The organism is Actinomycetota bacterium, from assembly GCA_019347575.1.
In the GTDB taxonomy this organism is placed as follows: domain Bacteria; phylum Actinomycetota; class Nitriliruptoria; order Nitriliruptorales; family Nitriliruptoraceae; genus JAHWKY01.
Window position 1 is genome coordinate 115344 of the sequence record JAHWKY010000005.1, and the last position, 57671, is coordinate 173014.

Below are 57671 nucleotides of genomic sequence, written 5' to 3' on the forward strand. Positions count from 1 at the left end.
GTTGAGTTCACCCTGCGCCTGTTCCCGGGCGAGACGGGGGCGATCGAGATCCGCGGGAGCGCCGTCGGGGCGACCACGAGCTTGGTGGACGACCGCCTGCTGGACTTCGACTCGGACCACCCGATCCGCCTCGAGGACGTCGTTCTACGACACGGTGCCGCGCGGCGCGGCACCGGCGAGACGGACCACTGGGGGGCGTCCGGCGGCGCGATCCGCCACCTCGGCGGTTCGTTGACCTTGGTCAACAGCTCCATCCAGCAGAACGCAACGCTCCAGGACGGATGGGGAGGGGGACTCGCGGCCAGGGACGCGCACGTGACGCTCACGGATGTGACCTTCAGCGATAACCGCACTGAAGGGGGGTCAGGGGGTGCACTAGCGTTCGAGCGCGTGAGGCTGGCGGCTCCCGACGCACGGGCCAGGATGACGGTCGGCGACAGCGGCTTCGAACGCAACACGGCGGTCGTCGGTGATGGCGGGGCGATCGCCGTGATGGCACCGAACGGCAGCGTGCACATCGGCGGAAGTTCGTTCCGCGACAACACCGCACCCGCGGGTGACGGCGGTGCCATCCACATCGGGCGTGTCTCCGAAGCCGAGATCTCGGGAACCACGTTCGTCACCAACTCGGCAGCCGTCGACGCCGGCGGTCGCGGTGGTGCGGTGCGGTTGCTCGAGATGGTGGATGCGACCTCCACCGCACGCGTTCACAACAGCAGCTTCGAGGGCAACACCGCCAACGTCGGCGGCGGCTTGTCCGCAGGGTCGTCAGGAGCATCGAACCACTTGGAGATCACCGGCTCGTTCTTCGGATCGAACCGTGCGCTGGCGCCAGCCACTCCTCCGGGGACCTCGTTCCCTGAAGGGCCGCCGACGTGTGCGTGCGGAGGCGCGATCGCCGCAGAGGGCCCTGGCACGCTCACGGTCACCGACACGTCTCTGTTCGGGAACCACGCTGGGACCATCGGAGCGCTGGTCGGCGCCGGCGGAGGCATCTACGTCGAGGGAACCGATCTGGCCGTCAGAGGGGTCGGGAAGAGATGTCCGGACGCTCCGGCACCCGGTGAGCAGCCCTGCGGCACCGCTGAGGCGAACATCGCTGGCAACGCCGGAGGCGGGGTGTTCGCCAGGACGAACCACGCGCAGCTGTCCGATGCCATCATCGGCGATCCCGACCCGAGCCGAAGCCCGCACACGGGGAACCAGGCGGGCCGGTTCGGTGGTGGCTTGGTGCTACTTCAGCAGCCGGATGCCAACGTCCCGGCGACCCTCACCCGGATGACGATCGCGGGCAACCGCGCAGGCACCGGCGGAGGTCTGGTCACGGGCCGCGATGTCAACGTCAACACCAGCACCATCGCGGCGAACCTGGCCGACAGCGGCCCAGGTGGAGCGATCTTCCAGGCGGAGGGCGCGCTCACGCTCACGAGGTCACACGTGCGAGGCCGAGGACTCCCCTCAGACAACGACGCTGCGGGAGACGGTGGAGGTATCGCACAACGGTGCCAGGCTCCTGAAGCCCGCGTCAGCTGCGAGCCGGCCGTGTTCGACGGCGCCTACACGTCGGACCGGCCGTTGGCGCTCCGGGTCGTCGACTCCACGATCCGCGACGTGAAAGCGGGCGCATCGGGCGGGGCGATCGCGCTCGAGGAGGGGACCGCCACCGTGGAGCGTACGGTCGTATCGCGCGCGCGGGCCACCACTCGTGGGGGCGGAGTCGCGGTCAACCGTACTGGTGTCGAGTTGAACGCCACTGAGGTCTCCATCGAGGACAGCCAGGTGGCCGGACCGAGCGGGACGGGCGGGACGGGGGCCGGACTGGCCCTCCAACCGGGCTCCACGACCTCCCTCGTGCGCACGGCCGTGCTGAGGAACGAAAGCGCTGGCACCGGAGGCGGGATCAGCGTCACGGGTCGAGCCACGCTCGTGACGGAGAACGTGACGATCTCCGCCAACACCGCGGCTGGGAACGGCGGAGGTCTCTACGCGAGGACCCGGGTGCCGCCAGCACCTCCAGCGGAGCTCGTCGCGCCGCACATCCGGCTGCGCCACACGGCTGTGGCCTTCAACCACAGCACAGGAGGGGCAGCTGCTGGCCTGTTTGTGGACAACGCAGCGGTCGCTCTGGATCGCAGCTACATCGCGACGAACCGCGGCAGGGCGTGCACCTGGCGCAACCTGCTCGGTGTCCGTGTGGAGGCGTTCGCCTCGGTCTACGACGAAGACGAGAACCAGGACTTCCGCAGCGATGGCTTCGGGATCCAGAGCTGCGAGGAGGTGTTCACGGACCTGGGTGGCCTGGATGACGATCTCCGACCCCCACTGCGACTCGGGTTCCTGCTCGTGCCCGAGGAGTCTGTCGGGCTCAACGCACTGCGGCACAACGGTGGCCGCTCCCTGACGCACTCCCTCCGGCTGCAGTCGGCGCTGATCGACCTGAACCCCAACTGGCATCCCGATAGCTACCGCTTCCGGCGCCCCGACGGCAGTGTCAACGTGCCGTCGGAACTCACGCAGGTGCTCCTGGATGCAGTTGGAGGCGATGCATCGAAGCTGCCACCACTGAAGCCGCTGACGGAGGGCGGAGGGTCGACTTCCGGGGTGGCCCGTTGTCCGGTGCTTGCCTCCGACCCGGACCTCGACCAGCGCTCGTTCGATCGGCCGGTCGACGGTGACGGAGACGGCCGGTCCTGCGTCGATGTGGGTCCGTACGAGTTCGTGCAAGGTGTGCAGATCGAGGAAGGGGGCGACGCTGCGGAGGTTGGCCCGAACGGGCGCGAGGTCGGCCAGTTCGTGATCGAACGAGGGGGGGACCTCACCAAGGCGCTCGACGTCGATTACGTCGTGACGGGCACAGCCACGGCGGGCAAGGACTACAGGCCGTTGCCCGGCACCCTCACGTTCCAGCCGGGGGAGACCCATCGCGTCCTGTCGGTTGTGCCTCTCGCAGACGACGAGGTCGAGGAACCCGAGACGGTCACGATCACGCTCCTCAACCGGCTCAAGTACTCGTTGGGCCGGCAATCACGCGCGACGATCCAGATCCTCGATGCCGACCCCGGCGTCACGGTCACGGCCTCCGACCCCACCGCCAGCGAGGTTGGCGACGACACCGGCGAGTTCACGTTCGCCCGGGGTGGCGTCCTCGACGCTCCCCTCGAGATCTTCTTCCGGGTGGGCGGGACCGCTTCCGCGGGGCTGGACTACGAGGCCCTTCCGACGACCGTGATCATCCCTGCCGGCGAGTCCGAGACCTCCCTCTTCATCCGTCCCATCCCCGACGAGGACGAGGATCAAGGCGAGACCATCACCGTCGAGATCGAGCCCGACCCCGCCTACGTGATCGGCAACCCGTCATCGGCCTTGGTCACGATCGAGGACGCCGAGCCGGTCGTGATCCGCATCGAAGGCGAGGACCGTATCCAGACCGCCATCGCGGTCTCGAAGGCCACCGTGGCCGACGGCGGGGCGAGCGCGGTGGTGCTGGCGAGGGCCGATCTGTTCCCGGACGCGCTCGCTGGCGGACCGCTCGCGCAGGCGGTCGGTGGCCCGATGCTGCTGACTCCCCCGGATGGCCTCGACGAGCGCGTTGCTGACGAGATCGAACGGCTCGGCGTGGACGTCGTCTACCTGCTCGGCGGCGAGTCGGCCCTGTCGCGCCAGGTCGCGCGTGATCTGGTCGCGCTCGGGGTTCAGAGGGTTGAGCGTTTCGGTGGCGAGGACCGGTTCGCGACCGCGGCGCTGATCGCCGCCGAGGTCATCGGGGACGGCACGCTCGCCTACATCGTCGAGGGGCTGAACGCGGACCCCGCAAGGGGCTGGCCCGACGCGGTGTCCGCCTCGGGCCTGGCGTCTGCGGAGCAGCGCCCGATCCTGCTGGTGACGACCGACACGATGCCGGCGGCGACGCGTGACGCTATCCGCGATCTCGGCATCACCCAGGTGCGGATCGTCGGTGGGCCCGTCGCGGTCTCCCTGGCGGTCGAACGCCACCTCGAGCGTGACCTCGATCTGGGCCTCGTGCGGCTCGCCGGACAGGACCGGTATGAGACCTCGAGGGTCGTCGCCGAGCTCGCCGCCGCCTCGGGCTTGAACCCGCAAGCCACCTGGCTCGCGACCGGCGCGAAGTTCCCCGACGCACTGGTCGCCGGACCGGCCGCCGCCGCCACTGGCGGCGTCCTCCTCCTCGTCCACGAGTCCGACCTCGCCCGCTCCGAGGCCACCGAGCAGTGGCTCCGATCACGCCCCCTCCCCGGCCTCGTCGTCCGCCTCGTCGGTGGCCCCGGCGCCATCTCCACCGCCGTCGAGAACACCATCCGAGCGATGATCACCCGCTAGTCCTCCACCTGACTGAGGTGAGGCGGTCGGCTCCATCCCGTCGCGGGCAGGTGCGCAGCCTGCTCCCAGGGAACCCGCGCCGGCGCTGGTTTCCGCTTCGCTCGGAAACCAGCGCGCGGACGACGGGTTCCCCATGCCGCGTCGCTGCGCTCGCGGGGGACCGTCGAGGAGCCGCGCAGCCGCGCGGGAGGGCTCGGGAAGCGCGGGAGACCCAGCGGGTAGGGGCGAGAGGGACGAACCGGCGTCAGCCGGTGGGCGTCTCCTCGGGCTCCGGTTCGACCGGTGCGGTCGGCTGGAGGTTGCCGCCGAAGTACGCCCCGGCGCCGCAGTCGGTCTCACCCTCGGCCGGCAGCTCGCAGGTGATCTCGAGGATCAGCTCCTGCTCGGCCAGGAAGACCAGCGGCGTGATGAAGTGGTAGTCGAGGTCGCGGAAGTTCTCCATCGACTCGATCAGCAGGATCTGGTCCCCGCGCCGGACCTGTAGCTCGCCCGCGTGGCCGTTGGGGTTCTGGAAGACCACGTCGGTGATGGTCAGGATGTTGTCCTCCGGGACCACGAAGATGCTCTCACGCGCGGCTGCCGGCGGGGCGGCCACGGCGAGGCGGACGTCGAAGTTCGTCGGCGAGGGGAACGTCGGTGGTGCGATGTCGCCACCGAGCCGCTCGACCTCCGACGCTACGGCCGCTAGTTGCTGCTCCAGTTCCTCGGCCTTGGCCGCTGCGGCGCCTGCCGCTGCCGCGGCCGCGGCGGCTTCGGTGCTCTCGGCCACCGGCGCGACCGCCTCGACCGCGCGCTCCTGGGCGGCGGTCTCGATGGTCGGCTTGAGCAGGAAGAACCACAGCGCCCCGAGCAGCACGGCTCCCACCAGGAGCCAGCGCAGGAGGCGTGGGAGGAAGTTGGGGAGCGTGCTCTCCTGGAGGAACGAGCCGTTCAGCGAGTGCGGCTCCTGGCCCTCCGGGGCGACGACGACCTCGAACAGGCGGGTCATCGGCGGGCCGCGCCAGTATCGCTTGCGCGCTTCCACGCCCAGCTTGGCGAACGCCGCCATGCCCGGTTCGATCGTCAAGCTCTCGGGCTTCACGGTGAAGGTGAGCAGGTCCTCGCTGTCGACCGCCGTGATCTCGGCCGTGATGCGGCTGTTGCCCCGGTTGTCGATCGCGACCTCGTGCCTGCCGCGCTTCTTGCCGCGCGAGGTCCGTGGCAGCAGTTCAGCGAACACGTCGGTGAAGCCCGCCACCTGCAGCGTGCCCTCGACGACGACGCTGTCCTCAGGGAACTCCTTGGAGGCGACCTTGACGCCGAAGGGGACCTCGCCGGACTCGATGTCGTGCGTCCGGGGGACCTTGAAGATGACGGTGGTCTCGCCCTCGCCGTCCGGGAACAGCCGTAGCGGCGCCGGTGTGATCGTGGCGAAGGGTGCGAGGTCTCCGACGATGGTGAAGTCGAACTCGTCGACCACGTCGCCGATGTTCTTGACGCGTACGACAACGCTGGTCTCGCCGCCCGGATCCACGACGAGACGCGTCTGAGTTAGAGATGCACTGGCGCCCACGGCGCGGGAGCGTAGGCCACGGGGCGACCGGATGGAAGCACTCTCATCCGCGTCTCGGCCAGCACCTCGGGCACTCGCGCTTGCCCGTGGGGGCACCGGTGCGACACGGGCGGTGCCCTGCATACTCCACAGCGCCGCCGGGCAACGAGGGGCAGGGAACGCAACGATGGGGTGGTCAGCGCATCCGGCAACGGACGCTTGGGCCGACGCGATGGTCGAGCTCGAGGTGCTCGTACCCGATGAGGTCGCTGCGGACGCTTGCGCCGTGTGTGGGCGCCTGCCCGCCGCCCCCGTGCGCTTCACCGCGCTCGAGGGTTACCTGCTGCTCTTCCGTCGCCGCAGTCTGGCCCGTCGACTGTGCCGCAGCTGTGCCGTCGGGGCGTTCCGGGAGCACCAGGCGAGGACGTGGGCGCGAGGGTTCTGGGGGGTACCCGCGCTGCTGATCGCGCCGTTCGTGCTGCTGGCGAACCTGCGACGGCTCCGGGCTTGCCTGTGGCAGCTCGAGCCGCCACGGCCGACCGGAGCCGCGGTGGAACCGGGGCTGCGAGGCCGACCCGTGTGGGCCCGCCCGGGTCCATGGGTGCCGGTCGCGGTCGCGCTCATCGCAGTCGGTGCGGTGTACGCGATCACCGCCTCCAGGGTGACGGTCGACGGACTCGAGGTGGGGGAGTGCTTCGACGCCCCGGCCGGTACGAGCTTCGGGCCGGGTACCGGGACGGTGATCGTCGAGCCGCTGCCGTGCCTCGAGCCCCACCTGCACCAGGTCGCAGCGCGTCACGACCACCCCGCGGCCCAAGGTGCCCGCTACCCGGGCCTGCTGGACCTCGACGAGGAGGCGTTCGCGCGGTGCATCGAAGCGGTTCCTCCTGAGGTCGGTGAGGCGATCGACCGCGCCCTCGGCGTGGTCTACCCCTCGCCGCGCGCGTGGGAGCGCGGCGAGCGCACGGTGACGTGCATCGTGAGCTCGCGGACGGGGCCGGTGGTGGGCTCGCTGATCGAGTAGTCGGCTGCCCTTCGGGGCAGCGTTGAGCGCTCGTTGAGCGCGTGCGGAACGTCGACCGGGATAGTGGCGCTGCCCGGAAGGGCCGGGCACGAATCGATCCTGGGGGAAACATGACGACCCGAACCGGGGGTGAGGTCACGACCGGCACGCCGGTCTACGTCTACGCAGCGGATCCGGTGTCCGAAGCGGGCATCGTCTCCGCGCTGCGCGAACAGAGCGACATCAGTGTCGTTCCCGAGGCCGAGATCGATGATGCCGAGGTGGCGCTGGTCATCGCGGACGAGGTCGACGACGCCACCGTCCGGGTGATCCGGGCGTTGCAGCGCAACTCCTGTCCGCGGGTGATCCTCGTGGTCACCCACGTCGACGACGGCGGGTTGTTCGCCGCGGTTGAGGCCGGTGTCACGGGATTGCTGCGTCGCGCGGAGGCGGACGGCACCCGGCTCGCCGAAGCGATCCGAACCGCCTCGGCAGGTGACGGCACGATGCCCAGCGACCTGCTCGGTCGCCTGCTCGAGCAGATCCATCACATCCAGAACCACGTCCTCGAACCTCGGGGTCTGCACTTCACGGGCCTGACCGACCGCGAGGTCGCGGTCCTGCGCCTGGTGGCAGATGGTTGCGACACGGCCGAGATCGCGCAGACGCTGTCGTACTCCGAGCGCACGGTCAAGAACGTGATCCAGGGTGTGACCAGCCGCCTCAACCTGCGGAACCGGTCGCACGCCGTGGCCTACGCCCTGCGGCAAGGGCTCATATAGGCGACGCCGCATCCGCGTCGTCGATCCGGGGATCCCATGTCGCACGCCGCCGAGAGCGCGGTCTCGGCGGCTCGCGGCGCAAGGGGACCGTGGGCACTGCTACGGGTATAGGCGCCGCGGGGCGGTCCCGGTCAGCCGGAACCCGCCCCGCGCCCCGCTTCCTCGAGGGCGGCCTCGACCATGGCGAACGAGTTGCGGTCGGCGTTGGCGACAGCCGCGCCGACCCTCACCTCGATGTCGACACCAGAGAGGGCCTCAGGGCGGTGTGGCGAGTCGAGGGCCTCGCGTAGGCGCGCGGTCGCCCGATGCGCGAGATCGGCACCCCCGCCGGTGAGGACGGCGACGAACCTGTCACCCCCCCAGCGCACCGCCAGGTCCGTATCGCGCAGCACGCGCCCCAGCGCCTCCGCGACGTACACGAGCGCGAGGTCGCCGGTCCCCTCGCCATGGGCGTCGTTGAGCCCGCCCATGTCCTGCACGTCCACCGACAGCACGACCAGCGGCGCCGTGTCTCCGCGCTCGTCGCGTTCGCGGAGCACGGCCTCGAGGTAGCGGCGGTTGTGCAGCAGGGTGAGCGGGTCACGGTCGGTGTCGTCGACGGCGACGCGCAGACGCGTCACCAGCTGACGCGTCACCGCTTGCGTCCTCTCGAGGTGCGACATGAGCTGCTCCGCCGCCGTGGCCAGGAACGGCTCGTTGGGGTGCTCCCGGAGGGGCATGGGAGCCGCGAGCGGGTGGTCCGAGGGTGCCGATGCAGCGTGATCGAGGATGCCCTCGATCCGTCGGCGGACGTCGCCGGGCAGGTCGCCGAAGGGCCCGAGGAGGCGTCGGGCCTCGTCGAGAGCCTGGTGGCGGCGGAAGGTCCAGTCTCCCACGAAGGCGAGGTTCGGCCCGGTTTCGCTGCGGCGGCGGTCGCGGCTCACGAGGGCCGCGCAGAGCCGAGCGGAGACCACCACCAGCGTCCACTCCGTGGCGACGTCGCCGTCGACGGTACGTGCGATTACGCCATCGGGAACCGCCGGGGCGGCGTCGCCGAAAGCGACGACCACGGGGCCCACGGCAGCGAGCCGCGCGTAGCGGTCGTGCTCGGAGGCGAACCATCGGCCGTGCTGGAACACGGCGAGGATCGCCCCTTCCTCGCCGGCTTCGTCGAGCATCAGCGCGACGTCCTCGAGGGCCTGGGTCAGCACCGTCAGGCTGAGGCGGGAGAGGACCCGGGTCCCCGTGTCCAGCAGGCTCACGGCGTCGCCTCCGCTTCCCGATCCATGCGTCCGCTGCCGGGGTGACGCACGCGTCCCTCCTCGTCGAAGAGGTCGGGGTTGATCTCGTAGGCGTCGAAGTCGGCCCAGATCCTCGCGTCGTTCCGGCAGTCGTAGGTGCGGCAGATCGTGGGCCGGTTGGCGTAGACGCCGCAGCTCTTCGACTCCGGATCGCAGTGGACGCACCAGCCGTCCTGCCCCTGGCGGTTCGCGTAGGGGTGCACGAGGTCCCACTGCACCACGCCCTCCAGGACGTCCTGCTCGCTCAGCGGGAAGCGCATCGAGCAACAGGCGGCCTTGCAGAACGGGATCCGGGCCTCGCAGTCGATGTCGGGCAGCTCATCGGGGTCGAGGTCGTACTTGTCCTCCTTCGGTGCGAGGAAGACGCCGAGCCCCGCGTCCTCGAACTGATCCCCGATGGTGTCGCCGATACTGGCGAACCGCTCGTTGGCCTCCTCCTCGGTGACGATGCCCTTGTCGACGAGCAACTGCATCGCCGCCCGCGCCGCGACCGCCGCCTCGAACACGATCCGACCCGAGCGGCGAGCGCGCTCGAAGACGGCCGAGAAGCCCAGGAACAGGTCCGGCTCGTCGAGTTCGGGGAGTTCGGGGCGTTCGGCCTCGGGCGGTACCGCCGTGGGTAGGCCGTTGATCTCGATGATGGGGAACTGGGTCACGCTCGCTCCTTCGCTTCCGACCCGCAAGTTGCCACCCGGGGGTCGCCGACTCAAGGGAAGACCGACGGGGATGTCGGGCGCGCCGAGCTGCCCCTTCGGGCAGGCAGCGGAGCCCCAAGTTCGGCACGGAGGCGGCTGCCCCGGTGGGCGTCGCCCGGTTACGTTGACGACGATGATCCACGATGTCGACGAGTCGCTCAAGGCCCTGATCCGGCGCGATGTGCTGGACGGGGCCGACGTCGACCTGTCCTTCGAGGCGCCCACCAAGGAGTGGGCGGGAAAGCGGCAGCGCCCGACGCTGAGTGTCTTCCTGTACGACTTCCGTGAGGATCTGTCGCGGCGCTTCCACTCGCGCGAGGAAGTACGGAACGAGGCCGGGATCGTCATCGATCGTCCCGGACCGCCGCGCTTCTTCAAGATGAGCTACCTCGTCACCGCGTGGACGGAGCGAGCCGAGGACGAGCACCGCGTGCTGTCAGCCGTGCTGAACCAGTTCATGAAGTCGGACGCGATCCCGGCGGACGTCCTCGTCGGGACGCTGACCGAGTACCCGCGCCACGTCCGGGCCACGATCGCACTGCCGCCGCCACAGGATCGCTCGATCGCTGACATCTGGTCCGCACTGGGCGGCGAGCTCAAGCCGTCGCTCGACCTGGTCATCACCGCGCCCTTCCAACCCGAACGCCACTTCGAGTTCGGTCCGCCGGTCACCGGTGGCATCAGGGCCAAGCTGCTCGACACCGAGCGACGGACCGAGGAGATCAGCAAGCGGCGGGGCGCCGACACCGACGGGGACGGTATCCCCGACGACCTGTCCGGTCCGAGCGAGGAGTTCGCGCTCGAGTTCAGCCCGGAGGGAGAGTCCTCCCGCACCCCGATGGGGACACGCGAGCCGTGACCGTGGCGATGGACGCCTCCCTGACCTACCTCCACCACCGGCTCGCGCTCCTCGAAGCGCGCGTCCGTGCGGCGGTCGCGCAGCGGCGGGTCGACGACCCCGTCCCCGACGATCGCTTCCGGGGGTTGTACCTCTCGGACGCCCAGGTCGACGCCATCCTCGAGGAGTCGGGGCGCCTGTTGCGCCCCGCCATCCCCGAGCCCGAGACCTCCGAGGCTCAGGAGCGCATCGAGAAGGAAGCTGATGCGGCCGAGTCCGCAGGCGAGGTCGTCCGTCTCCGGGAGCTCGCGCGTCGTTTCGACCTCGCCGAGCTCGACGTCGACATCCTGCTGGTCGCGATCGCTCCCGATCTCGATCCACGGTTCGAGCCTCTCTACGGGTACCTGCACGATGACGTCACACGGCGGCGAGCCAGCACCGGGCTCGCCCTCGAACTGATCGGCCGAGGGACGGGTGCCGGCGAGGCACGCGGGCGCTTCAACGCCGACGGGCGTCTCGTGGGTAGCGGCCTGCTCGTCGTGGAGGAGACGGAGCGGCCCTTCCTCACCCGCTCATTGCGCGTGCCGGACCGGGTCACCTCTCACCTGCTCGGCGACGACACGCCCGATCCAGCGGTGGCCGCGCTCATGACCGACTGCACGCCGGCGGACATCGGTGACCGAGGCATGCTGGAACGGGTGCTGACCGAGCCTCGGGCGCTCGTGTACCTCAAGGAGCGCCCCGGGGCGGCATCGTTCTCGTTCGCGTCCTCGGCTCTGGAGGCGGTCGGACGGCCCTGGATCGCCCTCGACCTGCACCGGCTCGATCCCACCGACGATCCATGCGAGATCGCCGCCGCCGCGGCGCGGGAAGCCAGGCTCATCGGCGGGGCGGTCGTGGCCGGGCCTGTCGATGACATCGCCGAACGGGAGGGCAAAGGCGTCCGGTGCTTCGCCGAGCTGCGCTGCCCGACGGTGCTGGTCGGTACCAAGGGCTGGGACCCGATGTGGTCACGGGACGTCCCGCTGCTCCTCGACGCGCCGCGCCCGACGGTCGAGCAGCGCGAGCGCATCTGGCGGTCGGCGCTGGACGGTCACCTCCCCGGCGACGAGGTGGTCCGGGCCACCGCCGCGTTCCACCTCACCCCGGAGCAGGCCCAGCGGGCCGCGGTGGCGGCCGAGCAGTACGCATCCGCGTCCTGCCGCCCGGTGGAGGTCCCCGACGTGCAGGCCGGTGCTCGTGCCCAGAACGCCGCGGGCCTGGAGCGCCTGGCGCGTCGCATCCGGCCCCGCGCGTTGTGGGAGGACCTCATCCTCAAGCCGAAGGTGGAGGAGCAGCTGCGCGAGCTGGTCGCCCGGGTCAAGCATCGCGCGACCGTCCTCGAGACGTGGCAGATGGGGGTGCGCTCGACCCGGGGGCGCGGCATCACGGGGCTCTTCGCGGGGGAGTCGGGGACCGGCAAGACGATGTCGGCGGAGGTGATCGCGGGTGCGCTCGGCCTCGACCTGTACGTGATCGACCTGTCGACCGTGGTAAGCAAGTACATCGGCGAGACCGAGAAGAACCTCGACCGCATCTTCGGGGAGGCCGATCGGGTCAGCGGGGTCCTGCTCTTCGACGAGGCCGACGCCCTGTTCGGGAAGCGCTCGGAGGTCAAGGACGCCCACGATCGGTACGCCAACGTCGAGACCGCCTACCTGCTGCAGCGCATGGAGCAGTTCGACGGCCTGGCGATCCTGACCACGAACCTGCGGAGCAACATCGACGAGGCGTTCACGCGCCGTCTGGATGTCATCGTGGATATCCCCATCCCCGAGGAGCCGGATCGCCGGCGGCTGTGGGAGCTGTACGTCAGCAAGGGCATCCCTCTGGGTGACGACCTCGACCTCGACTTCCTCGCGGGCTCCTTCGAGGTCGCGGGAGGCAACATCCGCAACATCGTCGTCACGAGCGCCTACCTAGCCGCCGCTGACAGCACCCCCGTGACGATGGGCCACCTCATCCGTGGCACCGAGCGGGAGTACCGCAAGCTGGGGCGGCTCTGCCTCGAGGACGACTTCGGTCCCTACTTCCACCTCGTAGCGAACGCCACCCCTGTCCTGCCCGGCCTGTCCTGAGTGCTCAAGTAGCGAAGCGGTAGCACAACACTGAGTGCTCAAGTAGCGAAGCGGTAGCACAGCACGAGAGGCTTGCCCTTTGGGGCAGACAGCGCTGCGCCCGTTATCGCTCGTTCTTCTCTTCCCTCGGGGCGGGACGCCAGGTAGACCTCGGAGCGAGGACGTGGAGGTGAGGCCCTGTCACGGTTCGCTGACCCGAGCCCCGAGATGGTGGCACGAGCGACCCCCCACGCCCGCGCGCAGCGTGACGTCGGATCGGCGCACCAGCCTGGGCATGCGCACGACGCCCGCTCGTTGCTCCACCTGCAACGAGCAGCCGGCAACGCCGCGGTCTCGGCCCTACTATCCGTACAACGGTGTGGTGGCGAGAAGCACGAGGGTTGTCCCTGCGCCGACTGCTGATCCGCGACGTGCCGGGCGGGCCCGGCAGGAGGGACTCAGATGTCTGACTTCCAGTTCGAGGACGTCGCTCGGGCGGCGCACGCGCACCGGCGCGACGAGCAGACGGACACCGACAAGACCAAGGACGCCGGCCCGGCCGGCGGACCCGCAGCGAAGATCCAGAGCCTGCAGCGAGCCGCGGGGAACGCGGCCGTGGGCCACCTGCTCCAGCGCGAGGAGGGGGCGGGCGCTGGGGCGGCATCCGTGAAGGACATCGTGGGCAAGGGCGGTGGCTCCCCCCTCCCCGAGGACGTCCGAGGCGAGATGGAGTCAGGCCTCGGGGCGGATCTCAGCGGCGTCCGCGTGCACACCGACAGCAAGGCGGACGAATCCGCCAAGGCCGTGAACGCCCACGCGTACACGTCGGGTAGCGACGTGGTCTTCCAGCAGGGCAAGTACGACCCGAGCTCGACCGATGGCAAGAAGACGCTCGCTCACGAGCTGACGCACGTCGTCCAGCAGAGCCAGGGCCCGGTCGACGGTACCTCGGTGGGCGGCGGGATCAAGGTCAGCGACCCCCACGACCGGTTCGAGCAGGAAGCTGACCAGGTCGCCGACGACGTCGTCAGCCGCCAGTCGGCGCAACCCGACGTGCAGCGTGAGGCGGCTCCGGAGGAGGAGGAGCCCGTGGCGGGCCAGTGGGTGCAGCGCGAGGCGGCTCCGGAGGAGGAGGAGCCCGTGGCGGGCCAGTGGGTGCAGCGCGAGGCGGCTCCGGAGGAGGAGGAGCCCGTGGCCGGACAGTGGGTCCAGCGCCAGGAGGATGAAGGCGAGATGGCCGAGGGCGAGGAGTAGTAGCGCCCGACCCGTCACGTGAGCGCACCCTGCGGGGCGCGCTCACTGCTTTGTGAGGGCCCGTTCGTTCGGCCGGTTGCCCGTTCGGGTAACCAGGGTTACCCGGAGCCCGTCACCCGTAGACGTAGCCCTGAGAGGTCCTGTGCGCGACCCTCTCGGTGCGGTCTTCCAACGCCAGGGAGAGGAGAAAGACCCATGCCCAACTATCTCTCGCCAGGCGTGTACGTCGAGGAGGTCGACGGCGGTGCGCGTCCGATCGAAGGCGTCGGCACAGCCGTCGCTGCCTTCATCGGTACCGCTCCGAAGGGTCCGGTCAACCAGCCGGTCCTCGTCACCAACTGGAGCCAGTACACGCAGATCTTCGGGGAGTTCATGGAGGGTTCGTACCTCGATGACGCCGTTTACGGCTACTTCCTGAACGGCGGCGGCGCGGCGTACATCGTCCGCGTCGGGGGTGACGGCGCGGCCAAGAAGGCGGCCGGCGCCCTCCCCGCACCCAAGGATGCCGAGAAGGACCCCAAGGTCGGCCCCCTCGAGATCGAGGCGGTCGACGGCGGAGCCGACGGCAACGACATCACCGTTGAGGTCGCCGACCCCACCGACAAGGACGAGAAGGGCGAGAACTTCAAGCTCGTCGTCAAGGTCGGCGGCAAGGTGGAGGAGGAGTACGACAACCTCAACGCCGACACTGCAGTTCGCACCGTCAACGCGAAGTCCAAGCTGATCAAGCTGGCTTCGCCCACCGGCGCCAAGGCGATCGCCCCGACCAAGGGTGCGGTCAAGCTGGCGGGTGGCGGTGTTTCGGAGCCTGCCCGGCTCGCTCCCGACGACTACATCGGCAGCTCGGCCGACCGCACGGGTTTCGGCGGTCTCGAGGCGGTCGACGAGATCACCATGCTGGCATGCCCCGACCTGATGGCGGCGTACCAGACCGGTCTCATCGACCTCGAGGGCGTGCAGGCCGTGCAGCTCGCGATGATCGCGCACTGCGAGGCGATGGGTGACCGGCTGGCCATCCTCGACCCGCCGCCCGGTCTCAACGCGCAGCAGATCAAGGAGTGGCGCGTCGACAAGGCGGGCTACGACTCGAAGTACGCGGTGCTGTACTGGCCGTGGGTCAAGGTCTTCGACCCCGCGTCGGGCGAGAACATCTTCGTCCCGCCGAGCGGCCACATGGCCGGTATCTGGGGCCGCAACGACGACACTCGTGGGGTCCACAAGGCTCCCGCGAACGAGGTCGTCCGCGGAGCCATCGACCTCGAGCTGCGCATCACCAAGACCGAGCACGACCTGCTCAACCCCGAGGGCATCAACGTCATCCGTGCCTTCCCGGGGCGGGGCATCCGCGTGTGGGGCGCTCGCACCTTGTCGAGCGACCCGGCGTGGCGCTACGTGAACGTCCGGCGGCTCTTCAACTACCTGGAGGAGTCGATCCTGGGCGGCACGCAGTGGACCGTGTTCGAGCCCAACGACCACGCTCTGTGGGCGAAGATCCGGCGTGCCATCAGCGCCTTCCTCGTCATGGAGTGGCGCAAGGGCGCGCTGTTCGGGCTCACCCCGGGCGAGGCGTTCTACGTCAAGTGCGACGGTGAGAACAACACGGCCGAATCGATCGACGCCGGCATGGTGATCTGCGAGATCGGGGTCGCTCCGGTGAAGCCGGCTGAGTTCGTGGTGTTCAAGCTGTCGCAGTTCTCGGGTGGCGCCTCGAGCGTCGAGGAGTGACGCCGGAGGACCGGCCTACTAGGAGGTAGAAGCACATGCCACTGCCAGATCTCGATACGAGTGTCGGCCACTCCTTCGGACTCGAGTTCGATGGCGTGATGATCAAGCAGATCCAGGAGGTCTCCGGCCTCAAGATGGAGCAGGACGTCATCGAGCTCAAGCAGAACACGTTCGATGGCAAGTACATGATCAAGAAGCTGCCGGGTCGTTGGAAGGCCGGTGAGCTCACGCTCACGCGCGGTCTGACCGACGACAACAGCTTCGAGGACTGGGTCAAGAACGCCCAGCTCGGCAAGATGGCCGACGCGCGCAAGAACGGCGCGGTGATCGTGTACGACTACGAGGGCACCGAGATCCAGCGCTACACGATGACAAACGCGTGGGCGAAGAGTCTGGAGATCGGGACTCTCAAGGCGGGCGACACGAGCGTTCTCACCGAGAAGCTCACGCTCACCTTCGAAGAGATCGCGCCCGGGTGATGCGCCGGACCTTCGCGGCCAACGAGGTCGCGCCGGATGGCCCCGAGGCGTCGCTGCCCGAGGAGCCCACGGAGTCGCTCCGTACGGAGTTCGACTTCGTGTTGCCCCGCGGGTACGTCGACGCCTCGGGGGAGGTCCACCGCCGCGGGACGATGCGCCTCGCTACCGCACGCGACGAGCTCGTCGCGGCGAAGGACGATCGTGTCCGGGAGAACGCGGCGTACCTGTCCATCGTCCTGTTGGGACGCGTGGTCACGAGTTTCGGCAGTATCACGGACGTGCACGCCGGTGTGATCGAGAACATGTTCGCATCGGACGTCGCGTTCCTGCAGGACCTCTACCGACGGATCAACCAGGAGGGTCACACACGGGCGGCGGTGCGCTGTCCCGCGTGTGAACACGACTTCGCGGTCGATGTGGCCGGTGGTCGCCTGGGGGGATCGTGACGACCGGCGTCGACCGGCTCTACGAGGAGATCGCGTACATCGCGTACCACTTCAACTGGGGGTACGACGACATCGTCGATCTGGAGCATCAGGAACGCCGTCGGTTCGTCGAACAGATCGCCAGCATCAACCGACGCCTGGCGGGTGAGTGAACGCGGATGTGGCCCTTCAGTCGGAGACAGCAGCGTGAGGCAGCCGGTGCGCGAGCGCCGGCCGCTCAACGACGTCCGGCTGAGGTCGCTGCACCGGACCCTGGTCCGACGCGCCCCGAGCCGGGGGAGTGGGCGCAGGCAGGGGTGCTGCAACGCGCGGTGAGGCCAGCACCGCTGACCCTCGAGCCCGACGCCTTCGAGGCCGGGCTCACGACGCGCCAGGACAGCTCTGTCGTGGGCGGACTCGGCCACGAGGTCTCGCCGAGCGCACCTTCCGGCATCGTGTCCGGCCTCGCCTCCGTGGCGGCACCGGATGAACCCCACCCCGACAGCCATGGGCCCGAGCTGGCCCTGCGGCGCGGCGGCGGCTCCGGGGGTGGATTCGCCGCAGCGCGCAAGGTCGACTACAGCGTCCAGCGCCGCCCCGGGTCGATCGCGACCTCCGCTCCACCGTCGCCCCCACCCAGCCCCGGTCCCGAGTTCTCCACTCCGGAGCCTCCTCCGCGTGCGCTCCCGACGGCGCCCGCCCCGGCCGAGCACCCGGTCACCTACGCGGAACCGCCGGACGAGCCTCGCCCCCTCCCGGTCGCGGAGCTGCCGCCTGTGACCGAGCTGCCTTCGGCCGAACCGTCGGGGGAGCCGGACGTGGCGGTTCCCGCCGACCCCGGTCCCGGACCCGCCGATGCACCCACGCTCGCGCAGCGGGCGCCTGTGGACGATGCCGATGACGCATCGGCGCCGATAGGGGTAGGGGATCCGCCTGCGTCGGAGCTACAACGCGCCGTCGACGAGCCGTCGCTGCCGCTGGCCGCACCACCGACGCCGCCACGAGACCGCACGCAGCGCCGCGTGGGGCTCGGTGAGCCGATGCGTGAGATCCCGTCCCCGGCGTCCCCATCCGTGCAGCGGTCGACGTCTCCGCCCGCGCCGTCGCCTTCGCCGTCCACGCCATCGCCGCCGCGGCCCGCCTCCCCACCAGCCCCCGCGACCGTTCAACGGTCGGTCGATGCCGTGCACGACCCCGCGGAAGAGGCCACGCCGGGAGGGGCGGAGGCAGTGGAACCGTCCCAGGCTGCGTTGCTCGGAGCCGACGCCGAGGCGGAAGGGCCTGACGACGACCCGGCCGCGGACGTGACGCCCCACTCCGAGGAGAGCCCGGCTGGGGAGGTCGACGTCCCCCCACTGCCTCTCGCCGGGACACAACGGGCCAAGGCGACGCCCCGGGACCGTGAGGACGAGGGCGGAGCCTCCGGCGGCGAGGCCTTCGCTCCGTTGTTGGGTAGCGAGACGCCACCGAGTGCTCCCGAGACTCTGGCGACCAGCGACCCCGAACCGACCGCGGGTGGTGCCCCCGAACCGACCGCAGGACGTGATGCCGAGCCCGAGCTGCCGTTGGGTGTCCAGCGAGCCCCGACGGGCTCCTCCTCGGCCTCGCCGTCATCCGCCCCATCGACGGATGCGTCTGCAGCGATCCCCCCGGCCGACACCCAGCCACCCGACCGTGGTGATCCGGGCGACCTTGGCGAGTCCGGTCCGCCGCCGACCTCTCCGCTCCTGGGCAGCGACGTCGACCTGACCGTCACCGACGGTGAAGGGCCGGGGGTGGGACCGGCCGACGGCACCGATGGAGCGGAACCTGGTGAGGCTGCACCGCTACCGCTCGCGAGCCAGCGCGCGGCTGAGGGCGCTGGTGCCTCCCACCGCTCGGGCCCCTCCTCCTGGCCCCAGACCGCTCCGCTCCTGGGCGATCTGCCCGGTCCAGGCGCGCCGTCGGCGCTTGCAACCGGGCTCACGGCGCCTCACTCACCGGCCGTGTCAGCGGTCCAGCTAGCGGCCGATGCTGGCCCCGCGACGCGCGCCTCACTCCGGTCGACGCCGTCTGGCCCGATCGCGCCGTTGCTGCACGCACGCGCGACGCCGTTGGCACAGAGAGCTCCCGGCCCGCCGTCGCCCGCACATCCGACCGGTCCCGCGGTGCGCTCCGAAGCTGCGCCCGCAGCCGTGGTGCAGCGCGTCGCGGAGGCGACCGGCGCCGACCTCGGCGGGGTCAGCGTGCAGCGGGGCGTCGAGGTCGGCCGCAGTGCCAGCGCGATGTCGGCCAAGGCGTACACGACGGGTGGTCAGGTCCACCTGCCCGATCGCCACGGCTCGATGAGCTCGGGTGAGGGGGAGAGCCTGGTGGCTCACGAGCTGACCCACGTGGCGCAGCAGCGCGCGCTGGGCGGTGCGCTGCCGGGAGAGGACACCCCTCTGGGGCAGGAGCTCGAGCTGCAGGCGCAACACGTCGAACGGTCCGTCGTCGAGGGAAAGCCGTTGCCACTGGCGGTCCCGAGCACCGGCCACACGCTCCAACGTTCCGCGCAGCCCTCCGGCCACGCATCAGCAGGCCGTGGTGCCTCGACCTCGCCGCCCAACCCAGCGGCGTTCGCGGTCGCCAACGGCCTGGGGACGCCGACGGCGGACGGCGGGGTCGTCTTCCACGCCGCGATGGACGCTGGAGTCCTCGCGTCGGTCACCGAACCGACCGACGCGCACGTGCAGCGCGCCACCGAGGATGCGGCTGCTGCGACCGCCGTCCAGCGCTTCATCGGGAAGGTCCCGCCACCCGTGACGGCTCTGAGCTCGACGGCGGCGTCCGCCAGCGCGATGGCCGTAGGAGCAGCATCGGGAGGTGCCGCCGGCGGCGCGGAGGACGTCGAGAAGATCGTCGATCGCGTGATCACGCGTCTGCGTACCGAGTTGTCGCTCAACCGCGAGCGTCTCGGCCGCAGCCTGGACCTGTAGGAGGACGAACATGGTCGGACCGACGATCGCCACGAGTCATAGCGTCGCGCAGCCGAACGCGTCCACGGAGACCGAGATGGACCCCGCCGTCACGGTCGGGTTCGCGATCGAGATCGACGGCCACAAACTCGGCGTGTTCACGTCGGTCGATGGCCTGTCGTTCGAGATCACGCTCGAGCCGGTGACCGAGGGCGGCAACAACGCCTTCGTCCATCAGCTCCCCGGACGCGTCAAGTACCAGAACATCAAGCTCAAGCGCCCGCTCAACAAAGACAGCCAGGTCGTCGTCGACTGGTTCCAGAAGCTCATCCGTGAGATGAACCAGGGGAAGGCCACACGATCGACCATGAAGATCACGGCGAAGAACACCGCTGGCGATGACGTCGCGACCTGGAACCTCCAGGGAGTGATCCCGGTGAAGTGGCAGGGTCCGTCGATGAGCGTCGAGTCGAGCAAGGTCGCCGAGGAGACGCTCGAGCTTGCGCACCACGGGTTCCTAGAGAGCTGAGGGAGGACACCATGGCGAGCTACGAGAAGGCCTACCTCGACATCTGCGAGCCGGCGACGACGTCCGGGGGCGGGACGGGGTCGAACAACCAGCGGCGGCCTGGCAGCAGCATCCGCCTGCTCAAGTTCCAGTTCAACCCCGAGAAGCTGTCGATCAAGAAGGAGGCGGAGTGGAAGCCGGCTAGCCAGGAAGGGGCCGAGGCCACCCCGTTCCCGCAGTACAAGAGCCCCAAGCCGGTCAGCCTGAGCCTCGACATGCTCCTCGACGCCGCCCACTCGCCCAGTAACGACATCGTCGGGGACATCGACGCACTCCTGGGCTGCCTGGTGCCGACGAGCCGCTCCCGCAGCCAGGGCACGCCTCACCCGCCACTGGTGAAGTTCGGCTGGGGGACCAAGTTGACCCTGACCGCGTACGTGACATCGGTCTCTACCGAGTACCAGCTCTTCCAGCCCAACGGCACACCGATCCGTGCCAAGTGCACCGTGGCCCTGAACGAGTACCCATCGACGAACCAGCGTCAGAACCCGACCTCGGGTGGCACGGCGACGCACACGACCCGCACGCTGCGTGCGGGTGACACGCTCGCCTCCGTCGCGTACGACGAGTACGGCAACGCCTCGCTCTGGCGGGGTCTGGCCCGTGCCAACGACATCGAGGATCCCCTGCGCGCGCCGGTGGGACTGTCGCTGCTGGTCCCGCCCAGCGATGAGGTGGAAGCGCTCTCGTGACCCAGACCCCGTTCAAGATCAAGCTCGGCGGCGCCGAGCTCGATGCGACGCTGCACTCGATGCTCCAGCGCGTCACCGTCGACGACACGCTCGACATCCCCTCGTTCTTCGCCCTGGCCTTCCGCGACTCGACCCGCACGATCCTCAAGGACGCGAAGTTCAAGATCGGTGACGAGGCCGAGGTACACGTCAAGGTCGGTGGTGGGAGCTGGGAGAAGCTGTTCCACGGCGAGATCACCGCACTCGAGCTCGACCAACCCGAAGGCGACGCCTCGACGACCATCGTTCGCGGGTACGACCCCAGTCACCGCCTCCACGGACAGGCCAAGACGAAGGCGTTCCTGAACAAGAGCTACGACGCCATCGTCAAGGAGGTGCTCGGCGCGGTCGGCGCCAAGCCAGGCAAGATCGAGGCCCCGCCCGGTAAGGCGCCGGAGTCGGTCTCGCAGCTCGGTCAGACCGACTGGGAGTTCCTGCGTCGGATCGCTCGTCTGTCGGGCATGGTGCTGGACGTGAAGGACGGCAAGATCGACTTCACCGCCCCGCCCTCCGCGGACAAGGCCGGCTCGCCGGCGAGGAGCTACGACCAGACCGAGGCACTCGAGATCAAGCTCGGGGCGAACGTCGTGCAGCTCCGCGCGGTCGTCACGGCAGGTGGGCAGGTGAAGGAGGTCGAGGTCCGCGGTTGGGACCCCAAGGCCAAGAAGGAGCTGAAGCAGACCGCACCGGTCAAGACCGACTCGGTGAAGGTGGGCTTGAAGCCCGACGAGCTGGCGGGCAAGTTCAACGCGGCGAAGTACGTGGCGTCCGGGGACGCCTACACCAGCCAGGACGAGGTCAAGGCTGCCGCCAAAGCGCTCGCGGACCAGATCGCGTCTGCCCACGCCGAGCTCGACGGGGTGGTCGAGGGAAACCCCAAGTTCAGGGCCGGGGTCGCGGTTGCGCTCGGGAACGCCGGCAAGCCGTTCGAGGGCAAGTACACCCTGACGGCGGTCCAGCACCTCTACTCACCGTCACGCGGCTACCAGACCGCCTTCCGGGTCAGCGGCAAGCAGGACCGGTCCCTGTTCGCGCTGACGTCAGGTAGCGGCAACGGCACCCAGAACGGTGCATCGTCGACGGGCGCGGGCGTCGGCGTAACGATCGGCATCGTGACCGACATCAACGATCCCGAGAAGATCGGCCGCGTCAAGCTCAAGCTGCCGCGCTTCGACGACACCTTCGTCTCGCCGTGGGCACGCGTCGTCTACGCCAGCGGCGGCAAGGGCGAGAAGGGCGCGCGGGGCTTCTTCGCCCCGCCGAAGGTCGATGACGAGGTGCTGGTCGCGTTCGAGCACGGCGACGTGAACGCGCCGATCGTGATCGGGGGTCTCTACAACGGCAAGGACAAGGGCGTCCCGGACGGCTACATCGACAGCGGCAAGGGACGGACCAACGAGACCACGCTGACGTCGGACGTCGGTCACAAGATCCAGCTCAGTGACAAGGCCGGCGAGGAGGGGATCCTCATCGTCAGCGCCGACGACAAGATGCAGATCCACCTGTCCCAGAAGGACAAGAAGATCCTGATCAAGTGCGATCACCCGAGCGGTGTCGAGGTCATCACGACCGGCACGACCACACTCAAGGCCGACAAAGACGTCAAGATGGAGACGCAGGCCAACTTCGAGCTCAAGACGTCAGGCAACATGAAGTTCGAGGCTGCGGGGAACATCGACATCAAGGCGAGCGGCAACCTCAAGGTCGAGGCGGGAGCCAACGCGAACTACAAGTCCGGAGCCAACACCGAGATCAGCGCTGGCGCGAACCTGACTGCGAAGGCGGGTGCGCTGGGTGAGTTCAGCGCCACTGGAGCCTGCACGATCAAGGGCGCTGTGGTCAAGATCAACTGATCACTCGGGACGACGACGTACGCAGGAGGTGAGACGTGGGCACGGAGTTCATCGGCCAGGGCTGGGGCTTCCCGGTATCGGTCGACGACACCGGTGGGATCAAGCTCGTCTCTGGCTCCCAGGAGATCGAGCAGGCGATGAGGCTCATCCTGGGCACGGCGTACGGGGAGCGCCCGATGCGCCCCGAGTTCGGGTGTGGGATCCACGACTACGTTTTCGCCCCCGCCGACGACACGACCGCCGGCCGTATCGCCTACGAGGTCCGCGAGTCGCTGCGACGGTGGGAGCCCCGCATCGAGGTCAAGGACGTCGAGGTCGAGATCGACCCCCAGGATGCGTCGATCCTCTACATCGAGATCAAGTACGCGCTCCGCGGAGAGAACGACCCCCGCAACCTGGTCTTCCCCTTCTACACCATCCCGTACGAGGAAGGTGAGCCCGACGCGGCCGAGATCGCCGAGGGCATCGACAGCGGCACGCACCAACTGCAGCAAGGAGGGACGCTGTGAGCCTGGAAGCCCCCAACCTCGACGACCGGCGCTTCCAGGGTCTGGTCGACGATGCCAAGCGCTACGTGCAGCAGCGCTGCCCCGAGTGGACCGACCACAACGTCTCGGACCCCGGAGTGACCCTGATCGAGACGTTCGCCTTCATGGCGGACCAGCTGGTCTACCGACTCAACCAGGTCCCCGACAAGATCTACACCAAGTTCCTCGACCTGCTCGACCTGCGTCTGTACCCGCCGGCCGCCGCCAAGGCGGATGTCACGTTCCGGTTGTCGGCTCCGCAGGAGGAGCCGGTCGTCATCCCACAGGGAACCGAGGTTGCCACGCCCCGGACGGACCTCGACGAGGCGGTGATCTTCCAGACGCTGCAACGTTTCGAGATCCAGCCCGCCAGCTTCCACCGTGCCGCCACACAGCGTCAGGGCGAGGACGCGGACGACAAGACGCGTGCGCTGCGCGGGAGCGGCTTCGATGCGTTCGGTGCGGAGCCCGCAGTCGGCGACACGATGATGATCGGTCTCGACAAGGCCATCCCCAACCACCTGCTCCACCTGCGGATGAGCTGCCAGATCGACGGCGTCGGCGTGGACCCGGAATGGCCACCGTTGGTGTGGGAAGCCTGGGTCGGCAAGGGCTGGGAGGAGTGCGACCTCGAGATCGACACCACCGGCGGACTGAACCGCGCCGGTGATCTCGAGCTGCACATCCCCGCGGCTCACACGGAGTCGCTGGTCGCGGGCGAGAAGGCGGGATGGATCCGCTGCCGCGTGGTCCAGGCCGTCGAAGGGCAACCTCAGTACAGCGCGACCCCGAAGATCGAGAGCATCGAGGCCGCGACGATCGGTGGGACGACGCGGGTGATCAACGCGGCGACGGTCGAGAACGAGGTCGTCGGCCTGTCCGAGGGCGTGCCGGGGCAGCGCTTCAAGCTCGAAACGACGCCCGTCGTCGCCGACAGCCTCCCGCTGGTGCTCGAGGTCGCCGCGGGATCCGGGTGGGACGAGTGGCGCCAGGTCCAGACCTTCGCGGAGTCGGGCCCCGATGACCGGGTGTTCATCGTCGATCCCGTCAACGGCGACCTCGCTTTCGGCCCCGCCGTACGGGAGCCCGACGGCTCGCTGACGCAGTACGGGGCGGTCCCCCCGAAGGGAGCCCCGATGCGCCTGAAGGCGTACCTGACCGGCGGTGGTCGTCACGGCAACGCCGAGGCCGGGAAGGTGACCATCCTCCGCGACTCCATCCCCTTCGTCACGTCGGTCAAGAACCGTTTCGCCGCTTCGGGCGGAGTCGACGCCGAGAGCCTCGACGACGCCAAGCGCCGCGGATCCGTGCTCCTGCGTACTCGCAACCGCGCGGTCACGGCCGAGGACTACGAGGCGCTGGCGCGGGAGTCGTCCCCGGAGGTCGCACGCATCCGAGCGGTCGCGGCAAGCGATGGGGCCGAGGCCGGGACGGTCCGGATGCTGGTGGTCCCGTCGGCGACCGACGAGAACGGCCGCCTCGGCTTCGAGCAGCTCATCCCGGCCGACGAGACCCTCGAGCGCATCGCCATGTACCTCGACGAGCGCCGGACCATCGGAACGCGTGTCGTCGTGGAGCCTCCGGTCTACCAGGGCATCCGCATCGACGCTCGCGTCAAGCTCCGCCCCGGTTCCAGCGGTGACCGCGTCAAGCGCGACGCCATCGCTGCCCTCTACCGCTACTACCACGCGCTGATCGGGGGACCGGAGGGCGACGGCTGGCCCTTCGGACGCCCGATCCACGTGGGCGAGGTTCACTCGGTGCTGCAGCGGGTGGACGGCGTCGACTACGTCGTCGACGCGCTTCTGCGAGCAGCCGACCCCGTCAGCGGTGAGCTGTCGGACGCCATGCAGCGGATCGACATCGACACGCACGCGCTCGTGTTCTCCTACGAGCACCAGATCCTGGTCGAGGGGGCATAACCGTGGTTACCCGCGCGTACCGAGCGGCCGAGACCGGCTCTCGGCCGCGGGCGAAGCACGGCCCTGGATCGACGGCACGGATGCGCCGTCGCCAAAGGAGGGGGCTTTGGAAATGCTCAACGTGACCCACACCGCCGGAGCGTCTCCTAGTCTGCGCGGCATCAGAGGGAGGACGACATGCGGGGCGCACTAGACGGGTTGGCCAACCCGTTCCCCCTGGGGCTGATGCTTCCGGGGATGTTCCAGGGCGACGACTTCGTCCAGCGGTTCACCGCTGGGCTAGACGACGCGCTGGCGCCGATGCTGTCGACGCTCGACAACCTCGAGGCCTACTTCGACCCGGAGCTGGCGCCGAGCGACTTCGTCGCCTGGCTGTCGCAGTGGGTCGGCGTACCCGTCGACGAGGAGTGGTCCGACGAGCGGAAGCGCCAGGTCGTCGCACAGGCGGCCTCCCTCTACGGAAGGCAGGGCACCGTCGCGGGACTCCGCGACGTGATCGCCCTGTACACCGGTGCCGAGGTCGAGGTCGACGAGAACGGCGGCGTGGCGTGGTCCGCACTCCCCGGGGGCGAGTTCCCAGGTAGTCCGGAACCCAAGGTCAAGGTCACCATCCGTGCCTCCACCGACGAACCGGTGAACGCTGAGCGCGTCGAGCGGCTGGTCGCCGCCGCTGTGCCGGCGCACGTCCCGTTCGAGGTGGAGGTCCGCACCGGATGATCGTCTGTGGCAACTGCTCGTACGAGAACGAGGATGACGACCAGTTCTGCGGCTCGTGTGGTTCGCCGCTGGCGTGGACCGGACAGAAGGTCGAGGCCCCGACCGCTGCGGAGCCGGAGCCCGAACCCGAGCTCGAGACCGAGCCGGGGGACCGCACGGTCGTCGAGAAGGTCAAGGACGTCCTGACGGGTCGCGAGTCCGAGGTCCAGCAGCAGGCGGAGGAGCGGGCGCGCGGACGCGAGGACGAGGCGCGTCGCGCCGAGGAGGAGGCCAAGGCGACAGCCGAGGCCGAAGCGGCGCGCGCGGCACAGGCCGAGGAGTACGCGGGCACGCAGACCGAACTCGCCCAGCAGCGTCAGGCCGAGGCCGAGGCGGCCGAGAAGGCGCGCCAGGAAGCCGAGGCCAAGGCCCAGGTCGAGGCGGCTGCGGCGGCTGAGGCACGCCGGAAGGCGGACGAGCTCGAACTCGCACGGGCCGAGGCACTCGAGCGTGCGGAACAGGAGGCGCTCGAGGCCGCGGCGCTGAAGCGCAAGCTCGAGGAGGCCGAGAAGGCCCGGTTCGAGCTCGAGGAGCGGCTCAAGACGGAGGCCGAGCAGGCGACCAAGGCGATGGCGGAGGCCCAGGCCGCAGCCGCCAAGGCGACCGAGGAGGCCACGGCCGCCGCGCAGGCGGAGAACAAGGAACAGGCCGAGGCGGAGGCGGCACGGCTGCGTCAGCAGGCCGAGGCTGCCGAGAAGGCCCGACAGGAGGCCGAATCACGCCTCGCCCTGGAGCGTCAGGCGATCGCGGAGGCCAAGGCCAAGGCCGAAGCCGCTGAGCAGCAGCGCAAGGTGGCCGAGGAGAAGGCCAAGCGCGACGCCGAGGAGCTCGAACGGGCGCGCCGCGACGCGGAGGAGGCCGAGCAGGCCCGCCGTGAGGCCGAGGCCAAGGCCGCGAAGGAGGCCGAGGAGGCTGCCCGCACGAAGCGAGCCGCCGCGATGGTGGCGAAGTCCGCCTCGCAACCGCTCGCCCCGACGACGCCGGCCGAGACGAAGGAGCCAGCGCCGACCGCTGGCACGCCGACCGCCCCCACGACGCCGCAGGCCACGACACCCCAGACGCCGCAGGCGCAGAAGCCGGTCGCTCAGAAGCCGCAGAAGATCAAGCAGCAGCAGAAGAAGGCTCCCCCTAAGCCCAAAGAGGAGGAGCGCAAGTACGACCCGGGCGACCTGATCTGTGGCGAGTGCGGCGAGGGCAACAGCCCGGAGCGTAAGTTCTGCCGCAGGTGCGGCCACTCTCTCGCCGAAGCCGAGGTCGCCAAGACGCCCTGGTACAAGCGCCTGTTCAAGCGCAAGCCCAAGGCCTACGCCGCTGGAGAGCGCCGCAAAGGGGGCCGATCGTCGGGCGTCAAGGGTGCCGTACACGGGGGTAAGCGCGCCTACTGGGGCCTACGTCGCCTCCGGGGCGGCGTCTTCCGAGTGCTGCTCATCATGGCTGTCGTCGGCGGCGCGATCGGTGTCAGCGTCGGCCCGACGGGCGGTGACGTGCGCCGTTGGTTCAGCGATCGCGTGGACAGCGTCAAGTGCTACTTCAGCCAGCCCGACCCGCAGCAGGCGAGGGTCACCTCCTTCTCGTCCGAGACGCCCGAGCACCCCGCGCAGCACGCGTTCGACTTCGGAAGCAACACCTACTGGCAGGCGGAGGGCAGCACGGCGACGGCGACGGTCGATTTCGCGGGCCAGGTGCTCGACATCACCCACGTGCAGTTCCAGTCCGGGACCGCCGAGGGCGCGGTCGAGCTGGCGCGTCCGGCGGAGGTCGCCGTGACCTTCGTCACGCGTGATGACGGTGAGCTCGACGCCATCATCCTGGCCGGGCTCCCCAACATCTCCACCGGGCCGGAGCGACGCGCGGTCGAGGGTGCGACCAACGTCACCGGCGCGACGGTGCAGATCGTGGCGACGCACTCGGGCCTGGACAGCGAGGACGTCGCGATCCGCGAGGTGGAGTTCCTGGCGAAGAACTGCTGATGATCAGCCGGGCTCGATCCCCAGTTCGTTGAGGACGGCCCGGTACTGCTCCTTCAGCCTGGCCGCATCCGCTGCGTTGCCGGAGCGTTCGGCCGCGGCGATCGCGACCTTCCAGAGACGGTCGCGGTACCGGTCGACGGCCAGGCCCCGCTCCGCGGCGGTGCTGGCGGCCACGACGTCGCCGGCTCGTAGCTCGAGGTCGGCGAGTCGCTCGGCGGCGTCGGCCACGGCAACGGTGATGCGTTCACGTTCACGCACGACCCAGTCGGCGGGTCCCGCCTCGGGGAGCACCTCGTCGGTGTAGGCGTCCAGCACCTCACGCAGGGAAGCCGCGGCGGCCATGTGGTCGCCGTTGGCGTGCCGTGCTCGCTCGAGATGGCGCTCGAGTGCGTCGAGGTCGGTCCGGGCTCCTTCGAGCACGTACGCCTCACCGTGGCGCTCGATCGTGGGCGCGCCGGGGTGCGCCTCGAGCAGCTTGCGCAGGGCCGAGATCGCGACCTGCAGGCTGCGCGTGCCCTGTTTCACGCTGGAGCCCGGCCACAGCAGGTCGATGAGGGTCTCGCGGTGGATCGGCCGCCCCGCGTGGAGTGCGAGGACCATGAAGGCGGCGCGGGCACGCGGACGGACCTCGCCGAGGTCGACCTCGCCGGCATCCGCGGCGAGGCTGAGCCCGCCGAACAGCGTGACGTTCGGGTCCTCGGCGGTGCTGGGGGTGCCGGGAGCGTGGACGGGCGGGAGCGCGAGACGGGCGGGGTGCCACCCGAGGTCGTGGGCCAACGCCTTCGCCGCCTCGAGGTGGTCGGCGCGATGGTTGACGTCGGCCACGGCGAGCGCGAGGTGGGCTACGGCCTGCGCCCCAGCGGTGGCCGCGGTTCGCGCGAAGGTCGCCGCCGAACTCGCGTCGACGGTGGCGTCGGGACCATCCAGGAGCGCGTTCGCCAGCGCTGCACCGGCCCGGGCCCACGCCTCGAGCGTGCCCGCGCCCACCGACCTCGCCGCCGTGACCGCTGCCTCGAACGGCTCGGCATCGGGCCGATCGTGGACGAGCCCCCCGAAGCCCTCGAACAGGCCCGCCAGGCAGGTCCCCCAGGGATCGTCCACCTCGGTGGCGTCACTGCGCGTCCGCCGCGCCAGCGAGATGCCGTCGGGAGCCCAGAGCGCCAGTGCGGAACGTGTCACACGGGCGGCCCAGTCAACGCCGAGGGTCTCGAACGTTTCGGCGGCACGTCGGATGTCGTTCGCACCGTCTCCGGCCCCGTGACCCACCCACCCTGATAGTGCGGCGATCAGGTGAGCGCCGGCGATCAGCGCCGGCTCGGCGGTGGGGTCCTCGAGGATCTCGTCGGCGGCGTCGAAGGCGCGGTTCACGCTGCCCGCGAGCAGGTGGCTGATCCCAACCGCGACGACCGCGGCGAGTCCGGGTTTGCGGCTGGCGCGGATCGCCACACCCTCGGGGTCGCGCATCGTCGCCAAGCGCAGCAACCCGAACCAGTCCCGGAACACGACGGGGCCGGGGTCCAGCCACGTGGCGAGGCGGGTCCGCTCGCGACGGCACAGTTCGGCGTGACGCTCCGACGCCGATGTGCGCTCCGCGGCCCGGTAGGCCTCGATCGCGGTGCTCCAGCGACCGTTGGCGACGTGCCGGCGAGCCATGGCCATCTTCAGCCAGGGGTCGCCATCGAGCAGTGCTTGCGGCAGTCGGGCCAGCCACGCTCCCGATGTCTCGGCTAGCTCCTCGCCCCCACGGTCGAGCAGACGCGTTGCCGCGGTCCCGTCCTCGGCGCGGCTGTACGCGTGCAGGGCCTCCGGGATCGCGCCCGCCTTCTCGAGCAGCCGGCCCGCGAGCTGGTAACGAGCGCGGACCTCAGCCTCTCCGACCGCTGCCAGGAGCAGGTCCTCGAGGTGGCTGCGTAGCACCTCGTGGTAGCGCCATCCCGTCCCGTCCTCGAGCGGGATCGTGAACAGCGAGCGCTGCTCGAGGTCGGCGAGCATGTCGGCGGAGTCGTCCTCGCCACGCAGCGCGTCGCACGTCTCCGCGTCGAGACGCCCCAGGACGCAGGTCTCGATGAGGAAGTCGCCCAGCTCGTCGGGGATCCCCTTCAGCACGTTGTGGGCGAGGTACTCGTGGACGAGCTTGGACCGGGTGGACAGCTTCCCGACGACCTGACGACGGGAGGACAGCGACTTCCCCGTGGTCGCGAGGTGGAACAGCTGCAGACCCGCTGCCCAGCCCTCGGTCCGTCGCGTCAGGGCCGCGATGTCCTCGGGCGGCAGCGGCTCGGCGTAGAAGTCCCGGAACAGGTCCTCGGCCTCCCACGAGCGGAACCGCAGGTCGTCGGGACCCAGTTCGATCAGCTCGCCCGCCAGCCGCAGGCGTGACAGGTCGAAAGCGGGTGGTCGTCGTGCCGCCGTCAGGACCGTCACCCAGGCAGGCAGGTAGTCGAGAAGTCGGGAGAGGCTGGCTTCCGCTTGGGTCCCGATGATCTCGTGGAGGTCGTCGATGACCACCAGCAGCGGCTCTGTCCGGTCGATGCGGGCCAGGGTGTTCGCGGCTGACTCGACGCTCGACCAGTCGCCGCGAGCCGCTGGCTCGACCTCGGCGATGGCGTGGTGGAGGTGCTCGAGGACCTCGGCGGAGTCCGCCTCACCGCGCTCGGCCCGGTACCAGGCGATGTCGGAGCTTTGGGACTCGGCGATGTGCACGAGCAGCGTCGTCTTGCCGTACCCCGCGGGCGCGACGATGACCGCGAGACGAACACGGTGCAGATCGGTGAACGACTCGAGCAGCCGGGGACGCTGGAACGTGGGTACGCGCGGTACCCGGAGTTTGGCGACGACAACGGGTCGCCCCGACGTGGCTGTCTCGGAAGCCAACGACCCCCCTTCACGGTCGAGCTGTCGCTTCCCGGAGCCGCGTCCCCGCACGTCGGCGACCGGGCGACGCCGGCCCTTCCACGTGCCGCCGCCCCGGCGGCTCGTGCAGCCCGACTTGCCCGATGGGGAAGTGGGGTGACTGTCGTCGGTCGCGGGCCCGGTGTCAAGGGGAACGGTACATCCGCGCAGCGATCAGCGCTCCGAGCCTCCCAGGGCGTCCTGCCGGTCCCACCTGCCACCCAGGACCGGCGCCAGCCAGCTCGCGGCGGCGTCGACGTCGAGCCGGTGCTGAAGCCACGGGATGATCCCGACGAGCCGACCGCTGGCGAGACGGTCCAGCTGCGCCACGTTCGAGGCGGTCGCCGCATCTGGGTCGGGGGGGTAGCCCACGATCACGACGCCCGTCACGGTGAGATCCCGACGTTCTGCGGCCTCCAGGGTCAAGGCGGTGTGGTTCAGCGTCCCCAGCCCGGGCCGTACCGCCAGCAACAGCGGGAGGTCGAGCTCGGCGGCGATGTCGGCGATGGTCGCCCCGTCGGGCGCCAGCTCGACCAACAGGCCCCCGGCCCCCTCGACTACGACCTCGCCGCTGGCGAGCGCCTGACGCACCGAAGCGAGCAGCTCCTCCCGCGGCAGCGCCTCTCCGGCGAGCCGCAGCGCGACACCCGGCGCCAACGATGGTCCCACCATCGGCCCGACCACGGTCTCGACGCCGGTCAGCGCCGCGACATCGGCGGCGTCATCGTCGCCGTCCGCAGCGCCGGACTGGATCGGCTTGACGTAGCGGACGTGCGCCCCGGCATCCAGGCGCACCCGGCACAGGGCAGCCGACAGCACGGTCTTCCCGACGCCCGTGTCGGTACCGGTGACGACCCAGCCGGACACTCAGCCGACCGCCCCGAAGGCGGCGAGCGCGTGGTCGATGTCCTCGCCCGTGTGGATCGCCATGACGGTCGCTCGCACGCGCGCCGCCCCCTCGGGGACCGATGGTGGCCGGATCGCGACCGCCAGGACGTCGCGCTCAAGCAGGGCGTCCATCACCGCGAGGGCGTCACGGTTCGAGCCCACGATGACGGGGACGATGGCCGCCTCGACCGCCCCGACCTCCCAACCCTGCCGTCGCAGACCCTCGCCGAGCCGTTGAGCCAGGCGGAGGACCCGCGCCCGACGCTGTTCTTGCTGCGCCAGCGCGATCGCGCGGCGCGCCGCCGCCACCGAGGCGGCGGGCGGGGCGGTGTCGAACACGAACGGGCGCGAACGGTTGCGCAGCCACTCCGCAAGCCGCTCGTCGCACGCCACGAAGCCGCCGACGCTGCCCAGGGCCTTCGACAACGTCCCGACGGTGGCGTGGACCCGGCCTTCGCATCCCGTGGCCGCGACCGTGCCCCTCCCGTCCGGACCCACCACACCGGTGCCGTGCGCATCGTCGACGACCACCGCCGCCCCGTGGCGCTCGGCGGCGGCGCACAGAGCCGGCAGCGGCGCGATATCGCCGTCCATGCTGAACACGCCATCGGTGACGAGCACGCGGCGCCCCGTGGCATCCGCGAGCAGCTTGTCGGCCTGCTCGACATCACCGTGCCGGTAGATCCGGATGCCGGCACCGGACAGCCGGCAGGCGTCGACGATGGACGCGTGGTTCAGCTCGTCGGACACGACCGTGTCGCCCCGGCCGACGAGGGCAGTCAGGACGCCGAGGTTCGCCAGGTACCCGGAGGAGAACACCACGGCGGCCTCCGAGCCCTTCCACCTGGCCAGCTCGGTCTCCAGCTCGGCATGGAGCGTCTGCCCGCCGGTGACGAGCCGCGATGCCCCGGTCCCGCTGCCGTACCGGTGGAGCGCCGATGTGGCTGCCGCGACGACCTCGGGGTGTGTGGCCAGCCCGAGGTAGTTGTTGCTGCACAGATGCAGCAGTCGACGCGGACCGTCCGGGGTGTGGACGTCGATCCAGGGTTCCGGTCCCGATGCCAGGTGACGCAGCTCGCGTCGCTGGTCGGCGTCATCGATCGCCTGCAGAGCATCCGGCAGCCAGCCGAGGGCGTCACCGGTCACGACTACGCCCCGCCGGTCGCGACCACATCGCGGGTCACCCGGTCGGTGACCTCCACGACGGCATCGGCGAGGAGCAGCAGATCGCCCTCGGTCATCGCCGGGGCGGGCATCAGCACGAGGACGTCCCCGAGTGGACGCAGGATGATCGCTTCGTCCCGTAGCGCCTCGCACACGCGCTGGCCCACGACCCACTCCGGCGGGAAAGGCTCGCGTGTCGCGCGGTCGAGGACGAGCTCGATGCCGCACATCAGCCCGCGCTGGCGGACGTCGCCGACGTGCTCGAGCTCCGCGACGGGAGCGATCGCCTGGCGTAACACCTCCGCCTTGTGCCGGACCGTGGCCGGCAGATCCTCGTCGACGAACAACCGCAGGTTGGCGATCGCGACAGCGGCGGCGAGCGGGTTCCCGGAGTAGGAGTGGCCGTGGTAGAGGGTGCGTCCCTCGGCTGGGCCTCCGAGGAACGCCTCGTACACCTCCTCGGTCGCCAGCGTCGCGCTCATGGGTAGGTAGCCGCCGGTCAGTCCCTTGCCGACCACCATCAGGTCGGCGCGGACGCCGTCGAGGTCGGACGCGAACGTGGCTCCGGTGCGTCCGAAGCCCGTCGCCACCTCGTCGACGATGAGGAGCACGCCGTGACGGTCGCAGATCTCGCGGAGGCGCCGCAGGTGACCGTCCGGCGCGGTGATCATCCCCGCTGCTCCCTGCACCAGAGGCTCGGTGATGACGGCCGCCACGCGGTTCCCATCCGCGGCCAGGACCCCCTCCAGCGCGTCCGCGCAGGCGAGCTCGCAGCCCGGGTACTCGAGACCCAGGGGGCAGCGGTAGCAGTAGGGAGAGGGGATGCGACGGGTCTCGAACAGCAGCTCCCGGTACAGCTCGTGGAACGCGTCCATGCCGCCGACCGAGACGGCGCCGAGGGTGTCCCCGTGGTAGGCGTTGTCGAGGCAGACGAACAGGTCCCTTCCCTCGTCGCCACGGTGGCGCCAGTAGGCGTACGCCATCTTGAGGGCCACCTCGATGGCAGCCGCCCCGTTCTCGCTGAAGAACACGCGGGACAGGCCGGTCGGCGCCAGGGCCACGAGCTGTTCTGCGAGCTCGACGGCCGGAGGGTTGGTCAGTCCCAGGAACGTGGCGTGCGGCACCAGGTCGGCCTGGGTGTGCAGCGCGGCGAGCAGCTCGGGGCGGTCGTGGCCCCACAGGTTCACCCACAGCGACGAGTTGCCGTCGAGGTAGCGCTCACCGTCCGTGGTTACGAGCCAGCACCCCTCTCCCCGCTCGATCACCAGGGGGGTCCGCTTGACCCACTCCTGCTGCTGGGTGAACGGGTGCCAGACGTGCTCGTGGTCGGCGTCCACGAGGCGGCGCGTACGTGGATCCATGTCGGCCACGGTAGTCGCCGACCGTCCTTTGGCGACGCCGCATCCGCGTCGTCGATAGGGGCCTCGTTGTCGACGACCCCGCAGCCGGCTGGGCATCGGCCGTGGCGCTGTGGAAGGCTGCGTCCCTCTGAGGCGGGAGAGATCGTGGCCGGAGCCGGAACTGCACCCCCTGACGACCCCGCGGGCGTTGACCGCGACGGTGTCACCGCGTGGTTCCGCGATCACGTCGACGATCTCGCGCCACCATTGCGTTTCGACATCATCGCCGGAGGCCGATCGAACCTGACCTTCGACGTCCACGACGCCGACGGTCGCCGGTGGGTGTTGCGGCGTCCGCCGCTGCACGGGGTGTTGCCGTCGGCCCACGACATGGGGCGCGAGCACCGCATCATCTCGGCCCTCGCCACCACCGACGTGCCGGTGCCTCCCACGGTGGGGTTCTGTGCCGACCCCGACGTGACCGGCGCACCCTTCTACGTGATGGAGCACGTGGACGGGGCGATCCTGCGCGGCGCTGAGGTGGCGGAGGAAGCGCTCGACCCCGCGGGGCGTCGACGTGCGGGCGAGGACCTGGTCGACGTGCTGGTGCGGCTGCACTCCGTCGATCCGGACGCGGTCGGCCTCGGTGACCTCGCCAAGAAGGAGGACTACATCGCCCGCCAGCTCCACCGCTGGTTCGGCCAGTACGAGAAGGGCGGCACGCGTGAGCTGCCGCTCATCGAGGACGTTCACGACCGGCTCGCCAAGGCGATCCCGGCCCAGGGCCCAGCGGCGATCGTCCACGGGGACTACCGCCTCGACAACCTCATCCTCTCACCGGAAGGTGAGGTCCGGGCCGTACTGGACTGGGAGCTGTGCACGCTCGGTGACCCCCTCGCCGACGTGGGCCTCCTGATGGTGTACTGGGCCGAGCCCGGCGACGAGAGCATCCCGCTGCTCGACGCCCCGACGGTCGTGGACGGCTTCCTCGGTCGTGTCGAAGTCGCACAACGCTACGCCGAGCGGTCGAGGCGCGACCTGGCCGAGCTCGACTACTACGTGGCCTTCGCGTACTGGAAGCTCGCGCTGATCCTGGAGGGGGTCTACACACGCTTCGCCGCCGGCGCCTACGGCGACCACGAGGACGAGGGCGTCAAGCAGTTCGCCGAAGTCGTCCTCAGGCTCGGTGAGCGAGCCGACGAGGCGCTGCGACGGGTGGGCCGGTGACCGCCTCGCACGGCCTCATCGTCGACTTCGGTGGGGTGTTGACCACGTCGATCGGCGACGCGATCCGGGCGTTCGAGCGGGCCGAGGACCTGCCCCAGGGGGCGGCGTTCACCGTGCTGGCCGATGGCTACTCCGACACCGACGCCGATCACCCGATCGCGGGACTGGAGACGGGGACGCTGCCGCAGACGGACTTCGAACTCGCTCTGGCCGCGCAGTTCGCTGCGCACGGCCACGACGTCGACGCGGATGGTCTGGTGGGCAGGCTCCTCGGCTCCCTGACCTTCGACGAGGCGGCGTGGTCGGTCGTGGCTGCGGCACGGTCCGCCGGCGTGCGGACGGCGCTGCTGTCCAACAGCTGGGGAGATGCCACCACCTACCCTGCGGAGCGGCTCGAGGAGACCTTCGACGTCGTGGTCATCTCGGCTGAGGTCGGCATGCGCAAGCCCGACGCGGCCATCTTCGAGCTCACGGCCGAGCGTCTCGGTGTGGCGGTCGAACGCTGCGCCTTCGTGGACGACCACGACGGCAACGTCCGTGCTGCCGAGGCGTTGGGCATGTTCGGCGTCCACCACCGCGACGCGAGCACGACCGCCGAGGCCCTGAGCCGCTTCCTCGGTGTCGACCTCACCGCGGTCGTGGACGCTGCGCCGTCCACGCCGCCGGGTCGCTGACCGGCAGGCCATCGAGCTCGCGCGTCTCGGGCGTGCGCTCCTTGATGATCCACCCGATCACCGCTGCCACGAACACCAGGATCCCACCCCACCAGTAGGCGCGGTCGAAGGACGTTCGATCGGCGATGGTGGCGAGCAGCAGCGAGCCGAGCCCTTCCCCCGCGATGCCGATGGCAAGCATGGTCCCGCTGATCTGGGCCATCCGCTCGGCAGGCGCGACCTGGACGAAGGTCACCTGTGGCCCGATGATCCAGGCGACGCCCGACCCGACGGCGATGTTGGCCAGCGCCAGGGTCGGGGCGTTCGGGGCGAGGGCGGCCAGGCCCAGCGCGATCCCGAGCCAGATGAAGTGGATCAGCTGCAGAGACGGTCGCGTCACCGAGCTCAGCCGCCCCACGACGAGCATGGTCAGCGCCGTGCCTGCCGGGCCCGCGGCGAGGACGAGCGGGGTCCAGCCTGGGTCGGAGGCCGTGGCCGGGGCGGCGAGCACCTCCGGAAGCGCACCGACCGCGGCCGTGACCCAGACCAGCGGCGCGAGCAGCCGCAGCACGGGATGCTGGAAGATCGCGCGTAGTCCGGCCGTGGGGGGTGGTCGACGGGCGCGGGGCGTCGGGGCGGGGAAGGGGATGCTCGCCACGATGAGCGCGGCGATGCCGAACGAGATCGCATCGCCTACCAGCGACGGGCCCGCCCCGATCGTGACCGCGATCGTGGCGCCAGCGAGGTAGCCGATGACCTGGCTGACCTGCTCGCTGACGTTCATCAGGGCCAGCGTGGGTCCACGCAGTTCGGTCGGCACGCCCTCCGCGAGTGCGCCCGCCCGGACCGCGACGGTGGCGGCGCGGACCGCCCCGAGCAGCGCTGCAGCGACGAACACGATCGCCAAGCCGTCGTCGAACAGGGGCAGGACGATGAGCCCCGCGCCGATCGTGTGCAGCGTCACGAGAGCGGTGCGTCGCGGGATCTGGTCGAGCCAGCCACCGGCCAGGCCCCCCGACAGCAGCGCCGGCAGCGCGGTCACCGCGAACAGTCCTGCGGGGCCGAGGATCCGGCCGCCGCTGCGATCGAAGGCCAGGATCAGCAGCGCTCCCTGGCCGACGTAGTCGCCGACGACCGAGGCGGTGGCGGCGACCCACAGCCTCACGGCGGCCGGGTGACGGAGGGCAGCGCGGTAGCCCGGCCGAGCATCTGCCGCCACTGCTTCGGACTCCCGTCGGCGCCGCTCGGCAGGATGCCATCCGCACGCGCGCTACCGTGGGTGCATGGACAGAACCGATATAGCTGAAGAACGCCTCGCCCTCTTCCTCGATTTCGAGAACGTGGCGATCGGGGCGCGCGACGTGGGCGTGAAGTTCGAGATGGAGCCCCTCCTCGACGCGCTGGCCGATCGCGGCAAGCTCCTCGTTCGCCGCGCGTACGCCGACTGGAACCTGTTCCGCGACTACCGCCGCGATCTCGTCGACGCCCACGTCGAGATGATCGAGATCCCCCAGCGTGACGACTCCGTCCGCAAGAACGCGGCCGACATCAAGATGGCGGTCGACGCGATGGAGCTGGCGCTGCGGGGCGACCTCGTCTCGAGCTTCGTCATCGTCTCCGGCGACAGCGACTTCACCCCGCTCGTCAGCAAGCTGCGGGAGCTCAACCGGCGGGTCATCGGCGTCGGCCTCCGCGGTTCGACGTCGGCGCTGCTCCCGCCGGCCTGCGACGAGTTCATCTTCTACGACCGCCTCGAGTCGGTGCAGAGCCGGCGCCAGGCAGCCCGGCGCAGCGACAAGCCCCAGCGACAGGCCAAGGCACCGTCCAAGGAGAAGTCGAAGAAGAGCGGCTCGCGCCAGGACCTCGAGGCGCTCGGCCGACTGGTCGTGCGCACGCTCTCCGGCCTCCAGCAGTCGACCACCGGCCCGGTCCTGGGGTCCAACCTCAAGCGCGCGCTGCTGCGCAAGGACCCCACCTTCAACGAGGCCGACTACGGCTTCCGCGCCTTCAGCGAGCTGCTGCGCCACCTCGAGGCCGAGAAGCACATCGCGCTCCAGGAGGGCAGTGCTCCCGGCGATCCCGAGGTGCACTTCGCCGAGGGCGGGGCGGGGGAGGAGCAGGCGTTCAAGTTGCTCCGCGAGACCGTTCTGGACCTCGCCGGCAAGCTCGGCGGTGACCCGCCCCTGTCCGGCCTCAAGGACCAGCTCCGCAAGCGCGACGAGAGCTTCAGCGAGAAGGACCTCGGCTACTCCGGCTTCCTGCAGTTCTGCAAGGCCGCTAGCGCCAAGGGCTTCATCGAGCTCGAGTGGGACGAGCAGGACGAGGAGTACTACCTGTTCGTCCCCGAGGAGAAGTAGGCCCTAGCGGGCTCCTGCTGAGGCGGTTCGACGAACGGTCCCGGCCGTGGATGGCCGGGTGGTCACCGGCGGAATCTCGGCGCCGACCGGCCGTGGCGGGACCCTTCCCCCGCCCCCGCGCCGCTGGCAGAGTGCCTCCACCCCTACGGGAGAGGATGCCACGATGCCCAGCCGCTGGATCTCGGCACACGACCTGTTCAAGAGCCTCGAGGAAGAGGCTGCGGAGTGGCAGTTCGAGCGTGACTTCGGCCACCAGTCCGCGTCGCTGACCACGACCACGTCGATGGACCTGCAAGCCATCCAGGAGATGGCTGCCCGCGCCGACTTCGACGACCCCTCGGTCTGAAACCGCCTCGAACCAACGTAGACATGACTGTGAGCCCCACCGCGGTGGGGCTCACGGGCTTGGGGGTCTGGCGCCCGGTTCCTGACGGGCGCGGGGTCGCTTGAGGCGTCGGGTCGCGGGCGGGATGGCGATGGTCATCCCGGTGCGCTCGTGGATCCAGTACCGGTTGCCGTCCGATTGCATCGGAGACAGCTTCCAACCCCGCCGGTCCTTGCGGGTGTGCCCTGACCGGTCGAGAGGTCCGAGGTTGTCCAGGTCCGTGCTCCCGGCGGGGCGTTGTTCGCCGCCGGGCCCCCAGGGGATGGCGTGATCGAGATCGCACTGACGCGCGGACCGGCGGCAGTTGGGCTCCAGGCACTCGGGGTGCAGCGCGAGGGAGGCCTCGCGGAGCCACCCCGGCGGGACGCGGGTCTTGCGGCCGACGCCGACGGCGCGGCCGGTGTCCTCGGTCACGATCAGCCGCAGCGCGGCCCCGCCCTCGTCGATCAGTTTGCGCAGCGCGGCGTTGGTGATGCGGATCCGCCCACCGGTCAGCGTCGTGAGCAGCTCACCGGGGCCGTGGGTCAGCCCGATGAGGTCGTCGAGCGTGGTGGTGGCGAGAACCAGCGGCTGTGCCGACTTGACCTTGCAGGCGCCAGCGCCACCGTCGCCACCGAGTTCACCGGGCCCACCGTCGCTGTCGCCACCACCGTCGTCACCGCCGTCGTCACCGCCGTCGCCGTCGCGGTTGTGGTCGTCGTGGTCGTCGCGGTCGTCGCCGTTGTCGAAGGGGTCATCGTCGTGATCGTCGTCGCCGCAGCCGCTGTGGCCGTCCAGGGACTCGCGGAAGATGTCCACCAGCGCATCGCCACGGGAGCGGGTGATGGTGTCGCGGTTGCCGGCACGGGCGGTGGGGTCGGGCTCGTTGGCGGGGTCGGCTTCGAGCCCGTCGGGGCGGCGCATCCTGCTGGCGAAGGCCTGATCCGCGATGGCGAAGCCCAGCGCATCCAGGTCGGCGTACAGCTTCCCGCCGCTGCCGTCCAGCCGTGGCTGCATGTCGGCGCGGTTGCCCTCAGGCTCGGGCTCGGCGTCGGTGGTCTCCAGGCGCGAGTCCTGGATCGCCAGCGCGAACAGCTCGACCCGCCAGGTGATCTCGTCGGGCTCCTCGTTGCGGACGCTGGCCAGGTCGTCGGTCAGCGCGGTATCCAGCTCGCCCCGTTCGGCCCTACGCAGCTTGGCGGCAGCACACACGATCGCGCGGGTCTGGCTCCATGACAGCTGCCCCGACCGGAACGCGGTGAACGTGGCGGGCATGTCCACCAGGGTGGTGGCGGCCTTGACCAGCATGCGCCGGTCCGCGCGGGTCGCGTGGCCGAGCTGGCTCAGCCACAGCTCCAACGGCACCCCCGTCGCGGCCGGATCGGCCTAGACGTCGCTGACGGCCCTTCCCGGAAACCCTCGCATCCGGTGGTTTCCGTTGCACTTCGGAAACCACCGGATGCGCTGGTTTCCCGAGACAGCCAACGCAACCGCTGCGAGCGCGACCGGGACCACGAAGGGCTCCTCGTCGCGGCCAGGACCGTCGGGACGGGCGTTCGAACTCATGCACCGAACGTATCGTCGCCCTGTGACACGTCAAGGGTCAACTCGATGAGATGTGAAGACCCGTGGACAACCTCGTCGCCGGCCAGCCGTCGTGTCCACGGGACTACGCGGATACGTGGCTGGCGTTGCATGCGAGCAGTAGCGTCCGCGGGACGCACCGGTGCGGGGAGTCGACGTGGGTGCTCGACAGGTGGTGCGGGCGTACTACGTGCTCTCGGGCTTGTACACGCTCGCGGCGTCCCTGATCTGGGGCGTCAACACGCTCTTCCTGCTCGATGCAGGTCTGTCGATCGGTGAGGTGTTCGTGGCCAACGCGGTGTTCTCGGCCGGGATGGTCCTGTTCGAGATCCCCACCGGCGTCGTGGCGGACACGCTGGGTCGGCGAGTGTCGTACCTGTTCAGCGTCACGGTCCTGGCGGCGACGACCGGCCTGTACCTGCTGGTGTGGTCCATGGAGGGCGGCGTCGTCGCCTTCTCGATCGTGTCGCTGTTCATGGGTCTCGGCTTCACGTTCTTCAGCGGGGCGCTCGAAGCGTGGATGGTGGATGCGCTGAACCACGCGGGAGGAGGCGACCTCGACCAGGTGTTCGCTCGGGCCCAGCAGGTCACCGGCGGGGCGATGCTCGTCGGCACCGTCGGTGGTGGGTTCCTCGGCCAGGTCAGCCTGGGGCTGCCGTTCGGGTTGCGGATGGTCCTGCTGCTGGGGCTCATCGGCATCGCGACGCCGCTGATGGTCGAGCAGGGCTTCACGCCCCGACCGCTCACGCGTCGGGCCTTCCCCCGCGAGATGGTCGAGCAGGCACGGGTCGCCCTCGGTGCCGGCTGGGCGCAGCCGGGCCTGCGAGCGTTGATCCTGACCTCGGCGGTGGGCGGCGGCCTGATGTTCTGGGCCTTCTACGCCGCGCAGCCGTACTTCCTGCTGCTGCTCGAGCGCGATGCAGTGTGGATCGTGGGCGTCCTCACCGCGGCTCTGTCCGTGGCGATGATGGGTGGGAACCAGCTCGTGAAGTGGCTGTCGAAGCGTTGCCAACGGCGTACGACGCTGCTTCTAGGGGCGGCCGCGGTCATCGCCGCCGCCACCACGGTCATGGGCGCGACCGATCACTTCGCGGTGGCGGCCGTTGCCTTCCTGGTCCTCGGTGCGGCGTTCGGTGTGACCCAGCCGGTCCACAGCGCGTACGTGCACACGGTCACCTCCAGCGAACACCGGGCCACGGTCGTCAGCTTCGACTCGATGGTCGGTTCGACGGGGAGCGTCGGGGGCCAGCTCGGCCTGGGCTGGGTGGCCGAGGCGCGTTCCCTCGCGGTCGGTTACATGGTTGCCGGGATCGCGTCGCTCCTCGCTCTACCGCTGCTCCTCCGCGTGCGCGCGGTGGGAGGCGCGGGGGACCGGATCGTCGGCCGCGACACGAGCGACGCATCGTGCGCCGCAGAGGGGCTGCCGGCGATCGCGCAGATCGAGCCGCAACACCCCGAGGTGGTCGAGACCATCGCCGGAGGCGGGAGGTCGTCAACCGACGGGTGAGGTTGGCGGCTGCGGCGTGGCGGCGGGTTCGGCTCGGCCGATCGGCAGGACCACCCTGAAGGTCGTGCGCCCCGGCTCGCTCGAGACGTCCAACTCGCCCCGGTGCTCCAGGACCACGATGCGGTGGCTGATCTGTAGGCCCAGCCCCGTTCCCTCGCCGACCGGCTTGGTCGTGTAGAACGCGTCGAAGATGCGGCTCGCCACCTCGGGCGACATGCCAGGTCCGTTGTCCCTGACCTCGACCACGACGTCCTCGCCTTGTCGATGCACGCGGAGTGTGAGCGTCGGGTCCTCGACACCGGCCTCCCGCATGGCGTAGCAGGCGTTGTCGATCAGGTTCGTCCACACCTGGTTGAGCTCGCTGGCGAACGCCGTGATGCTGGGCAGGTCCGGTTCGTACTCCCTCACCACGCGGACGTGCTTGACCTCGTGCGCGAGCATGGCGAGCGTGTCCTCGATCCCGCGGGTGACGTCGACCTCCTGGACCGGCGCCTGATCGAGGTGGCTGTGTGAGCGCAGTCCACCGACGAGCGTGGAGATGCGTCCCGCAGCGTCCGCCAGCGCCAGGGCGAGCGTGGTGAGGCGCAGCGTGACGACGAGGAACTCCAGCGCGTCCGCGGCGGCGTCCGGCTCGGCGGCGTCGAGCAGGGTGTGCAGCCGATCGGGTCCGGCGCCTGCATCGATCAGCGCCCCGACCCGATCGCCATCGCTCGGCAGTCCACGCGCATCGAGCCAGTCCGCGAGTGCGTCCTCGGCATCGCTGCGATCGAGTGCGCTCGGCGGTGTCGACGGGTCGGCCGCGAGTTCCCGAGCGAGCGCCACCGCACGACGCCGAGCTGCCGCGTCCGGGACCGGCTCGGTGGCGACCGCGAGGAGCGCTTCCATCGCCTCGGCGAGGCGGTCGGCGCCCCGGCGTACGGCCGCGGCCGGGTTGTTGAGCTCGTGGGCGACACCGGCGGTGAGCGTGCCGATCTGGGCCATCCGCTCGATGTGGCGCAGTCGGTCGTGGTTCTCCCGCTCGCGTTGGAGCAGCGTCTCGAAGATCGCTCGCGACGCTCCCGGGCTCGAGGCGAGCAGCTCGTCGAGAGCACGCTTGGGGATGGCCAGCAGATCGGTCGCGGACTCGGCCCGAGCGGTCGCGCTCCGAGACCGCTCCTCGAGCAACGCCATCTCGCCGATGACGTCGTTGACGCCGCGACGGGCCAGGATGACCTGTCGCGGCCCGGTCTCCTTCAGGATCTCGAGGCCGCCGCTGACGATCACGTAGGCGCGATCGCCAGCCTCCCCTTCCCGAAACAGCACCTCGCCTGGACCGAGGTGCACGTCCTCGACGCCCCGACAGATGCGTTCGAGGTCGTCGTCGTCGAGGCCGGCGAAGATGGGCACTCGCTTGAGGCGCTCGTCGGCAGCCATCTCAGACGGTCTCCAGGTAGCGATGCACGAACGAGACGCAGATAGCGCCCTGGCCGACGGCCGAGGCGACCCGTCGGACCGCCCCGTCGCGGACGTCGCCCGCCGCGAAGATGCCCGGGACGCTGGTCTCGAGTAGGTACGGATCGCGATCGAGCGGCCAGCCCTTCGGGCGGGAACCCTCGCGCATCAGGTCGGGGCCGGTCGGGATGAAGCCACGGTCGTTGGTCTCGACGAGGCCGGCGAGGAAGTCCGTGTGCGGGACGGCACCGACGAAGATGAAGAGCCCAGCCGCCTCCTCGCCCCAGCTACGGTCGCTCGCGCCGTCACGGAGGGTGATGCGTTCCAGGTGGTCGCCACCGTCCACCGCGGCGACCCCGGTGGAGGTGAGCACGCGGATGTTGGGCGTGGCCTCGACCTGGTCGACCAGGTACTGCGACATCTTGTCGCGGAGCGAGCCGCCACGTACCACGAGCGTGACCTCCGCGGCGTGGCGCGAGAACAGCATCGCGGCCTGTCCCGCGGAGTTGGCACCGCCCACCACGAAGACCTTCTCGCCCTCGTAGGACCGCGCCTCCGACCGGCTCACGCCGTAGTACACGCCCGCCCCGGTGAACCGTTCGTACCCCGGAACGTCGAGGCGGCGCACCTTCATCCCCGACGCGATGAGCGCCGCGTGGCAGGCCACCTCGGAACCATCGGACAGGGTCAGTACGCGCGTCGTCCCCTCGACGCGTATCCCCGTCACTTCGGCCGCCGTCAGGATCTCGGCACCGAAACGTTCCGCCTGTGCGGTCGCGCGTCGGGCGAGGTCGGCGCCACTCACGCCACTGGGGAAGCCGAGGTAGTTCTCGATGAGCGAGGTGGTGCCAGCCTGACCTCCGGTTGCCTGGCGTTCGATCACGGCGACACGTAGACCCTCGGATGCCCCGTAGACGGCGGCTGCGAGACCGGCCGGCCCGGCGCCGACGACGACGAGATCGTAGAACGGGGCGCTGGCGGTCACGCGCAGTCCGACGCGCTCGGCGAGGACGCGCGGGTCGGGCCGCACCGCCACGGACCCGTCGGCGAAGAACACGAGCGGGAGCAGCGCTTCCTCCTCGTCCGCTGCCGCTAGCAGCGCCCGCGCTTCGGGATCGCGCTCGACGTCGAGGAACCGGTAGGGGAGGCGGTTGCGGGCGAGCCAGTCCTTGACGTCGTGCGTCGCGGCATCCCAGCGGGCGCCCACCACACGGATCCCGTCGAAGGGGGCGGGGCGGTTGGCCGCCCAGTCGTCGATCAGGTCGTCGATGACCGGGTAGAGGTTGTCCTCCGGGGGATGCCACGGCTTGAGGATGTAGTGGTCGAGACCGATCTCGTTGATCGAGGTGATCGCGGCCTGCGTGTCCGCGTACGCGGTCAGCAGGATCTTGCGTGCCTCGGGGAAGTAGGGCGCCGCGGCGAGCAGGAAGTCGGTTCCCTGCATCCCGGGCATCTTCTGGTCGACGACGAACAGGGCGACGTCCTCACCCCGACGCGTCAGCTCCTCGACGGCCTCGAGCGCGGTCTCGCCCGATCCGGCGGCCACGATGCGGTAGCCGTCGGCGTAGCGTGACCGCAGATCGGCACGGACGGCGGCGAGGACAGGGGCGTCGTCATCGACCGCGATGATCGTGGGCTTGCCCATGCCCGCCCCCCGGCTGACGCCTCACCGTGTCGACGTGGCGATCTCGTCGATGAGCCCGTAGTCGAGCGCCTCCTGCGCCGTCATCCAGAAGTCACGGTCGGTGTCCTCGGCCACCTGCTCGACCGTCTTGCCGGTGCGCTCCGCGAGGATCTCGTTGAGGCGCTCGCGCAGGTAGACGATGTTCCTGGCCTGGATCTCGATATCGCGGGCGGTACCCCGCGCCCCGCCGAGCGGCTGGTGGATCATGATGCGCGCGTTCTCGCTGGCGGTGCGGGTGCCGGTCCCGGCAGCCAGGATCACAGCCGCCGCGGACGCCGCCATGCCGATGCAGCGCGTGTTCACCTTCGCCTTCAGCATCTGCATCGTGTCGAAGAGGGCGAACAGCCCGCTGATGATGCCGCCGGGGGAGTTCACGTAGAGGGTGATGTCCTCCTCGCCATCGGCGTCGAGTGCGAGCATCTCGGCGACCAGCGCGTCCGCGGTCGTGTCCTCGAGGGGGCCTTTCAGGAACAGGATGCGCTCCTCGAACAGCTTCGCGAACGCCTTGCTCTGGACTCCATCGAGCAGATCGTTGAGCTCGGACACGTCACGCTCCGGGTCGTGGTCTGGGACCGGAGCGAGATGGTACTCATCTTCGCGACGGCGCATCCGCGGCCCGTTGACGGGAGCGCTCATCCCAGGATCGGGGACCAGCGCTCCCTTCACGGGGGGCGGGGTCAGTCGCTCTCTACCACGCGGGTGTTGCCGGCGGCGGGAACGAACTCGGTTGTGTGACCGTCGTCCCAGCGGATCTCGACGCGGAGCGGGTCCTCCTCGAGTACGCGCTCGACGACGCCATACCGGTTCGGTTGCCCGACCTTGTTCGACGGGACCTCGATCGTGTCGCCCTGTCGGACCATCACCTCAGCGGACCTCCTCCTCGATGGAACGCGACACCTACGAACGTACGCCTGAGCGGCCGCCGCGTCATCCCCGGGCCCCGCCCTTCTACAGCAGCTCGGGTCGGTCGCGTTCCTCGGACATGCCGATGGGGCCGTCGGTGATGCCGTGGAAGAACTGTTGCACCGGCGCGTACCAGCTGCCGAACATGTCGTCCACGGTCCCGAACGCCACGAGGTTGCGACGGAACAGCAGACCGACGTAGTCGGCCACTTGCTGCGCCGAGGGAATGTGGTGGGTCACGATGACGATCGTCGCCCCGGTGTTGTCCTTGATGTCGCGTGCGAGGTCGTTGAGGTAGGCGACACGGACCGGATCGAGGCCCGAGTCGGGTTCGTCGAACAGCAGGATCTCGGGTTCCATGACCAGCGCTCGGGCGAGGCCCACGCGCTTGCGCATACCGCCCGAGATCTCGTCGGGCATCTTGTCGGCAGCGCCTTCGAGGCCCACGAGCTCGAGCTTCTCGAACACGATCTCCTTGATCTCCTTCTCGCTCTTGTGGGTGTGCTCGCGCAGCGGGAAGGCGGTGTTGTCGTAGACCGTCATCGATCCGAACAGCGCCCCGTCCTGGAACAGCACCCCGAACTTCTTGCGGACCTCGAGCAGCCGCTTCTTCTTCAGCGACGGGATGTTGTCCTCGCCGACCCAGATCTCGCCGCTATCGGGCTTGAGCAGGCCGATCAGGTTGCGCAGGAACACCGACTTCCCGGTGCCCGACGGCCCGAGGATGGTCGTGATGTGGTTGCGCGGGAAATCGATCGAGATGTCCTCGAGCACGGTGTTGCGCCCGAACGATTTGGTGATGTTGCGGACCCGGATCACGGGGTCGGTGACGACCGTGTTGCCGGGGAACACCGGATCCTGGGTCTTCTCGTAGCCGTGGGGTGGCGTGTGCAGCACCGCTCCGCCGAAGCCGATGCCAGCGCCTTCGGGCTGGAAGTGCTCGACGTCGAGCTCGGTCTTCTCGATCGTCGCCGTCGGTTCGGACTTCTTCCTCGCCATCACGTCACCTCGTCGTGTTGACCAGCAGCAGGTCGGTTGGTAGTGCGTGCGTCACCGAGTTCGCGATCGAGCCCAGCAGTCGGGAAGGTCCGCTCATGCCCTTGTTCCCGAGCACGAGCAGATCGAAGCCTCGAGCACCTTCGAGGAGGGCATCGACGATCGACTCGCCGACGACGACCTCGCGACCGACCTCCCACTCGAGTTCGCCGGCGACGCGGTCGAGTACGGCGGCACCGCTCGCCTCATCCTTCGCCGCCGTCAGCAGCACCGGCTCTGCCCCGAGCGCCAGGGTGAACTCGAGGCCGTGCGCCACGGCGAGCGCCGCGGTGTCGGATCCGTCCGTGGCCAGCGCGATGCGATCCCACGAGTAGCCGTCCGTGCAGTCCGATGTGTGGACGAGCAGGACATCCCGGAGTGCGTGGTGGGTGACCTGGTGGGGGATGTTGCCGAGCAGCCGCTCGGTGCGATCGGTCAGGCCGGCGGTCCCGACGACGATCAGGGTGTCGGGCTTGCGCTCCGACAGCTCGAGCAACGCCTCGGCCGGGTGACCCTCGGGGGTCGCGGGGCGTGCGTCGGGGACACCCGCGGACCGTGCGCGCGTCGCGGCGTCGTTGGCGGTCCGCTCCGCCCAGCGCACCTCGTGCGCCGCGGGACTGCCACCGGGGTACTCCACCGCCTCGGACGGCGGCGGGGCGTCGGGCAGGTGGCGGTACCACGCGGTGGCCACCGTGAGCGTCGCTCCGAGCGAACGCGCCAGCGTGACGGCCGCCTCGACCGCGCACGAGGCGGTGGGGGAACCGTCCGTCCCGACGAGGACGTGGCTGTAGCCGCTCAACTGCCGCCTCCTTCCTCGCCGTCGCCGCTGGCGTCACCGAGGACGGCCACCGCGTCGTCGTAGACGGCGGTCTCGAAGCGCGCGACGCGCCAGGTCCCGTCCTCACGGAGCAACTCCAGCCGGATCTGCTGCCGGATGGTGCTGGGCGGAGCGTCGCTGGTGTCCGACACCTGCATCTGCGCTTCAGCGAACGCCACCGCCGTCTCGCCGTCCACCTGGACCGCGATGCTGTCGATCGTCCCCTCGCTGCGGGCCTGGAGCGCGACGAGCTGGGGGATGTCCGGTCCGGAGAAGAACGTCTCGAGCTCCTCGAGCAGCTGTCCGGTTCCCAGCGACTCGATGCGTTCCCGGGTGGCGTCGAGTCCGCCCGTTGCGTCCCACGTGGTCAAGGCGTCCACGAACGTCCCGGCGACCTCCAACGCATCCTGGCGGCTCGCGTCGGCTTCCGCAGCGCTGCGCCACTCGATCGTGCTGAAGGCGGCGACGATCACGGCGACGAGCGCGATCGCCCACGGCACCAGAAGCGCCATCCGGCCCCGACCGGAACCCCCCGGCGAGCGCGGCTCCACCGCGGTGGCGTCGTCGGTCACGGCGCTCACCGTGCCCTCGACCGCAGTGCCGCGGCCCCAGCGATCGCGAGCGGGGCGAGGACCGCGAGCGCGCCACCGGTCGCCGGGAGCGGGGCGCGGTCGCGGCCACGCGGCGTCGGCGGGGCGATCGTGCCGCCCTCTTCGTCCTCGACGACCGGTGCCCACTCGATCGGCGGGGCGGTCGGGTCCGGAGGCTGGTAGCTGGAGGTGATCGTGCGATCCTGTGGGCGCCCAGGCGCCCCGACGGCGTTGACGCCGGTCCCGAACGGCGACTGGCATGCCGCTCCCGGCCGCGTGGCGGGGGTGGGACGCAGCGTCTCGTAGGGCAGCCCACCCTGCGGCTTGTCCGGCCCCTCGAACTTGATGCGTGCCCAACCCACGCCCGTCGTCGGGTCGAACTGGTTGCCGATGTCGAAGCCGAGGAAGAAGAACCGCGCCTTCTCGAACCCCTGCTCGAGCTCGTCGAGCTTGCTGTCGTAGAGCGCCGCGGGCGCGCCGTCCGCGGTGGACGGTCCGAGGAGCATGTGGTTGATGTCGCGGACGTCGTCGAGTATGCAGCTGATGTTGTCGCGCTCGTTGCGGATCAGGGCGTCGGTCTGCGTCAGCGCCCGCTGTCCGTTGTCGATGATGGTCTCGAGGTCGCGGCGGCTGTCGCCGAGCACGTCGCCGAGCTCGGCGGCGTTCGAGAAGCTCTGGGCCAGCGCTTCGCGGTGCTCGCGGAGCGTCCGCAGGACTGCCTCGGAGGTGTCGATCGCGCGCTCGAACGTGGGGATGCCCGACACCAGCGTGCGGTTGAGGTCGAGGCTGTCGCGGTTGAGCTCGCGGAGCCGCTCGCCGCGCCCGCGGAGGGCCACCCCGAGCTCGTGCACGACGGTGCCGAGATCACCCAGGTCGACGGCGGCGAACAGCGCTCGGGCCCGTTCGAGGAGGAACGGCACCTCGGCGGGCACGACCGTCTCGGCCGGGACGATCAGATCTCCCGGCTCGGCTGCGTCCCACGGGACCTCGAGCGGCTGGAAGTCGACCGACTGCTCGCCGATGGGGGACCGGCGGAGCACCTGGACACGCGCGTCGAGCGGGACCTCCTGGTCGCCTTGGATCTTGAGCGTGATCTCCACGCCCTCCTGCGTCACCTCGACCTCGTGCACCTGGCCGACGGCGCGGCCGAGCACGGTGACCTCCTGGGCGGGCAGGACGCCGCCGGCCTCGGGCATCGGCACCGAGACCTGGTAGCTGTCGTCGAACAGCACGCCGCTGACGAAGCTCAGGAACGCGGCCAGGGTGATGCCGACCGCGAAGACGATGAGCCAGGTGACGTTGGTCAGCAGGCGTGCGAGCTGGCCCCTCATCGCTCACCCGCCCCGTCGTCGGTGACCTGCTGGCGTCCGGGGCACTCGGCGTGGTCCTCGTTACAGCCCTCGGGGTTGGGGCTGAAGCCGGGGTGCTCGTTGGACTCGCCGGGGTTGGGTGGGGTGCAGTCGCGCGAGGGGTCGTCCTCGGTGTCGCTGAAGCCGCAGATGATGAAGTCGAGCCACACCTGGGCGAAGCCGTTGAGCGTGGCGTTGGGGACGTGGAGGTTGTGGCGCGGTAGCCAGGTCAGCAGCCCCTGCAGCGAGCCGTCGATGCGCGCTACCTCGTTGAGGATGCGCCGGATGCGGCGCACGAGGTCGTCGATCTCGGTGCGGTGCCCGGTCATGATGCGGTCGCCGACCACCGAGAGGCGTTCGAGGTCGTTGAGGGCATCGATGAGCCGGTCGTCCTCCTCGGCGAGCGCACGGGTGGAGCGTTCGAGCACGGCGAGGGCCTCGGCGTTGATCTCGGCGCTGTCGACCACGCCGCCGAGGTAGGCATCGAGCGCATCGATCAGCGCGACGATGTCGTCCTTGCCCTCCTCGATGTTGCCCACGAAAGCGTTGATGTCGTCGAGGAACCGGCCGAGGATCCCGCCCCGCCCGCCGAACGCGACCGCGCCGGTCTCCACGGCAGCGGCGAGCCGGTCGGTCGCGATGAAACCGAGCAGCTCGTTGCCGGTCGCGACGAGCGCTTCGAGCTCCCCGACGACGGCGCTGTCGCCGAGGTGCTGCCCATCGACGAGCGTGCCGCCCTCGGTGTTCGGTATCAGTTCGACGTAGCGCTCGCCGAGCATGCTGGTCTTCTTCAGCACGGCGCGGGTGTCGGATGGCAGATCGGTGCCGGTCTCGACCTCGAGCGTGACGCGTGCTTGTTGGTCGTCGGTGAGTTCGATCTTCGTCACGGAACCGATCGGGACGTCGCCCGCGCGGACGTGCGCCTGGGCGACCAGATCGATGACGTCCTCGAAGTCGGCCGTCAGCGTGATCGTGTCGGATCCGAACACGCCGCAGCCGCTGCCGACGAGCGCCAGCAGCGCGGCGATGATCACGCTCGTCGCGGGGCGCCGTCCGAGTCGTGCTACCGCTTCGCTACCTGAGCACCGTCCGAGTCGTGCTACCGCTTCGCTACCTGAGCACCGTCCGAGTCGTGCTACCGCTTCGCTACCTGAGCACCTCACCGGGCCACCTCCCGGTCGGTGCCGCGCAGGGCATCTGCCGCCTCGGGAGGCAGCAGGTCGACCGCAACCTCCGCACGCTGCTCCAACATCGCTTCGGCGAGACCGGGAGTGCCTTCGAGCGACGCACGGAGCGCGTCGGCGACCGTGGCCTGTTGCTCGGCGCACGGGATGGCGGGCGGGAGACAGATCTCGCCGACACCGGCGACCAGGTCGGGGATGGCGGCGCAGGTCTCGTCGGGCAGACCGGCGTTCTCGCACACCCCGACGAGTCGATCGCCGACCGTCTCGGCGATCTTGTCTGCCAGCTCGCCGGAGTGGTTGACCAACGGGAGCCAGTTGCGTTCGAAGTCGAACACGCGCTCGGAGTGACGGAACAGCTCCGCGCCGCTGAGGATCAGCAGCGAGATCTGGTCGAGGTTGCGCACCGCCGTCCGGGTGACCCTCGTGACGGTCTGGATGTCGGCCTCGAGTCCGAGGCGGTGGTCCTCGAGCACGTCGGCGAGGGCGGTCGTGAGCCGCGCGAGGCCGCTGAGTGCCGCGTCGATGTCGGCGCGATCGTCGGCCAGGTAGCCCGACACCGTGTTCCAGTCCTCGATGAGCTGGCCGAGGGTCTGATCACGCGTCGCCAGCGTCTCGTTGAGATCCGACAGCCGGTCGAGCAGTGCGATGATGTCCTGATCGTTGTCGGCGAGGACCTGCACGGCCTCGTGGGCCTGGTCGATCGTGCGGCCCAGGGTCTCGCCCTGTCCCTCGAGTACCTCGGCGAGGTTGGTGATCAGCCGACCGAACTCGTCCTCGTCGAGTCCACCGACGAACTGGTTCAGCGACTCGAGCACCTCGTCGAACTCGGCGGGCACGAGCGTGCGCTTGACGGGGATGACCGCGCCGGGTTCGAGGGCCTGGTCGTCGGCGGTGAAGGCCGGATCGAGCTGGACGTAGCGCTCACCCAGCAGCGAGGCGACGATGATCACCGCGTTGGCGTCGGCCGGGATCTGCACGTCGTCGTCGATGGCGAGAGAGACCAGCACGTTGTCGCGTTCGGGATCGACGCTGAGGTCCTTGACCTGGCCGACCTCGATCCCGAGCACCCGGACGGGCGATCCCGGGAAGAGGTTGTAGGTGCGGGCGAACTCGACGCCGATCTCGTACGTCCCGGAACCACCGATGCCGAGGGCGGAGCAGCCACTGCCGACCAGCACGAGGACGGTGATGGCCACGACGGTGAGGCTCGATCGAGTCACGGCCGGACCTCCCGCAGCGCCAGTGCGACACTGAAGAGGCGCCGGAAGCCCAGTCCGTCATCGGCGCCCGAGTCACTCGACTGCACGGAGCCGTTCGCAGTCCCCTCAGGAGGCGTCTCCTGAGTGCCGTCGCAGTTGGGGTCGGGGCCGAGGATCTCGGTCAGGAGGCGGTCGAGGTCCCCCCCGCAGCCGAAGAGCGCCTCGATGCCGACGTTGCCCAGCGACGTGGTGAACACGTTCCCCCACGCGGGGTTGTCGAGCTTCGCCGGGCCACCCGAGTAGCCGATCGAGGCGAAGCCGTCGACCGCGACGCCGGCGTAGGCGAAGACGTGGGCGAGGTCGACCTGGTGCCGGTCGATGATCTGCAGGTCCGCAGCCAGCTCGTCGAGCACACGGTCGATCTGAGCCCGCCGGTCCTCCACCAGGTCGGCGGCGATGTCGCTGGTGGCAGCGGTCTCGCGCAGCAGCCGCTCGACGTCGCTGCGACGGCGGACGAGGGTGTCGAGGACGACGGCGAAGTCGTCGATGATGGCGACGATCTCCTGGTCCTTCTGTGCCGCCGCGTCGATGACGACGTGGGCGCGGTCGATGACGTCGGCGAGCTCGGTGCGGCGCTCGGAGATCACGCGGGTGATCCGCTCGACTCCGTCGAGCAGGTCGGCGACGTCCTCACGCAGACCCTCGGTGATGTCGGCGACCGCAGTGGTGACCTCCTGCAGCGCCTCGACGTCGGTGCCGCCCAGCAGCTCGACGGTCTCGTCGCCGAGCTCAGGGAAGTCCACGGGGGTGCGGTTCGACTCGACGCTCCCGACCTCGTTCCCTTCCTGGAGCGGTGGCGAATCGGGGTCGCCCGGGACGACCTTGATAGCGCGCTTACCGAGCGTGTTGGAGAGGAAGATGACCGCGATCGAGTCACTGGGGACGGATGCCTCGGTGTCGAGGCGGAAGTCGACCTCGACGTGATCTTTGACGATCTCGACGGTGTCGACCTCGCCGGTCCGCACCCCGGCGACGAAGACGAAGTCGCCAGCCTCGAGCCCCGCGGCGTCGGTGAACTGCGCCTTCAGGGGTATGCCGGCCTTGAAGGCGCCCCCCGAGAGCCCCACCGCGAACGCGGTCGCGGCGAGCAGCAGGACGACGGCGATGATGCCGATGAGGACCTGGTTGCGCTCGATCAGCATCAGCCGGCCCCCCGGAGATCGAGGGTGCCGGTGAAGAACCTGGTGAGACCGGTGCCCGACGAGCCGGCGCTGGTCCGCTGTTCGGGGAGCTGAGCGTCGCGCTCGGAACTGAACTCCTCGTAGTCGCTGCTCGCCCCGACCGCGCGGATGTTGAACCACTGCCCGAGCCGGGAGATCCGGTGGTAGGCGACGATCCCGCGACCGCTGAACGTTGCGAGGTCCTCGAGGTTGTCACGGTTGAAGGCGAGGATGGTCGTGATCTCGTCGAGCTCGTCCAGGGTCGCACGGATCTCGGCGTCGTTGGCCTCGAGGAGCCGACGCAGCTCGGCCTGGGCATCGGCGATGGTGACGACCGCGGACTCGAGCTCGTCGTTGCGTGCCGCCAGGGTGTCGGCGACCTCGGCGAAGCGGTCGATGAGCGCGCGTAGATCGGCCTCGCGACGGGCGTAGGCATCGAGGACCGTGGCGGAGTTCTCGAGGACCCTGCCGATCGCCTCCTCGCGGGCCGCGACCGTCTGGGTCAGCGATGCGCCCTGCTTGACGAGATCGCGTACCTCCTGGGTCCGGCCGACGAGTGCCTCGGAGAGGGCCTGCAGGACCTGGTTCTGCTGATCGGGGTCGAGCGCCCGCATGAACGGAGTGATGCGCTCGAGCAGCAACCCGATGTCCGCCGGTCCGATCGTGTCCTCGTCGCCGAACCGGTGGCCGCCGGGGAGCTGGCCCTCACCCGCCGGATGCAGGTACAGGAAGCGCAGCCCGAACACGTCGCGCCAGCGGATCTCGAGCTGGGTCTCGTCACCGAACTCGACGTCGTCGTTGACCGCGAAGTGCACGAGCGCCTTGCCGCCGTCGGCCACCTCGATCCCCGTCACCTTGCCGACGGTGACGCCGGAGACCTTCACCGCGTCGTTGACCAGCAGCCCGGTGGCATCGGCGAAGACGCCCTCGTAGGTGGTGCGATCAGCGAACGGGGAGATGTTGCCGACGACGGCGATGATCCAGGCGGCGAAACCCAGGCAGACCACCGTGAAGAGGCCGAACTTCAGCAGCGGGTGGCGGTCGTTCACCGCGCACCTCCCTGGAGCTCGGCACAGGCGGGCACGAGCTCCGCGAGCGGACCGATGCCCTCGCAGATCTGGCGTTCGAGCTCGGAGCCGTCCAGGAAGATGCGGAAGAACCCGAACTCGGTCCCGTCGTTCAGGTCACCGCCGTGGCGGCCGAGCTTGAAGCCGTAGCGGTACAGCCCGAAGACGATCTCGCCGAGGTGCTCCATCTGGCGGTCGAACACCAACCCGACCGCTTGGCCGGTGCGCATGACCACGTCGATCGTGGCCTCCTCGACCTCGAGGAACTCTGCGAACCCGACCGCGAACGAGCTGAGCGCTTCGAGGTTGGCCCGGACGGCTGGTTGACGGTCGGGTAGGAGCGTGGCCCAGCGCTCGAGCTCGGCGTTGAAGCGGTTGAAGTCGTCGGTCGTGGTCGCCAACGCCGCGAAGATGTCGGCGAGGTCGCGGAAGCGCTCGAGCTGGTCCTCGGCGCGGCGTGCTCCGAACGCGGCCAGTTCGGACGACAGCTCGATGTTCTCGGCGATCGCCTCGCCCTCGCCTTCCTGCGCGCCGAGCGCGTCGACGATCGCTGCCAGATCCTGGGGATCGATGGCCTCGAGGAAAGGTTCGAGCTCGGCGAGCACATCCTGGACCTCGGTGGGTTGGCGGGCGGCGACCACGACGTCGTCGCGCTCGAGGAACGGGGCTTGGCCGAAGCGCTCGTCGGGGAAGTCGATCTCGACCTGCTTCTCGCCCAGCAACGTCTTGGCGGTGACGACCAGCTCGATGTCCTGCGGGGCGGGCAGCCGGGGCTCGCCGTCGAGACGCAAGGTCGCGAACGCGGTCGCGTCCTCGTAGCGGATCGACTCGACACGGCCGATACGCACGCCCCGGACCTTGACGTCGGTGCCGCTGGTGAGTCCCGAGCCGGCGTGGCCGAGCTCGGCCTCGATCGTGTAGCTGCCGGCCGGGGGTGCCGCCGCGAGGTCGATCCCGAGGTAGAACAGCGCCAGCACGAGCACGGCTGAGGCCGTTCCCAAGATGCGCCGATGGATCGCCCGCTCCACGTCAGCCCGCGATCTTGATGGTCTCGCCACCGACGCTCCAGAAGATCAGCGACAGCACCATGTTCAGCACCACGACCGCCACGATGCTGGCGCGGATGGCGCGGCCGACCGCGGTACCGACGCCGGCGGGTCCTCCGGTCGCGTAGTAGCCGTAGTAGGTGTGGATGAGCACGACCACGATGGTGAAGAGGATGGCCTTGATGACGCTGTAGAAGATGTCGATCGGTGGCAGGAACAGGGCGAGCCTGGTGTCGTAGGCACCGGCTGACACCGTGAAGAACCCCGTGACGATAAGCCGGGTCGCCGCGAACGCCGAGAACAGGGCGAGGAGGTAGAGGAAGAACGTGGGGATGAGTGCGGCCCATATCCGCGTCGACACCAGGTAGGGGATGGTCGGCACGCCGATGACATCGGCGGCGTCGATCTCCTCCGAGATCCGCATCGCGCCGAGCTCGGCGGTGTAGCCCGCCCCGATCTTCGCCGCCAGCGCGACGCCGGCGATGAGCGGGGTGATCTCGCGCACGTTCGCCCACGAGCTGACGAGACCCACGTACGCCTGTGCCCCGATCTGCTCCAGCCCGGCGACCCCTTCGAGGCCCACCTGGGTCCCGGTGAAGAACGCGAGCGCCGCGATGACGAACATCATGCCGCCACCGATGATCCACGACCCGGCGCCCACCACGACGTCGGACATCTGCGGGATGATGACCGACCGCCACCACTTCAGCGCCAACGGCATGCCACCGAGGGCTTCACCCCAGAAGCGCAGCTGGTCCGCGACGCCCTCGAACCCCGAAAGGGGTCGCGACACCCGCCGCATGACCCGGTCGGTCAGCGGCGCGGTCTCGGCGGTGGCGGGGCCTGCGGTCAGTGCGGTGCCTCCCTCTAGTTCTTGGGTGGAACGAGGTTGAAGTACAGCGCGGTGAGGATGAAGTTGACGAAGAAGAGGATGATGAAGGTCAGCACGACCGCGCGGTTGACGGCGTCGCCGACGGCCTTGGGACCGCCGCGCGCGTGGTAGCCGTAGTGGCACGAGATCGCGGCCGCGATGTAGCCGAAGATGGCGGCCTTCACGAGCGCTGACCAGAAGTCCGCGAGCTGTGCGAGCTCGGTGAACGAGGCGAAGTACGCACCGGTCGTTCCGCCCTGCACCGGCACGGCCATGACCCAGCCGCCGAGGATGCCCGCCGCGGACACGATCCCGTCGAGCAGGATGGCCACGAGCATGGCGGCGAAGAGCCGCGGCATCACCAGGCGGTGGATCGGGTCGACGCCCATGACCTCCATGGCGTCGAGTTCGTTGCGGATCCGCCGCGATCCCAGATCGGCGGTCATCGCCGATCCACCCGCTCCCGCGATGAGCAGAGCGGTGGCGACCGGCGCGGCCTCACGCACGACCGCGAGGACCATCGCTGCGCCGATGTGGCTCTCGGCACCGATCTGGCGGGCGAGCGAGCCGACGTGGAGAGCGATGATGACCCCGAACGGGATCGAGACCAGCACCACCGGCAGCATCGTCACCTTGGCGATGAACCAGCACTGCTGGATGAACTCCTGGAACGGGACCGGCCGCTTGCGGATCGACAGCAACCCGTCGACCCCCATCGAGACGACACCACCCAGTTGGGCGACGCTGTCCCGGATGCGGTTCATCGGCGCTCCTCCCGAACTCCCGCGTCCGCTCCCCACGAGCGAGCCGTTCGTCCCCGTGCGCGCGCCGTGGGCGAGCCAGCACGAGGTGGGCGGACGCTAGCAGACGTGCTCCGACGCGCGCCGGGACCCGTCGGCGGGATGCGGCGAACCGGACACCCATCCGCGAGCACTCCTTGACCGTGCGGCGTGCGCTCACGCAGACTGTCCCGTCGCCCAGGCCGAGGAGCCGGGGCGCGGAGCGAGCACGGGGCTGGCGTAGGGCCGGCGAAGGGGAGGGGTTGTGTCCGAAGAGGAACGCGAGGAAGGCTCTGACGAACAGCCGGCCAAGAAGAAGAAGAGCCGACGCTCCAGTGGCTCGCGGACGCTGGCTCGTGGTCTCGCGCTGATCCAAGCGCTGGGCGATACCCAGGACGGGGCGACGGTGTCGGGGCTGGCGGACGCGACCGATCTCGACCGCGCCGTGCTGTACCGCCTGCTCGAGACCCTGCAGGACGAGGGCTTCGTCACGCGAGACCCCGACACCCGCCGCTACCGGCTCGGTCTGGCGATGCTCGAGCTGGGTGTGCGGGCCGCGCAGGGTCTCGAGGTCCGTCGCCTCGCGAGCGGCGCCTTGCGTTCGCTCATGGAGGACACCGACGAGACGGCGTGCCTCGCGGTCCGTGACCGCGATGACCTCGTCGTCGTCGAGGTGATCGAACCGCCGGATCGGTTCGTACAGGTCAACTACCGGGTCGGGTTCCGTCACTCGCTGGGTGTGTCGGCGCACGGCAAGGCGCTCATGGCCTTCCTCCCGGAAGGGGCGCGCGACTCGGCGCTGCAACCCGTG

48 protein-coding genes (2 of these 48 cut by a window edge) are annotated in these 57671 nt (G+C 69.9%); 24 read left to right on the forward strand and 24 right to left on the reverse strand.

Features of this window, described 5'->3' with window-relative positions:
- Window positions 1-4338 carry the 3' portion of a cell wall-binding repeat-containing protein gene (locus tag KY469_04710; protein MBW3662383.1) on the forward strand. It extends 360 nt beyond the left edge of the window, so 4338 of the gene's 4698 nt are visible here — the last part of the coding sequence; its start codon lies beyond the left edge, outside the window; the stop codon is at window positions 4336-4338.
- Between the two features lie 244 nt (window positions 4339-4582).
- Here the strand turns inward: KY469_04710 and KY469_04715 are convergent, their stop codons facing one another.
- Window positions 4583-5851: a hypothetical protein gene (locus KY469_04715; protein MBW3662384.1), complete on the reverse strand. Its 1269-nt coding sequence runs from the start codon at window positions 5849-5851 to the stop codon at window positions 4583-4585.
- 205 nt (window positions 5852-6056) lie between these two features.
- Here KY469_04715 and KY469_04720 point away from each other — a divergent pair, with 205 nt between their 5' ends.
- Complete coding sequence (locus KY469_04720) at window positions 6057-6893, forward strand: septum formation family protein (GenBank protein ID MBW3662385.1); 837 nt, start codon at window positions 6057-6059, stop codon at window positions 6891-6893.
- A gap of 110 nt (window positions 6894-7003) precedes the next feature.
- A complete protein-coding gene (locus tag KY469_04725; protein MBW3662386.1) occupies window positions 7004-7654 on the forward strand; it encodes a response regulator transcription factor in 651 nt (216 codons plus the stop codon).
- A 131-nt stretch (window positions 7655-7785) separates the two neighbouring features.
- Here the strand turns inward: KY469_04725 and KY469_04730 are convergent, their stop codons facing one another.
- Window positions 7786-8895, reverse strand: a complete 1110-nt coding sequence (locus KY469_04730; protein ID MBW3662387.1) for a diguanylate cyclase — start codon at window positions 8893-8895, stop codon at window positions 7786-7788.
- A complete protein-coding gene (locus tag KY469_04735) occupies window positions 8892-9590 on the reverse strand; it encodes a YkgJ family cysteine cluster protein (GenBank protein MBW3662388.1) in 699 nt (232 codons plus the stop codon). The genes KY469_04730 and KY469_04735 overlap by 4 nt, the downstream gene beginning before the upstream one ends.
- 172 nt (window positions 9591-9762) lie before the next feature.
- Here KY469_04735 and KY469_04740 point away from each other — a divergent pair, with 172 nt between their 5' ends.
- The 15 genes from KY469_04740 (at window position 9763) to KY469_04810 (ending at window position 27709) form a co-directional block, all read left to right on the forward strand.
- On the forward strand, window positions 9763-10488 hold the full coding sequence (locus tag KY469_04740) for a DUF4255 domain-containing protein (protein MBW3662389.1): 726 nt from the start codon (window positions 9763-9765) through the stop codon (window positions 10486-10488).
- Window positions 10489-10496: 8 nt separating this feature from the next.
- Window positions 10497-12584, forward strand: a complete 2088-nt coding sequence (locus KY469_04745; protein MBW3662390.1) for an ATP-binding protein — start codon at window positions 10497-10499, stop codon at window positions 12582-12584.
- Window positions 12585-13025: 441 nt separating this feature from the next.
- A complete protein-coding gene (locus KY469_04750; protein ID MBW3662391.1) occupies window positions 13026-13817 on the forward strand; it encodes a DUF4157 domain-containing protein in 792 nt (263 codons plus the stop codon).
- 195 nt (window positions 13818-14012) lie between these two features.
- The gene (locus KY469_04755; GenBank protein MBW3662392.1) at window positions 14013-15542 is read left to right on the forward strand and encodes a phage tail sheath subtilisin-like domain-containing protein; all 1530 of its coding nucleotides are present in this window, start codon (window positions 14013-14015) and stop codon (window positions 15540-15542) included.
- A 35-nt stretch (window positions 15543-15577) separates the two neighbouring features.
- Entirely contained in the window at window positions 15578-16021 is a 444-nt protein-coding gene (locus KY469_04760) for a phage tail protein (GenBank protein MBW3662393.1), read from the forward strand.
- Window positions 16021-16467 carry a hypothetical protein gene (locus tag KY469_04765; GenBank protein ID MBW3662394.1) on the forward strand — a complete coding sequence of 149 codons (447 nt, stop codon included), beginning with the start codon at window positions 16021-16023 and terminating at the stop codon, window positions 16465-16467. The genes KY469_04760 and KY469_04765 overlap by 1 nt, the downstream gene beginning before the upstream one ends.
- Window positions 16464-16619 (forward strand): hypothetical protein, encoded by a 156-nt coding sequence (locus KY469_04770; protein MBW3662395.1) that lies wholly within the window; start codon window positions 16464-16466, stop codon window positions 16617-16619. The genes KY469_04765 and KY469_04770 overlap by 4 nt, the downstream gene beginning before the upstream one ends.
- 1974 nt (window positions 16620-18593) lie before the next feature.
- A complete protein-coding gene (locus tag KY469_04775) occupies window positions 18594-19403 on the forward strand; it encodes a DUF4157 domain-containing protein (protein ID MBW3662396.1) in 810 nt (269 codons plus the stop codon).
- 10 nt (window positions 19404-19413) lie between these two features.
- Complete coding sequence (locus KY469_04780) at window positions 19414-19911, forward strand: phage tail protein (GenBank protein ID MBW3662397.1); 498 nt, start codon at window positions 19414-19416, stop codon at window positions 19909-19911.
- 11 nt (window positions 19912-19922) lie between these two features.
- Window positions 19923-20642, forward strand: coding sequence for a peptidase M23 (locus KY469_04785; protein MBW3662398.1), 720 nt, complete (start codon window positions 19923-19925; stop codon window positions 20640-20642).
- Window positions 20639-22534: a VgrG-related protein gene (locus tag KY469_04790; protein ID MBW3662399.1), complete on the forward strand. Its 1896-nt coding sequence runs from the start codon at window positions 20639-20641 to the stop codon at window positions 22532-22534. Before KY469_04785 ends, KY469_04790 begins: the two co-directional genes overlap by 4 nt.
- A gap of 35 nt (window positions 22535-22569) precedes the next feature.
- Window positions 22570-23043, forward strand: coding sequence for a GPW/gp25 family protein (locus KY469_04795; protein MBW3662400.1), 474 nt, complete (start codon window positions 22570-22572; stop codon window positions 23041-23043).
- Window positions 23040-24983 carry a putative baseplate assembly protein gene (locus KY469_04800; protein MBW3662401.1) on the forward strand — a complete coding sequence of 648 codons (1944 nt, stop codon included), beginning with the start codon at window positions 23040-23042 and terminating at the stop codon, window positions 24981-24983. The genes KY469_04795 and KY469_04800 overlap by 4 nt, the downstream gene beginning before the upstream one ends.
- Before the next feature lie 177 nt (window positions 24984-25160).
- Window positions 25161-25700, forward strand: coding sequence for a phage tail protein I (locus KY469_04805; protein MBW3662402.1), 540 nt, complete (start codon window positions 25161-25163; stop codon window positions 25698-25700).
- Window positions 25697-27709, forward strand: coding sequence for a hypothetical protein (locus KY469_04810; protein MBW3662403.1), 2013 nt, complete (start codon window positions 25697-25699; stop codon window positions 27707-27709). Before KY469_04805 ends, KY469_04810 begins: the two co-directional genes overlap by 4 nt.
- A gap of 3 nt (window positions 27710-27712) precedes the next feature.
- On the opposite strand, the gene KY469_04815 is transcribed toward KY469_04810, so the two are convergent.
- The 4 genes from KY469_04815 to bioA form a co-directional block, all read right to left on the reverse strand.
- The gene (locus tag KY469_04815) at window positions 27713-30583 is read right to left on the reverse strand and encodes a winged helix-turn-helix domain-containing protein (protein MBW3662404.1); all 2871 of its coding nucleotides are present in this window, start codon (window positions 30581-30583) and stop codon (window positions 27713-27715) included.
- A gap of 192 nt (window positions 30584-30775) precedes the next feature.
- A complete protein-coding gene (gene bioD, locus KY469_04820; protein ID MBW3662405.1) occupies window positions 30776-31468 on the reverse strand; it encodes a dethiobiotin synthase in 693 nt (230 codons plus the stop codon).
- Window positions 31469-32635, reverse strand: coding sequence for an 8-amino-7-oxononanoate synthase (bioF, locus tag KY469_04825; GenBank protein ID MBW3662406.1), 1167 nt, complete (start codon window positions 32633-32635; stop codon window positions 31469-31471).
- Window positions 32636-32637: 2 nt separating this feature from the next.
- Entirely contained in the window at window positions 32638-34014 is a 1377-nt protein-coding gene (gene bioA, locus KY469_04830) for an adenosylmethionine--8-amino-7-oxononanoate transaminase (protein ID MBW3662407.1), read from the reverse strand.
- 144 nt (window positions 34015-34158) lie between these two features.
- Here bioA and KY469_04835 point away from each other — a divergent pair, with 144 nt between their 5' ends.
- Window positions 34159-35220, forward strand: a complete 1062-nt coding sequence (locus KY469_04835; GenBank protein ID MBW3662408.1) for a phosphotransferase family protein — start codon at window positions 34159-34161, stop codon at window positions 35218-35220.
- The gene (locus KY469_04840) at window positions 35217-35894 is read left to right on the forward strand and encodes an HAD family phosphatase (protein MBW3662409.1); all 678 of its coding nucleotides are present in this window, start codon (window positions 35217-35219) and stop codon (window positions 35892-35894) included. The genes KY469_04835 and KY469_04840 overlap by 4 nt, the downstream gene beginning before the upstream one ends.
- On the opposite strand, the gene KY469_04845 is transcribed toward KY469_04840, so the two are convergent.
- Window positions 35848-37092: a hypothetical protein gene (locus tag KY469_04845; GenBank protein MBW3662410.1), complete on the reverse strand. Its 1245-nt coding sequence runs from the start codon at window positions 37090-37092 to the stop codon at window positions 35848-35850. The genes KY469_04840 and KY469_04845 overlap by 47 nt on opposite strands.
- Before the next feature lie 64 nt (window positions 37093-37156).
- On the opposite strand from KY469_04845, the gene KY469_04850 reads away from it, so the two are divergent.
- Window positions 37157-38230: an NYN domain-containing protein gene (locus KY469_04850; protein ID MBW3662411.1), complete on the forward strand. Its 1074-nt coding sequence runs from the start codon at window positions 37157-37159 to the stop codon at window positions 38228-38230.
- 163 nt (window positions 38231-38393) lie between these two features.
- Entirely contained in the window at window positions 38394-38576 is a 183-nt protein-coding gene (locus KY469_04855; protein MBW3662412.1) for a hypothetical protein, read from the forward strand.
- A gap of 51 nt (window positions 38577-38627) precedes the next feature.
- Here KY469_04855 and KY469_04860 read toward each other — a convergent pair whose 3' ends face one another.
- Complete coding sequence (locus tag KY469_04860; protein MBW3662413.1) at window positions 38628-39953, reverse strand: HNH endonuclease; 1326 nt, start codon at window positions 39951-39953, stop codon at window positions 38628-38630.
- A 382-nt stretch (window positions 39954-40335) separates the two neighbouring features.
- Between KY469_04860 and KY469_04865 the strand changes: the two genes are divergently transcribed.
- Window positions 40336-41685 carry an MFS transporter gene (locus tag KY469_04865; protein MBW3662414.1) on the forward strand — a complete coding sequence of 450 codons (1350 nt, stop codon included), beginning with the start codon at window positions 40336-40338 and terminating at the stop codon, window positions 41683-41685.
- Here the strand turns inward: KY469_04865 and KY469_04870 are convergent.
- From KY469_04870 to KY469_04940, 15 genes are all read right to left on the reverse strand, one after another.
- Window positions 41671-43098, reverse strand: coding sequence for a cyclic nucleotide-binding domain-containing protein (locus KY469_04870; protein MBW3662415.1), 1428 nt, complete (start codon window positions 43096-43098; stop codon window positions 41671-41673). The genes KY469_04865 and KY469_04870 overlap by 15 nt on opposite strands.
- Before the next feature lies 1 nt (window position 43099).
- Window positions 43100-44761 carry an FAD-dependent oxidoreductase gene (locus tag KY469_04875; protein MBW3662416.1) on the reverse strand — a complete coding sequence of 554 codons (1662 nt, stop codon included), beginning with the start codon at window positions 44759-44761 and terminating at the stop codon, window positions 43100-43102.
- 21 nt (window positions 44762-44782) lie between these two features.
- On the reverse strand, window positions 44783-45409 hold the full coding sequence (locus KY469_04880; protein ID MBW3662417.1) for an ATP-dependent Clp protease proteolytic subunit: 627 nt from the start codon (window positions 45407-45409) through the stop codon (window positions 44783-44785).
- 68 nt (window positions 45410-45477) lie between these two features.
- Window positions 45478-45663: a DUF1918 domain-containing protein gene (locus KY469_04885; GenBank protein MBW3662418.1), complete on the reverse strand. Its 186-nt coding sequence runs from the start codon at window positions 45661-45663 to the stop codon at window positions 45478-45480.
- 85 nt (window positions 45664-45748) lie between these two features.
- Entirely contained in the window at window positions 45749-46702 is a 954-nt protein-coding gene (locus KY469_04890; protein MBW3662419.1) for an ATP-binding cassette domain-containing protein, read from the reverse strand.
- Between the two features lie 4 nt (window positions 46703-46706).
- The gene (locus KY469_04895; GenBank protein MBW3662420.1) at window positions 46707-47537 is read right to left on the reverse strand and encodes a universal stress protein; all 831 of its coding nucleotides are present in this window, start codon (window positions 47535-47537) and stop codon (window positions 46707-46709) included.
- Window positions 47534-48127 carry a nuclear transport factor 2 family protein gene (locus KY469_04900; GenBank protein MBW3662421.1) on the reverse strand — a complete coding sequence of 198 codons (594 nt, stop codon included), beginning with the start codon at window positions 48125-48127 and terminating at the stop codon, window positions 47534-47536. Before KY469_04900 ends, KY469_04895 begins: the two co-directional genes overlap by 4 nt.
- A gap of 5 nt (window positions 48128-48132) precedes the next feature.
- Complete coding sequence (locus KY469_04905) at window positions 48133-49476, reverse strand: MCE family protein (GenBank protein MBW3662422.1); 1344 nt, start codon at window positions 49474-49476, stop codon at window positions 48133-48135.
- Complete coding sequence (locus KY469_04910) at window positions 49473-50528, reverse strand: MCE family protein (GenBank protein MBW3662423.1); 1056 nt, start codon at window positions 50526-50528, stop codon at window positions 49473-49475. The genes KY469_04905 and KY469_04910 overlap by 4 nt, the downstream gene beginning before the upstream one ends.
- 125 nt (window positions 50529-50653) lie before the next feature.
- The gene (locus tag KY469_04915) at window positions 50654-51898 is read right to left on the reverse strand and encodes an MCE family protein (protein MBW3662424.1); all 1245 of its coding nucleotides are present in this window, start codon (window positions 51896-51898) and stop codon (window positions 50654-50656) included.
- Window positions 51895-53079, reverse strand: a complete 1185-nt coding sequence (locus KY469_04920; GenBank protein MBW3662425.1) for an MCE family protein — start codon at window positions 53077-53079, stop codon at window positions 51895-51897. The genes KY469_04915 and KY469_04920 overlap by 4 nt, the downstream gene beginning before the upstream one ends.
- On the reverse strand, window positions 53079-54146 hold the full coding sequence (locus KY469_04925; protein ID MBW3662426.1) for an MCE family protein: 1068 nt from the start codon (window positions 54144-54146) through the stop codon (window positions 53079-53081). Before KY469_04925 ends, KY469_04920 begins: the two co-directional genes overlap by 1 nt.
- Window positions 54143-55165, reverse strand: coding sequence for an MCE family protein (locus KY469_04930; protein MBW3662427.1), 1023 nt, complete (start codon window positions 55163-55165; stop codon window positions 54143-54145). Before KY469_04930 ends, KY469_04925 begins: the two co-directional genes overlap by 4 nt.
- Before the next feature lie 28 nt (window positions 55166-55193).
- Complete coding sequence (locus KY469_04935) at window positions 55194-56012, reverse strand: ABC transporter permease (GenBank protein MBW3662428.1); 819 nt, start codon at window positions 56010-56012, stop codon at window positions 55194-55196.
- A gap of 65 nt (window positions 56013-56077) precedes the next feature.
- Window positions 56078-56845: an ABC transporter permease gene (locus KY469_04940; GenBank protein MBW3662429.1), complete on the reverse strand. Its 768-nt coding sequence runs from the start codon at window positions 56843-56845 to the stop codon at window positions 56078-56080.
- 280 nt (window positions 56846-57125) lie between these two features.
- Here KY469_04940 and KY469_04945 point away from each other — a divergent pair, with 280 nt between their 5' ends.
- Window positions 57126-57671: the 5' portion of an IclR family transcriptional regulator gene (locus KY469_04945; GenBank protein MBW3662430.1), read on the forward strand. 222 nt of this gene lie beyond the right edge of the window; the window shows 546 of its 768 coding nt (coding positions 1-546); the start codon lies at window positions 57126-57128; its stop codon lies beyond the right edge, outside the window.

What these genes read in the sequence shown, in the direction of transcription:
- KY469_04720 (MBW3662385.1), top strand. Translation starts at nt 6,057, where the DNA reads ATGGGGTGGTCAGCGCATCCGGCAACGGACGCTTGGGCCGACGCGATG.
- KY469_04880 (MBW3662417.1), bottom strand. Translation starts at nt 45,409, where the DNA reads ATGCGCCGTCGCGAAGATGAGTACCATCTCGCTCCGGTCCCAGACCAC.
- KY469_04920 (MBW3662425.1), bottom strand. Translation starts at nt 53,079, where the DNA reads ATGCTGATCGAGCGCAACCAGGTCCTCATCGGCATCATCGCCGTCGTC.
- KY469_04870 (MBW3662415.1), bottom strand. Translation starts at nt 43,098, where the DNA reads ATGGCTGCCGACGAGCGCCTCAAGCGAGTGCCCATCTTCGCCGGCCTC.
- KY469_04810 (MBW3662403.1), top strand. Translation starts at nt 25,697, where the DNA reads ATGATCGTCTGTGGCAACTGCTCGTACGAGAACGAGGATGACGACCAG.
- KY469_04745 (MBW3662390.1), top strand. Translation starts at nt 10,497, where the DNA reads ATGGACGCCTCCCTGACCTACCTCCACCACCGGCTCGCGCTCCTCGAA.
- KY469_04890 (MBW3662419.1), bottom strand. Translation starts at nt 46,702, where the DNA reads ATGGCGAGGAAGAAGTCCGAACCGACGGCGACGATCGAGAAGACCGAG.
- bioA (MBW3662407.1), bottom strand. Translation starts at nt 34,014, where the DNA reads ATGGATCCACGTACGCGCCGCCTCGTGGACGCCGACCACGAGCACGTC.
- KY469_04785 (MBW3662398.1), top strand. Translation starts at nt 19,923, where the DNA reads ATGGCGAGCTACGAGAAGGCCTACCTCGACATCTGCGAGCCGGCGACG.
- KY469_04760 (MBW3662393.1), top strand. Translation starts at nt 15,578, where the DNA reads ATGCCACTGCCAGATCTCGATACGAGTGTCGGCCACTCCTTCGGACTC.
- KY469_04905 (MBW3662422.1), bottom strand. Translation starts at nt 49,476, where the DNA reads ATGAGGGGCCAGCTCGCACGCCTGCTGACCAACGTCACCTGGCTCATC.
- KY469_04940 (MBW3662429.1), bottom strand. Translation starts at nt 56,845, where the DNA reads ATGAACCGCATCCGGGACAGCGTCGCCCAACTGGGTGGTGTCGTCTCG.
- KY469_04755 (MBW3662392.1), top strand. Translation starts at nt 14,013, where the DNA reads ATGCCCAACTATCTCTCGCCAGGCGTGTACGTCGAGGAGGTCGACGGC.
- KY469_04805 (MBW3662402.1), top strand. Translation starts at nt 25,161, where the DNA reads ATGCGGGGCGCACTAGACGGGTTGGCCAACCCGTTCCCCCTGGGGCTG.
- KY469_04750 (MBW3662391.1), top strand. Translation starts at nt 13,026, where the DNA reads ATGTCTGACTTCCAGTTCGAGGACGTCGCTCGGGCGGCGCACGCGCAC.
- KY469_04740 (MBW3662389.1), top strand. Translation starts at nt 9,763, where the DNA reads ATGATCCACGATGTCGACGAGTCGCTCAAGGCCCTGATCCGGCGCGAT.
- KY469_04765 (MBW3662394.1), top strand. Translation starts at nt 16,021, where the DNA reads ATGCGCCGGACCTTCGCGGCCAACGAGGTCGCGCCGGATGGCCCCGAG.
- KY469_04780 (MBW3662397.1), top strand. Translation starts at nt 19,414, where the DNA reads ATGGTCGGACCGACGATCGCCACGAGTCATAGCGTCGCGCAGCCGAAC.
- KY469_04850 (MBW3662411.1), top strand. Translation starts at nt 37,157, where the DNA reads ATGGACAGAACCGATATAGCTGAAGAACGCCTCGCCCTCTTCCTCGAT.
- KY469_04875 (MBW3662416.1), bottom strand. Translation starts at nt 44,761, where the DNA reads ATGGGCAAGCCCACGATCATCGCGGTCGATGACGACGCCCCTGTCCTC.
- KY469_04855 (MBW3662412.1), top strand. Translation starts at nt 38,394, where the DNA reads ATGCCCAGCCGCTGGATCTCGGCACACGACCTGTTCAAGAGCCTCGAG.
- KY469_04725 (MBW3662386.1), top strand. Translation starts at nt 7,004, where the DNA reads ATGACGACCCGAACCGGGGGTGAGGTCACGACCGGCACGCCGGTCTAC.
- KY469_04935 (MBW3662428.1), bottom strand. Translation starts at nt 56,012, where the DNA reads ATGCGGCGGGTGTCGCGACCCCTTTCGGGGTTCGAGGGCGTCGCGGAC.